This is a genomic window from Clostridium sp. LS3, from assembly GCF_055330225.1.
Genome location: NZ_CM143921.1, coordinates 2078671 through 2136341, shown reverse-complemented (window position 1 = coordinate 2136341; position 57671 = coordinate 2078671). Strand labels below are relative to the sequence as shown.

Here is a 57671-nt window from a genome sequence, read left to right as displayed (position 1 = left end):
ATAGGAATTTCGTCGAGATAAAGTGAATAATTTAATATAATAGTGGTAAGAACTTATTGTTGGAAACCTATAGGGTTTCCATTTTTCTTTGTGAAATATAGTCAACATTTATTACATAAATAGAGTATCACTTAAAGCATTTAAATATCACCTTACTAATCTTACACTAACTGTAAGTGTTTTATTTTCACCAATCCATTTATAATAATTATAGAAGATGAAAAATCAAAGTAGATGAAAATACGAGTTTTCTGTTTACTATAAGATATGAAGTGAAAGGTGGTTATAATGAGTGAAAGAATATTTGTTATCTTTTAATTTTTTTATTAATATCACTGACAAATAAATTCTTATGGTGTTTTGAAAATTAGAATATTGATGATATGGAAAGGAGACAATTTGATATGAAGATAATGAAGAAAGTATCTTTTATTGGTACTGCTCGCTATCTTGGAGCTATATTAATAGTAATGCAGGGCATTTTACTTGCCTTACTTGCTATTTTTATGCTAAATAGCAAGTATCAAAATCAGTGGAATAAATATTTGAAAACAGATTATGCACTCGATGTGTATCTTCAAAATATCTCTGAGGATCATAAAGGCAATATTGAAGAATTTCTACATAATGAGGCACTTGAAAAAAATCTCTTTATAGCTAGAAAAGATTCAGCGTTAAATAATGAAGGCTATTTTTCAGGCTATACTTTTGGCATATATGGTGATGTTGAAAACAACGAGGTTTCATTTGAATTTTATGGTAAAAAAGTTATTGAGAAAGATATGCTTAATAAACTCCTTTTATCAGAAGTGGATGAAAGTACCCTTGGTATAGATAAAGGTAGTGTTTACAGTGTTGGTGAAATTCCTTCATTTAGATTTGGGCAAAAAACGGTTTTTAAAAAGTTGAACTATTTAATAGAAGAAAGTGGTACTATCAACGGAGACTACGTTGTCCTTGGATTAAATGATAGTGATAAAAATGCTTTTATACAGGGATTGGCTTTAGCGTGTAATGTGCCAGCTGATGATCTACTCAATGAGAAGAAAGGTTTTTTTTCAGATGATAGTTTTGCAAAAACAATAATACTTGTATTTATTTTTGCTCAGGTAATTTTAAATACTGTGTATTTTATGATTATAACTATACGAAACATAAGTAAAAGTGGTAAATTGGCACTTTTAGGATGGTCAAGAACCGCATATTGTACTGAAACCTTAGGAATATTTATTGGTTATGCACTGCTAAATATTCCAATTCAAATCATTATAGGAATTTTGCTTTCTGGTTGGAGCAAAATGACAGGTTTATTTATTAGTTATTTCATAGTATGTGCAGTTATAAACCTTATATTGGTAATATTAGAAGTCGCAATTTCAGCTATAATTCAGCTATCAATTAGCCCACTGAATGCAATTAAGGGCAGAATACCCAAAAATACATTGTATATTTTTGGGATACTGGCGTATATTGGAGTAAGTGCGGGAATTGTGTTTTGTGGTCTTTATGTAGACGGTCCTATGAAGACCATATCAGAAAATGCAAGACTTTCACAAATGTGGAGTAGTGTATCGGAGTTTCAGATTTTAAAAAATATTTCGATTGGGAATGATCAAAGTTCCATTAGTGGAAATTCAAAAGAGCTTGATCAAAGTTTTTATGACTGGTACAAAGGTATGTATGATGATAATGGAGTATATCTAATAAATACAAAGTATCACGATAATGAACAGTTAGATGGATGGAAACAAAATAATGTATATGAAGATAGTCCTGAAAACCCATTTTGGTATTTTTTATATTCGCCAAATTATATAAAATCTCTGAATTTGAATGTTGATAGTAGTATTCTAAATGAGGCAAAATCAGGAACAAGAGTTTACCTGATACCAGAATCTTATTCAGAAAATGAGAAAGTTAAGATGAAAAACTGGCTCACAGAATCATCAACAAAAATGCCACATGAAGGAGATATCAGTACTGTATTTAATAAAGAAAAGAATGTAAAATTTATAGAATATACTCCTGAAGATAACATGTTTACATGGAATACGAAGTCAACATATGAAAATACATGTATTAATCCGGTTATTTATATATGTACACCGGAAAATATGACCTATTTTGAATCAGAGAGTCTTAGAGCAAACGGCTTTAATGGTTATATAAAATTTGTGAATAAAGCAGTAGCAGAAAAATATCTTGATAATGATATACTTGAAAAATATAAATTGGATGACAATAATCCTGAATTTGTAAATACAGGAAAATACATCGATGGACTACAGAAAGATTTAATGACTACAATTGCATGGTTTGGAGTGGTATTTTTAATATTAACGCTTATCCTTCTAGGGATATTAATTGCTCTTGCAACAGTTTTTAGAATTGCAAATCAGGAAAAAATTAATGTTAAGAAATTTTTAGGCTATGGATTTATTAATTTATATCGCATGCCAATTATTATGCTTATTTCTGTTATATGTATTGAGTTGATTATTATGCTTATTATGCATTCTAAGTTTGGGTTTCTGTTAATGCTTATCGTGGCAGTTATTCAGATACTTATTTTTTTAAGGTATATGACTAAATGTGAAATTGAAAACATACGTATGGCGTTTAAAGGAGAGTAGAATTATGGCAAAAGCAATAGAAGTATTAAATGTTACAAAGAAATTTGGGAAAAGATATATATTTAAAAATCTAAATTTGTCCGTTGAAGACGGGGAGTTTATTTCAATTGTTGGACCAAGTGGTTGTGGAAAATCAACTCTCCTAAATATGATAGGCCTTTTAGAATCAAGGGATGCAGGTCAGATTAAGCTAAAAGGAAAAGAAATTCCTAAAATAGAAAGCAACGGAGCTACAATGTTAAGGCGAAATACAATTAATTACTTATTTCAATCATTTGCGTTAATTAATGATATGACAATATATCAGAACCTTTTTCTGGCAATGAATTTCTCTAATATTACTACCAAGGAAAAGGATAAAAGAATAGAGGAAATATTAGAAAAGGTTCATTTAGAAAAATTTAAAGATGAAAAGGTTAATACTCTCTCAGGAGGTGAACAACAAAGAGTGGCACTGGCAAGAACAATACTGAAGCCAGGTGATATAATTCTTGCAGATGAGCCAACTGGATCTTTAGATTCTGCTGCAGCTGAAATAGCATTTAACCTAATTAAGGATTTAAGCAAACAGTATAGAAAGACTGTAATTATGGTTACTCATAGTGAAAATTTAGCAAATCAAGCAGATAGAATAATTAACATTTCAAAATGTTAATTAACTCTAAGAAAATCAACCTTCCATAAATTGAATATATGTATTTATGGAAGGTTTTTTATTATCTAATAAACAAGTGGTTTTTCATTCTTTTGTAGTATATCAATAGAAACTACATACTCTTTTCAGATCGCTATGCAGATATTGATGATGTAATTTTAATGGGTTCATATATTGGTTATGTAATTGCAATATCTATTTTAAAGTTGTTTGTTAGCAAAAAAGTAACGTTGTTTAAAAGGTATTGTGAATAGTATTCTGTGCGGTAAATTCCAATTTAGGGAACAGCTTGTAAGAAGATTATTTTTATTTTGGAGGTTGATATGAAATATATTAAATTTACTGTTCAGTTGTTCAAATTTCATATTTATGCAGATATTTAAGATAAATGATTTTGTAATAGAGCCATTTTTGAAATATCTCTCCTCATTTAGTTACTATAATGCGGAAAGTCTGGTTGTGAAATCTACATTTGAAATGAACTATTTAATTATCAGTATGGTAGTGATTATGATAACTGGAGGATTAGAATATTTGTTTCTTGCGAAAAAATAGCAAAAAATTGCGAATAAATTGTGGAAGAAAATGGAATATGATAAGATGATTTTAGGGCTATAACATAATGTGATTACATTTTAATGTTAGAGTATCCAATAATATAAGAGGAGGAAAAAGAAAAAATGAGAACACGCATTACAAAATGGTTGTCAGCGCTTTTAGCAGTAATCATATTATTTCCAGCAATGCCGTTTAAAGCATGGATGTCGGATAACGGTGACGGAACATTCAGCAATCCCGTTATGTGGGGTGACTATCCTGATAATGACATCATCAGAGTAGGCGATACCTATTACATGTCTTCTACCAGTATGCATTTATTCCCGGGATGCCCGATCATGAGTTCCAAAGACCTGGTAAACTGGAAATACGAAAGTTATACATTATCTGAGGAAGCTGCTTTAAAGCTAGCTAAGAACGATGACGGACTGACATTGAAAAATGGAAGAAATGTTTATGACAAAGGGCCATGGGCAACCAGTCTTCGTTACAGCGAAAAACTTAAGAAATTCTATCTTCTGGTTAATATGCAAGATGGCGTAGATTCAGAATATGCAATCCTGTGTGTTGCCGACAAAGCATCCGGACCATGGAACACTTACCGTCTGGATAACCCGGAAGGAGCAATCAAGGGATTATATGATCCGGGGCTGCTCTTTGACAAAGATCCGGTGACAGGCAAAGAAAACGGTGATATTTGGGTTATACATGGACAGGGACGTCTTTTTATGACTAAACTATATGTGGTAAATGGGCAAACAGGTGAACTGGCTATCGACCAAGAACAGAAAAACATTCCGATTTACAATTACCAAGGTGGTTACTTTAATGAAGGATCTCACGCATACAAAATTGGAGATACTTACCATATCATCAGTACACCTACATGGAGCGGAACTTCAACCAAGAAGTCCATTGATATCCAGACAAAAGATCTGTTAAATGGACCTTATGATGTAAAGGATATCATGCGCAGTTATATGAATTTTGGTGAAAATGGCATTCATCAGGGCGGAATTGTAGATGTACCACAGGAAGATGGCTCTTCTGAGTGGTGGTCCGTTATCTTCCAAGACCGTGGTAAACTTGGCCGCGTTCCGACACTTCAGCCTGTTTACTGGGAAGAGGATGAAAATGGCCTGAAGTGGCCGATGATGGGTGTGAAGGGACAAAATGGTGATCAAGCAGTGGTTACCATGAAGAAACCGAATACCGGTGCACACACTGAGCCTGAAAAACCTGCTGATTCCGATGAATTTGTCAGTGAGATGCTTGGCAATCACTGGCAGTGGAATCATGTCTCGGATCCGGAAAAATGGAGCCTGACAGAGCGGTCTGGATATATGCGTCTTCATACGGCTACCGTAACGGACGACCTCTCTACAGCTCAGAATACATTGCGTCAGAGAGTTGTAGGGCCGGAAAGCTCTGCTACCATTAAGATAGATATTTCCAACATGAAGGATGGAGATATTGCCGGATTATCGGTTATCCAGAGAGACTACAACTACATTGGTGTTACAACAGAGGTCGGGGACAAGAGAGTCATGATTAATGACAAGGGTACGGAACAGATTTCCGAGGCTATTCCTGTCGATACCAAAAATATCTGGTTCCGTGCATCTATGCCGCGTTTTGAGTATCGCACCGAATTTTCTTACAGTTTGGACGGAGAGAACTTCATTAGACTGGGTGGGCGATATGATATGCATGAAGGCAATTATGTAGGAATGGGGTTTGGTGCATTCAATTATGCCACAAAAGAGTTGGGCGGTTATGTGGATTTGGATTACTTCCATATGGACATGCCGGATGACCATGGAAACTACAATACGTTAAATGAAAAAATCGAGGCTGAGAGATACGACAATCAAAGCTATGATACTTCACTTGGAGAGCCAAGCCGGTATTACAATCCGCTGACTGAATGGACAGCAGACTATGCAAATGCAGATAATCTGACCAAAAATGGAGAAGCTTATGATCTAGCACTTGGCAATCTAAGAGAAGGCAACTGGGTTTCGTATAACCGTGTAGACTTCAAAGACGGAGCTGACTGGTTTAACTTCCGTATATCAGGAACAGCAGATGGCGGTCAGATTGAAGTTCGATTAAATGATGCTCAGGGAGACGTTCTGGCAACGATAGATGTTCCAAATACCGAAGACCGGGAAGCATTCCAGAATGTAGTTGTGTCACTGGAGACCTCACCGACAGGTGTAAAGAAAATCTGTCTGGTATATCGCGAAGGTGCACCTGCATCCTGCCGTATCAACTGGTTTATGGCTGGAACAGGAGAACAGCCGCAAGTTCCAGAAGCTCCTGAGAACCTTCAGGCAGAAGCTATAGGAAATACGCAAATTGAATTTTCATGGGACGAAGTTCCGGGAGCAGCAAGTTACGATTTGAAAATCGGCGAGGAAATCGTCACTAACGTAACGGGCCCGTATGTGAAAACAGGAATACCGGAAGGTGCATTATACAAGGTGTATGTCCGCGCTAAAAATGAGGGCGGTTATAGTGCATGGAGTCAAGGAGTCGAGGTTTCTACCCCGGTTAATCCGAAGCGTATCCCCCAAAGCAGCATTTCTATTCCAAAATTCTCCAGTGAAGAAGCCGGGGGAGAAGGGCCTAAGAGTGGTTACATCTCTGCTATTTTAGATGGCGATGCCAATACCTTCTGGCATAGTAGATGGAGTTACGAAGTCGCTAAGCCGCCTCACTGGTTCATACTTGATTTAGGAGGTTCTTATGATATAAATCAGATTACCATACTTCCGCGTCAGGGAAGTGGTGATAGACCGAATGGACTGATTCAGAAGTTTACACTTTCCTATAGTACTACAGGCATGAAAGATGAAGATTTTACTACTATAGGACAAAAAGAACTTCCACTAAATGAGAAATTGCAGACCATCGACTTTGACACTGTTCATGCACGCTATCTGAAAGTATATATTGATGAAAGCTGGAATGATTTTGCATCTCTGGCAGAGATAGAAGTTTTCCGAAGCGAAGTGGACATTGTAAGTAAAGATGGTTTAATAGAGGTGGTAGAAGAAGTTAAAAATTTAAACAAAGCTGATTATACAGATTTATCATGGGAAGTACTAGAAAAAGCTTTAGAAGCTGCAAATGTTGTATTAGCTAATGAAGAGGCAACTCAAGGAGAGGTAGATGTTGCAAAAGAAGTCTTAGAAGCCGCAATTGAAGCCTTAGAAAAAGTGCCAGTAAATATATTTAAGAAACATTTAGAAATTGCTGTAGAAGAGGCTAATAAATTAACTGAAGAAGAGCTTTCTAAAGTTGTTCCAGTTGTAGTTAAGGAGTTTAAAGATGCATTAGCAGAAGCAGAAGCTCTATTAGCAAATAATGATGCAACTCAAGATGAGGTAAATATATCCTTTGATAGATTAAGTAAAGTAATGCAAATGTTATCCTTTGAAAAAGGTGATAAGGATTCGCTTATTTCATTAATTGATAAAATTAATGGGTTAGATGCAGATGAGTATCTTTCAGCAACGTGGGAAAAGCTACAAAAGCAATTGGAAATTGCAAACAAGATAGTTTCTGATGAAAATGCTTTAGAGGCAGAAGTAATGAAGACTTATGAAGATTTAATAAGGTCATTCTTAGAGTTAAGATTAAAACCAGATAAGGATAGATTACAAGAGTTAATAGATAAGGCAAATAGTATTGATAGAAATAAATATACTGAAAAGAGCTTAAAGAATTTAGACAATGTATTAGCAAATGCAAGAAACATATTTGCTAATGAAGAAGCTACAGAAAAGGAAGTAGCTAAAGCAGAAAAAGACCTTGAGGTAGCATTAGCTAGTTTAACAGAAAAAGATAATAATAACGGCAACAATTACAATGAAGGACAAAATAACGGTGGCAACAAAAATAATGGTGAAAAACCAAATAAAGGTGATAAATTACCAAATACAGGAGGAACACCAGCGGTGGCTGTAGGGCTATTTGGAACACTTATTTCAGCTATAGGTATTTCAATTTTTAAAAAGAAAAAAGAAAATATGTAATAATGTAAGAAAAGAAGGCTATTGTTTAAATGCAATAGCCTTAGCTTTTTGTTTTGATTGTATAGAGTTAGAAAAATATAAAGATAAGTTCATCATAAGCATAGTTGTAGCGACTATCAAACCTATGAAACTAATAAAATTAGATAGAGTTAAAATAAAAGGTAAAAATTATATAATAAAAGATAAACAGGGATTTATAAAATAATCTTATGGTGGACAAGATGGTAATTGCTGAAAGAATTCAAATAAGTAGAGTAACTGAAAATCATTTATTCCGCAAAGGGTGTGCATATTATTCATCCACTTTTTTTATTATCAACAAAAGGTTTATTGGAATAAAATTGGGAATGGTGTTAATATAAGATTAACTAATTAATTAAGAGTTGTATTAAATTGTGAGTTGGTTTTTTATTTAACTAATAGATAAAATAGGAATTTAGAGAGAGTTATATCATTATTGATAAGGAGTAGAGTTCATGAAAGCAATTATTTTAGTAGACAATATAGCAGGTGAACAGCTAAAACAGGAATGGGGACTTGCTATTTTTATAGAATATGAGGGCAAAAATATTCTGTTGGATACTGGTGGTTCTAAGCTTTATTTGGATAATGCGAAGAAACTTGATGTAGATATAAGAAAAATAGACTACGGAGTGTTATCCCACGCTCATTATGACCACGCAAACGGCATGGAAAGCTTTTTTCATGAAAACAAAGAAGCAAAATTTTATTTGCGTGCAGGCAGTGGGGAAAATTGCTACTTAAAGTTTGGGATATTCAGTCACTATATAGGAATACGCAAAGGCACCTTGGAAACTTATAAGGACAGAATCGTATTTGTAGATGGAGATTACGAACTGATTCCAGGAGTTACCTTAATACCTCACAAAACATCCAATCTGGCTATGATTGGCAAGAAGAATAAGATGTATATAAAAAAAGAAAGAAAATGGTATCCTGATGATTTTTCTCACGAACAGAGTATTGTTTTGGAGACAGAAAAGGGACTGGTCATCTTAAATAGTTGTTCTCATGCAGGTGCAGATCTGATTATCCGTGAGGTGGCAAACACTTTTCCTAATAAGCATATTTATGCTATGATTGGAGGTTTTCATTTATACAATGCATCTCATGAGGAAGTAAAAGCTTTTGCTAATAGGGTAAAAGACACTGGTATTGAAAAAGTATATACCGGCCATTGTACTGGAGAAAAGTCATACCGGATTTTGAAGGAGCAGTTAGGGGAGAAACTGGAACAGTTTAAGGTTGGATTGACTATCGATATATAGTGAACGTACTGCTATATGAGATAGTATGCTTGGTAAAAAGTATGATACACTTAGCAATTCGTCAAATATCCCAATTTATCTAACAGCTTGTAAGAAGATTATTTATACTTTGGAGGTTGATATGAAATATATTAAGATAGAGACAGAAAGCATTAATGGAGAACTATTTGCTCATTTTGAGCGTCATCAAAGGGTAACGAAGTGTTGGAGAAAAATCGATGGAAAGTGGTGTATCAAAGAAATTGCTTTTATCGATAACTGGACGGAAGAAGAATACGCTGAACTGATTATCGCTTTAAAAAACACGGTGGCAACTGGTGGATTGGTACTTGGAGCATTCTTGAATAAAGACTTAAAAGGTTTTATATCGATAGAAGCTAATCTCTTTGGTAAAAACAAAGAGTATTTAGATCTATCTAACATTCACGTTTCAGAAGACATGCGAGGAAAAGGTATCGGGAAAGAATTGTTTCAACGTGCAAAAATATGGGCAAAAGATTATGGAGCACAGAAACTATATATTTCAGGGCATTCGGCAGTAGAGAGCCAGGCATTCTACCGTGCAATGGGATGTGTAGAAGCACAGGAATACAGTAAGAAACATGTAGCAAAAGAACCATGTGACTGTCAGTTAGAATGCAGAGTATGAGTATAAAATGTAATAACTAAATTCCAATATGTAGATTAGATTGGAGAATAGGAATTTATCAGTAATATTATTCTTGTTAAGATAATTATTAAATTTTAACTTTAACTTTTGCTAAATGATTTAACAAATTAACTAGGAGATGATATATATGCTAAATAAAAAGAAAATAGAGAGGTCAGGTTATGGTTTAGCAGTAGTTTTTTTTATACTAGAAATGATTATTCTTTACACATATAGAGAGATAACTCTTCTTTCTAATTTATTGTTAACTATTGCATTTATTCTATTAGTTGCTACAACTGTTTACAAATATTGTTTTAATAAATAATTTAAACTATTACAAAACAAATTCAAATTTGAAATAGAGATTAGTTTAAAAGAATCAAAGGTTAATTTTAATTCATTAATGCAAAAAGCATTTAAAGGTTAATTATTTAATAAAAATTATATAAAATTATTTGAATAATATGAAAAATATGGTATGATAAAGAAAAACATGTTGAAAGGGGATAGTAAGTTATGACACCAGCTAATTGCTAATATTAATTGAAATATAATTTAAAATTATTTTAATTTAATATGTATTTTATAATGAGTTTTAATTTGCCTAATTATTTAGGTTTAATTGTTATACTCTTTATGGAATAAGGCGTTAGAAGGTAACTTACTTTACTGAAATTCAAGATTATAAATTATAGTATATATGTTTAATAAGATTTCTATATTAATAGTGTGCAATGTTTATGTATTGCCATTAATTTAAGTATAGTTTTATTGTTGAAACTTATAGGATAATAAAGGATTTTCAGACTGTAGGAAGATAAGAGCTTCTTACAGTTTTTTATTTTTCAAAACTAAGGACATATGAAAAGAATAAGTATTCCATTGTAGAATTATGTGGACGTAAATTATATATGGAAAAGTAATTGGGATAGATTAATTATTTTTTAGTCCTTAATTGAGCACTTAGGTGTTAAGTTAATAAAATATAAAGGTTAGTAATGTTCTTTGTCTATCCATTTAGAGGATTAAGGCATCTGAAAATAAATAACAAGTCAAAGATGGGAAGTATATTTTGGATTAGACAAGAAAATAGGTTCTGCAGATAGTATCGCTATCTAAGGGTTCTGTTGACGCAGTATAACACAAAATAGACGAGCATTCTGACTTATTTATTTTCTGAAGATGCCTAAAAGAAGTAATGGATGAAAGAAGGAATTTTTATGTTTGAATTATCGTTAATTAATGTAAAAAAATATATGGAAGCAACTCTTGTACTTAAAGATATAAGTTTTCAAGTATATTCAGGAGAAAAAGTTGGTATAGTTGGAGTTAATGGAAGTGGAAAGAGTACTATTTTAAAGTTGATAGCTGGAATATTACCAATGGATTATTGTGTAGGATATCCAGGAGCTACAAGTCCAGGTTATGATGAAGGTTTTATTAATAAACCAAAAGAAGCTACCTGTGCTTATCTTGAGCAAATCCCTCAGTATGAAGATGGTATAAAGGTTATTGATGTTTTAAAGCTAGCATTTGAAGAAGTTTATAGTATAGAAAAGAAAATGCGTAAATTAGAAAAGGAAATGAAATTTTTAGAAGGAGCAACTTTAGAAAAAGCTTTAAAACAGTATAGCCAATTAGTTGAAGTTTATGAAGTTAAAGGTGGATATAATACTGAAGAGAAGTTATCAAAGATTTGTACTGGATTAAAATTTAGTGAAAGCTTTTTAAATAAAGAATTTAATTTATTAAGTGGTGGTGAAAAAACTACAGTAATCCTTGGTAAACTGTTAATTGATAACCCAGATATATTACTACTAGATGAACCTACAAATCATCTTGATATGGACTCAATTGAATGGCTTGAAACTTATCTTAAAAGCTACAATGGCATTGTAATTATAGTATCTCACGATAGATATTTTTTAGATAATGTAGTAACGAATATTATAGAAATTGAGGATATGAAAAGTAAGACTTATAAAGGTAATTACTCTGATTTTGCAAAGCAAAAAGAAGAAAATATGATTGAACAGTTTCATCAATATAGAGAACAGCAAAAGGAAATTAAGAATATAGAAAACACTATAAAAGATCTTAGGGACTGGGCAATAAGGGCAGATAATAATAAATTCTTTAAAAGAGCTGCAAGTCTAGAAAAAAGACTTGATAAGATGTTAAATAGTGATACAGAAAGTAATAATAGTTATAGAACTAGAGGTGGATATGTAAGAACTGAAAAACCAAAGTTTGAAAGAAAGACTATGAAGCTTAATTTTAAAGACAGCGGAAGAGCTGGTAATGAGACAATAAAAGCTTTAGGACTTTCTAAATCTTTTGAGGATAAGGTTATTTTAAATGATGCTGATTTACTGATTAATTATGGAGAAAGAGCAGCATTAATTGGTCCTAATGGTAGTGGTAAAACTACTTTTCTTAAAATTCTTTTAGGTGAAGAACAGCAAGATTTAGGGGTAGTGGAATTAGGTTCTAATGTAAAGGTGGGGTATTTGCCACAGAAAATTACATTTAATAATGAGAAACTTACTGTGCTAGAGTGCTTTAGAGAAGATATTTCAATACTAGAAGGAAAAGCCCGTGAATATTTATCTAAATTTATGTTTTTTGGAAATAGTGTATTTAAAAAAGTAAAGTACTTATCTGGAGGAGAAAGAATAAGACTAAAGCTTGGTATGCTATTATATGAGGATGTAAATTTATTGATACTAGATGAGCCTACTAATCATCTAGACATTGATTCAATAGAAACCTTTGAAGAGGCTTTAGAAGACTTTAAAGGAACAATATTTTTCATATCTCATGATAGATATTTTATTAATAAAATAAGTGAAAGAGTAATCTCTATTGAAAACAATGGTTTCATTAGCTATCCAGGAAATTATGATTACTATAAAGAAATAAAAGATGAGTTTAAGCTAAAGGTTGAAAATGATGAAAAAGAGAAATTTGAAAAAGATAAGAAGCTAAATAATAATGATGAAAGTAAAAAGGGTAAAAAGGCTAAGAAGCAGACTGATTTTGATGAAGCCAAAAAGAAAGAGGCTGAAAAAGCTAAAGTTGAAAAAAAGGTAGAAGCTCTTGAAGGAGAGATTGAAGAAGTTGACTTAGCTATGGTTGACTCAAATATACATTATGATGAGCTTAATAAATTGTACGCAAAGAAAGAAGGTTTAATAGAAGAGTTAGATGCTGTTATGGAAATATGGTTAAGCCTTAATAACTAACATTGTATTTTAGGTCTATTATTTATTGAATTTTGTATAAAAGCCATTACGGTGAAAATTAACTGTAATGGCTTTTTTATATATAATTAGAGGAAAGTAATTGTATAGTCAAAATATAATATTTAAAACTGGAATTAAGGGGGATCAAAGGATCCCTTTTATTTTTTGTAAATACTAGAAAAAGTAATTTGGAAAATTTTTAAAAAAGTACTTTACCTGTCGTAGTAATTGTGTTATTATATTACTACGATAGATGAAGTAATAACTTTATCTGTCGTAGTAGTAATTTAAGAGGGTGATAATTTGATTAGTAGTGACATAATCAGAGGATACAACGATACAATAATATTAAGCATTCTTTTAGAGGGAGATTCCTATGGTTATGAAATTTCAAAAAATATAAGAAATATAACTAACGAAGAATATGTTATTAAGGAAACAACTCTTTACTCAGCTTTTAGTAGACTAGAGAAAAATGGATTTGTTGAATCTTACTTTAAGGATGAAACCTTTGGAAAAAGAAGAACTTACTTTAAGATAACAGAAAAGGGAAGAGAGTTTTATAAGGAAAAATGTGTAGAATGGAAGCTTACACAAAATGTAATAAATAAATTTGTTAAGGAGTTGTAATAGGTGGAAACAATAAAGATTTACGTAGAGAATATGTTTAAAACTTTACCAAGGACAGAAGAGTTAAAAAAGTTAAAGCAAGATATATTAATGAATATGGAAGAAAAGTATTCAGAACTTAAAAGTGAGGGCAAAACTGAAAATGAAGCCGTTGGTATTGTAATTTCTGAATTTGGCAATATAGATGAAATAATAAAAGAGTTTGGAATTGAAACAAATGAGATAAATAAAGATAGTGAGCTTCAGCAGGTTAGTTTAGAAGGAGCAAGAAGTTTTTTAATGGATGCAAAAAGATGTAATTTCCTTGTGAGTATAGGGGTTATGCTTTGTATGCTTGGGGGATCATTTTTAGTTTTATTTTTTCAATTATTTGAGGATGGAATAATCTTTAAGGGGTTAAATGAAGACAAGGTAAGCTTTATTCCAGTAAGTATACTTTTAGTTTTTGTAGTAATTGCTGTAGCACTATTTATTTTCTCAGGAAATTCAATGGAAAAGTATAAGTATATTGAAAAGGGATTATTTAACCTAGAGGGTAATGCTAAAATGACAGTTGAAGCTGAATACGAAAGTTTAAAATCAAAGGTAACCTTTGGAACTATTATAGGGGTGGCACTGTGCATTTTATCACCAATAGCAATTTTCCTAGGTGGAATGATAAGTGAAGAGGGCTATGTATACGGAACTTCAGTACTTATTTTAATTGTTGCAGTGGCAGTATTTCTTTTTATTAATGTAAGTGCATGTAATGATAGTCACAAAAAGCTTTTAAAAGAAGGAGAGTATAGTGAGAAATCAAGAAAGGGAGATAAGGTTATAGGTGCAGTAGCTAGCGTAGTTTGGCCATTAACTACAATTATATTTTTTATATGGGGCTTTGCCTTTAATGGATGGGAGATTTCATGGATAGTCTTTCCTGCAGTAGGAGTTTTATTTGGGATTTTCTGTAGTATATATAAATCACTAAAAGGAATAGAAGAATAATATAAAAATCTCTAGTTAAAATTTTTAACTAGAGATTACTTTTTTCTAATTATATATTACCACAAAATTGCCAAAAATTCAAGTCTTGAAGTAGAGTTAAATAAGGGGTACAGTGAGTTTAGAGGTGATTTGTATGAATAAAAATATTAGTTTAGCACTTCAAGATATACAAAAAAAACAAGCGATAATAGAGCTGAAAAGCTGTAATGAAATGACAAGTAAATATGGATTAACCTTATCTAATGAAGATATTAATGAGCTAGTTGAAAATCGTTTTAAATCTTTAAAAGATACAGGAAGAATTGAGTTTTCTGAAGGTGTTTTGAAAAAGCTAGTTGAAGCCTTTTGTGATTCACCTTATATAATGCAACAGAATTATAAAGATACATTAATGGAGATTCAAGAGTCCTTTTATTTCTTTAAAAGCGAAGCTATGGATCAGATATCTGATGATGAACTTATTGAGTTTATGAAAAGACATTTTGATGGGAAATGCCAAGGCTCTGTAGAATATTTAAGTGGAACTAATTTAGAAGAGCTTTGCAGAAATACAAGATACGGATATGAAGTTGATGCTAAAGATATATATGGTCATGAGTTTTAGGAGGCATTATGGAAGAAAATAATATAAGTTTATTGTCCTTTTCAGATAATATGCAAATAGATAAAAATATCAGTGAAGAACATAGAATGCTTATTGAATTAAAAATGTGGAATTTACTATCTAAGCATACTGAAAGATATACAATGGGTGATAGTACATCAGTTCCAATAGAAGTAGCTGAAGAGTTACTTAATTCAATTTGTTTTTCAATAGGATTAGAATTACAGGGATTAAATAATCCAAAGGAAGTATTGATAGGAGAAGATGTAAGCCACTTATTAAAAGACTCTTGGAGCAAAATAGATTCTATGATTGAGATGGGAAAGAAGTTATTAGGAGAGGTTAAAGAAAATTCACCTAATATCGAAAACATATCCTATAATGATACATTAAATGAAATAGGAGAATTCTTTAAAAGGTATGATTATAGATTCTTTGCTCATAAGATAGATTGTTCTATAGATTATCAACTTTCTAATCCAGTATCAGAAAAACTACAGGGAATTGAGTATATAAATGAATACTTAAAATTCTTGATTATCGAAAATGAGTTTTGTAAACATTTTAATAAAGATAAAATTATATATATTTTAAATAGTTATTGCCTTGATTATAAAGGACTATTAATTAATATTTTTGAGCCAATACTAACAAATGCAGTAGGACTGGATATTTTAGGAGAGGATATATTATCTTTAGAGATTTCAGCAATACAAAGAGAAATGCTATTAAGGACTTTTAGAAATTTATCAAAAGCTGAGATTTTAGATAAGCTAAGAAGTTCAGCAAAGAGAGTATGTGATATTTTAGGGATAACTCAAAATGAAAAGATAGAATATATCAAAAAAACAGCTATAGATATTTACCCTAGAATTGAAGTTGGATTATCAACTGGAAATATTGATAATGTATTTTTAAGCTTTAAGTATAAAGAGGGTTTAAAGGAAATTGATTTTATAGATAATGATGCTATGGACAATGAAAAGTTACGCAATTTAATAAATGAAATAAAAGATTGTAGATTTATTTCTGATAAGATTGCAATGGTGAAAGAGGAGGTTCATAGCTTAAGTGATTTAGTGGAAGTATTAGCTCTATGTTTTTGGGATGACGAAGCATTAGAATTATTTAAAACACTTTCGAAGGAAGAGATATATTTATTAAAGGATTATTTAGATAGTAAAGGTGAAGGATATATTTCTAATTCAGAATGGGAAGTGAAATTTAGAGATTATATAAGCAAATAAGTTTATAAAAACAGAAGCTTGAGACTTAACAGAAAAGTTTCAGTTCAAGTAGTTACTAAGAAAACAAATAAGGTAACTACTTAAGTGAGAATCTAAATCTATTATTTAGCTATTCGAACTTACTCCTTGGAACGCATGTGAGAAGGAGTTCCTTTTAATATATAAAGCTATTGTGAACTATAAAATTTATGGTTTGCTATAGCTTTTATTATTTCTGTGAATACCTATGTGAATTAATATTCCATTTGTACTATTAAATTCTTTTAAAGGAATATTTAGATATAAATGGAAAATGTGTTATTATAATATTATGAAAGTTACATTGATATAGATTAAACTTACGTATAAATGGTAATTTGTAAGATTGATAAATTATTAAAGAAGGTGTATTATTGTGGATACGTTAATAACTGATAGGTTAATAATTCGCCCAATTACGGAGCAGGATTACGCTGATATACGTGAATACTGATGCGATGAGGAGACAGGAAAATATATGATTTATTGGCCTAAAACCAAAGAGAATATCAGAAAGTTTATTGATGAATGTATTACTTCTATGAATTCTAATATGGTTACTCGGTATGAATTTGCAATTAAATTGAAGGAAAGCAACAAAGTTATTGGTAATATTTCGTTAATGATAAAGGAACAATTTGCAGAAATTGGTTGGATTTCTAATAAGGCATATTGGAACAATGGCTATATGACAGAAGCGGTTAGAGAAATTATTAAATATGCATTTCATAAATTAAACATTACTAAGATTATGGCAACTTGCACTAATAAAAATCGAGCATCTTACAGAGTTATGGAAAAGTGCGGTATGACTAAAATCAAAGAGGAAAAGAACTATAAATCCATCAAGCAAGAAATTGAAGTGGAATATGATAAACTAACTTATTGTATTGAAAGATAGAGATAAATTAGAATTTAACGCTTAGATTATTAAAAGTAGTAAATTATTGTATTAAAATTTACAAAAGGGGTGGAAAGTATAAATGAAGGTAAAAAAAGTGAATTTAATGATTATAGTTACTTTAATCTTTTGTAGTACATTTCTATTAGATTATATATGTATAGAAAATAAATTATTTTATAGACATTGGCTTAGTCTTTCAATAATTTACTACAGATATGCTTTTATGATTACACTATTTATAATACTTCCATGTTATTTAATTATAAAGAAAAGAAATATATGGTTAAAGTTATTAGGCTATCCCGTTATAGCATTTATAGCATTTATATTACTACTTAGTACGAGTTGTATTAGAAGTTTTGATACCGATTCGTATTATATAGAATTAAAAGGGCAAAAAGTAATTGCAATGGAAGACCATTTTGGAGGTAATGTAATTACTATCTATTATGTCCCTGTTAATATATTCTTTATGGAGAGGTCTCCTGATTTCCCTTATCCATATGAACCTTAATTAACCTATTAACAATTGAAGGCATTATGAACGGTAAATTCCAATATGTAGATTAGATTGAAAAATAAGAATTTAAAGATGGCTTTGAAATAATAATAGTTATAGATGATGGAGGAATAATATGCATTTAGGTTCGATTTATTTAATAGTTAGAGATTTTAATAAGTCGGTAGTTTTCTATGAAAAATTGCTGGAGATGAAAGTAACTGCAAAAAATATGGAGCGTTTTGCTCAATTTCAATTTGAGGGAAACAACATATCTATAATGAATGGTTATTTTGACAAGCAAAATCCAGAATTAACAATACATAAGGGGCAATATATTGAGAAATTTGATAATCTTGCTACTATAGCAGATGCGGAAAATACAAATAAATTTGTATTAAATTTTTGGGTTAAAGACTTAGAAAAAGAGAGAGAAAGGATAATAACTCTAAATATAAGTGAATTGGTGACAGAAGTTAAATATGTAAATAATGTAATGCCGTATTACTATTTTCAGGTTGAGGATCCAGATGGTAATGTGATAGAGATTACAGGTCAATATATACCTAAAGAGGGTGAATATAATGAATGAAGATATTATTGAATCGGCAAATCAGGAACTTATTATTTTACATAACAGTGTTCCAAAAGGTAAACATATAAAAACAGGAGATATTAGAAAACTATCGGCTAAACTGTATAAAATAATTCCAGATAAAAGTATTAATGAGGTGTTAAAAATGTGTGAAACTTTGTTAGAGCAGCATAGTTGGGCATTAGGAGTTATAGCATTTGATTGGGCGAATAGGGTTCATAAACAGTATACAATAGAAACATATGATGTATTTTATTCTTGGCTTAAAAAATATGTTCGTGGATGGGGAGATTGCGACGATTTTTGTACACATGCATTTGGACAACTTCTTATTCAATATAAGGATATATTTGGTGAAGTTTTAAAGTGGACTGAAGATGAAGATTTTTGGGTACGACGTGCTTCTGCTGTAATATTAATACCTGCAATATCAAAGAATGATTATAGTTGTATACAGCCATTTGAAATTGCTAATAAATTATTAAATGATGAAAATGATTTAGTTTGTAAAGGGTATGGGTGGATGTTAAAGACACTCTCAAAGGTTGATGAAAAATCGGTAATAGAATATTTAGAGGAAAAACATTCTTTTATGCCAAGAGTTTCTTTTAGATATGCACTTGAAAAGATTAATGCTGAGAAATGCAGTTACTTAATGGGATTATGATACTAAAATATTATTTACAAATTCCAATTTTATCTAAAAATCACATGGAATTAAATATGAACAATTGTAAATTTATGTGTAGTAAGGATTATTTGTATAATATACAATTGGGGGAATGGTCTATGTGGTGTTACTTTTTAAATAATAAAAAAAATGTTGATAATTAATTTCAATTAGTTAGTTTATGTACTCAAAAAGGAGAAAATGAATATAGAAAACAATATAATTAAACATAATTTAAAAAATGTATATTTTATTTGTGGAACTGCTTGTGGCGGAAAAACAACAATGTCAAAAATGCTTTCAGAAAAGTATGGTTTCTATTTGTATGATATGGATAAGCATTACTCTGAGCATAGACCTATTGCACAGGAAGAACATCAGCCTGACATGTGTTATCATGGGAAAAATTTTCATGAACAATGGATGAGACCTATTGAAGAACAAGCGAGATGGAGTATCAATTCTCTAAAAGAACAAAGCAAAATGGTGCTAATTGACCTAATAAAACTGTCAGAAAATCAGAAGGTAGTTGCAGATGTTTTGTTTACACCTGATTATCTCGAAGGTATTGTTGATTACAATCAAATAGTGTTTCTCACAGCTGACAAGCAGTTAATTAGAGAAATATATTTTAACAGACCAGAAAAAAGGGAGTTTTATGAATTTGTAAAAACGCAAAAACTGGCAGATACCTATTTTGAACGAATATTTCAATCGCTTGAATTGACAAATATTAAAGAAAAGGAATTGATGGAAGGTAGTAATTTCTTAATAGTTGAGAGGACAAAGGATAGTACTGTTGCAAAAACATTTGAAATCATTGAAAAGCATTTTGGATTACTATAAAGCATGAGGTTATGAGCCTAATCTTTAGTTAATTTAATAATGTACATTTTTTTAATGGTGCGGCATAACAGTAAAAAACTGTGAAGTAAAGATTGCTTTAATATTATTTAGATAAATATGAATTTATTGGGGAGTAACTCCTTTCAAATACCTTAAGACTATTTTTTATTCTCAATATTATATTACTGTAGTATTATTTTAATTTACCATATTTTGTAGTATAATTAATTGTAAATATAAGGAGTAACTTCTCCAGTCAAGACAGAAAATAGTGATTCTAAGCCAAATTATGAAGGGGATTATTGAAGGGTGATATGATGAAAAATAAAAATAGTAAACAAATTAAAAATAAATCTAAACAAATTTTTATCATTGTTTTTTCGTTATTTATGGTTTGTTTAATATTAATTGGGTCAGGATACTTATATGTTAGAGGCAAGATATATAGAAAAAATAAACCTACAGTGGTAACAGATGTAGAAACTCCTGTTAAACCAAAGGAAGAAACTATTGACTATAAGGAAGTTGATGGAATTACCAATGTATTATTAATCGGTGCTGATGGAATAAATTTTGATTCAGGAGATCAAAGATCAGATTCCATGATTATTGCAACTTTAGATAGTAATAATAAAAAAGTGAAATTAACATCTCTATATAGAGATGCATTAGTATATATTCCAGGCTATGGGGAAGATAAGATGAATGCATCATTTAGTTTAGGCGGGCCAGAACTTGTAATGGATACCATAAGATATAATTATGATTTAAATATAGAAAAATATGCAATGATAAATTTTGTAGGTTTTGAAGCTATAATTGATCAAATAGGTGGAATAGATATTGACGTTCAACAATATCAATTACACGAATTAAACAAGTACATAGGCATTGATACTGGCGGAAATAATTGTTCAGTAGAAAAACCAGGGCTTCAAACCTTAAATGGTAAACAAGCTTTATCTTATGCAAGAATAAGAAAAGGTGTTGGAGATGATTTTGAAAGGGCTGAAAGACAAAGAGAAGTACTTTTAAAAGTTGCTGAAAAGCTACAGAATACTAATTCTATCAAGTATTTTGGGATAGCAAATAAGATGTTAGATTATCTTAGAACTAATATGGAGCTTGTTGAATGTTTAAATATGGCATATACTATTTTTAAATTCCCAAGTTTAGATACGGAACAACTTAGCATACCAGCACCAGAACTTTGTGTAGATGAGGAAGTAGATGGAAATTTAGTTTTAAGAATGGATAGATATAAAAATGCATTAATACTTAACGACTTCATTTTTAATGATACTCTACCATATTTTATATTAAATAGAAGTACTGAAAGAGATGCAAGTATTTATTATGAATATGATGGGTTCGGTGAATAGAATTAAATTTAAAAAGAAAATTTAGATAATTAAAGTAATGTAATATATTATAAGCAAAACAACAACTGTTATTATTTTAATATAATAACAGTTGTTACTCTTTAGAAGATGATATAAATAAGAAAAATAGAAATTTGAAGAGGAGGATGACAATGAATATACATAATCATAATTTGAATATACATTATACTGCGCCAGTTGAAATATGGGATAAATTGAATGAGTTATATTTTGAAATGCCATTTTGGAATGGGTTTGTGAATGGCTGTCCACAATGGTATGGCAATGATGGGAAGCTGATAGAAGCATCTGTTGAGCCTAGCGGACTACAACTCTATGCTAAATTACCTCAAGAAGAATGGAACTCATGGTTTGAATTGTTTAAAAGTAGAGCTTCTGAATTATTAGGTTTTCAAGTTGGGGAACCAGAAGATGGTTTTGAATTTTATATCTATGATTGAAGTATAAATTCCAATTTAAGGTTGAGTATTATAAATAGTAAATTTGCAGTTAACAGACTTTATATAGAATTAACTGAGAAAGGAGGATTTTATTATGATAAACAAGAAAAATAAAGAGCTTTTATGGAGGGTTGTACCTCTATAAATTATGGAGGAAATATGTTTAAAAATAAATTTAATATTAGTAATATTCCTGCAGTTTTGTGGGGAGAAAAGAGTGAAAAACTTTTTATTGCAGTACATGGAAATATGTCAAACAAGGAAGATGTTGTGATTCAAATTTTAGCTGAAGAAGCACGTCAAAAAGGTTATCAAGTGCTAAGTTTTGATTTACCAGAACATGGTGAAAGAAAAAGTGATAGTACTCCTTGCAAAGTACAGTTTTGCGTTAGTGATTTATCTATAATTATGAACTATGCAAAAGAACATTGGAAAGAAGTGAGTTTGTTTGCATGTAGTATGGGAGCTTATTTTAGTCTTTTAGCGTATAAAAATGATATCTTGAGAAAGGCATTATTTTTATCACCAGTAGTTAATATGGAAAGAATTATTGAAAATATGATGATATGGTTTAATGTAACACCAGAACGTTTGCAAAAGGAAATGACTATAGAAACACCCATTGGTCAAAAGCTGTATTGGGATTACTTCTGTTATGTAAAACAACATCCTATTAATACATGGAATACAGATACAGATATTATGTATGGAGCAAAGGATGAATTGTGTGAATTTGAAACTATTAATTATTTTGTTAAAAAATACTGTTGTAGATTAGAAGTCATAGACTCAGGAGAACATTACTTTCATACAGAAGAACAGTTGAATGTATTCAGGCATTGGTTACGAAAGCATGTTGATTAACAAATTCCAATATGTAGATTAGATTAGAAGATAGGAATTTATCATAGAAACTAAATGGAGGTTTGATTATGTACTATGAACAGGCTAGAAACTTTATTTATAAGAATGCTAGACCACTTGATATAGCAAGATGGAGATACCTGTTTGAAAACGGGAGCAAGGAAGATGTTCTGACAGCATTAATTGCATACCAAAATGAGGATGGAGGCTTTGGGAATGCACTTGAGCCAGATTGTTGGAATCCTAATTCATCTCCAGTGCAAACATGGGTTGCTACGGAAATCATTAGAGAGATAAATCTGAATGATAAAAATCACCCAATTATACAAGGAGTATTAAATTACTTGTCATTAGGAAAGGATTTTGATGGACATACATGGTCAAATACAGTGGCTACCAACAATGATTATCCTCATGCACCATGGTGGAGTTTCGTGCCTCATCAGGAAACATCATATAATCCTACAGCATGCCTTATTGGTTTTATATTGAAATTTGAAGATAAAAATAGCAAACTTTTTGAATTGGCCTGTGTTCTTGCTAAAGAAGCATATAGTTATTTTAAGTTACATTTTCCTATGGAATCTATGCACACTGTTTCTTGCTTTGTTGAATTGTATGAGTATATAAAAGAAAGCTCAATGAATGATCTTTTGAATATAGAGGAATTCAGTACTTTACTACACGAACAGATTCAACATGTTATAACATACGACACATCAAAGTGGGCAGTTGACTACGTATGTAAACCATCTTTATTCATAGGCACTAAAACAAGTGATTTCTATATGGATAATAAAGAAATATGTGATTATGAATGTGAGTTTATTTTAAATACTCAAGAATCAGATGGTACATGGGGTATTACATGGTCATGGACAGATTATCCTGAACAGTGGAACATTAGCAAGAATTGGTGGAAATCAGATTTGATTATAAAAAATACACGATATATTAAAGCAATCCATAGCTAAATTCCAATTTATCGAAGTGATTAAATAGAATTTAATGTGAATAATTTGAAAATTTTGCGTAGTAAATGATAAAGATGTTCTTTGAAAATTAAATAATGCGGTATTTACACTATATGTTATAATTTTAGGTAAAATAAATGTTAATTATATTTTTTATATAAGGAGGAATTAAAATGGAATATTTTCATGTTGATGTTTTTAGCAATGAAATTTTATCTGGCAATGGATTAACTGTTGTTTTTTGTAATGAGGAATTAGAAGATAATCTTATGTTGAAATTAACACAAGAGTTTAAGCAATTTGAAACAATTTTTGTGAGAAGAATAGATGATAGTATATTTAATGCAAGAATTTTTACAGTAGATGAAGAATTGGATTTTGCGGGGCATCCTATTTTGGGAGCAGCTGCTACTATTCATCGTCATATTTTTAGAAATGAAGAAGATATAGCAATTACATTTCAATTAAATCAAAAAACAATTATAGTTAATTCAAAAAAGATAGATGAGTATTATGAAGTACAAATGAATCAAGGAAAAGCGGAATTCCTCTGTGAAGTTTCAAAAGAGAAGAGAAATAAATATGTACATGCATTGAACTTGTCAGAAGAGAATTTAAGCGAAGAATTTCCTATGGAAGTTGTATCAACAGGATTACCATACTTATTAGTACCATTAACTTCAGGAATAGAGAATGCAAAAATAATTAGTTCTAAATTTGAAGAAATGTTAAAAGAAGTAGGTGCTAAATTTGCTTATATATTTGATGTGAATTATATAGAAGGACGGACCTGGGATAATCAAGGAAACGTTGAGGATGTTGCAACAGGAAGTGCAGCTGGACCATTAGGTGCATATTTATATAAGCATAATATTTTTAATGTAGGTCATGAGATTATAATAAATCAAGGAAGATTTGTCGGCAGACCTAGTAAAATTAAGGTTTCTATGAGCATTTCTGAAAAAGAAATATTAGTGTCTGGAGAGGTAGCTATTTTGGCAAAGGGAACTATTTTACTATAATAATAAACGTAAAAAATCGCATTATTCAAGAGATTGAATTTGCGATTTTTTATTGCACAATCCAAATATATTATGAACAATTTGAATTTATTGCGAACTAACTAGGAGAATTTGTTCTTTGAAAGTCCTTTAAGGATAGTAGTAAATGGACAGCTAATAGGAGTTGGCGAAAACTTTTATGACAATTTGATTTATAAACATCTTGGATATCAGCCTATAAAAGAAGCTAGATTAATTGGAGATATTCTCGATTGTTATCAATTAGGAATTAAAGACTGGTGGTATGCATCAAGAATTGAATATAGGATAGAAAATAATAAGATTAAAATAGTAGAAGATTCTGATAATAAATATAAAAGAATAATTTCAAGATTTTAGATAAATTCCAATTTATCAATAAGATTGTTTAAATTTATGATGTAGAAAATGATTATATGGATAAATGGTACTTTTGGTAGTGGAAAAAGTGCGATAGCAGAACTATTACATTTAAAGATAGAAATTTCACATATATATGACCCAGAACAAGTTGGTTATTTTTTATGGGATAGCTTTCCAGATGGAATAAAGAGAACTGGATATTTTCAAGATAATAGTATCTACAAAACTTAGAAAAGTAATAGAAAATGAACAATAACAAAAAGCTTTAGGTAAAATATTATCTAAAGCTTTCTTAACGTTTAGGAAATTATAAAGGTTTAAAGCTTTTAAAATGTGATTATATAAGGCTTTTAGTAATTAAATGTGGAAAAGTAGATTTAGTTTATACTTTCCTTACCTTCAGTTTACATATGTCCACTATTTTATTATAAACTACTAAAATTAGCTAATGCTGCTAGCTGACCATGATGATAGTCTTTTATATTAATATAATTATTAAGCCTATCATTAAGTTCTATTCTTAATGAATTTCCCTTTTCTGTATATAGCCATTGATATAATAGCTCGCAACACTCATGTATATTTTCACTATAAGTTGAAAAGCGAGGACTTAATTCAGTCATTAACTGATTAACTTTAGAATCAAAAATACAAATACTAGGTAAAAAGTAAGAATAATAAGCATTTTTCCATTGAAGTTGATGCTGAGGTTCTTTTAATATCTCATATAATTGCAATTTCATTTTATTTACGTATTTTTCATAATCAGATTTATTTATACTACATACCTCATTTATATGAATATTACGTTTTGTAAATTCCTTATCTATTTCAGAGGCCGAAAGGGAATATAGATACTTTTTTAATAAAAGAATATTTGAATCATTAATATTAGCCATTGTTTTAAGAGTTTTATCCCATAAAAACTGACGATACTCAGTCATTGGAAGATCATATAAAAAATTACCCCACAAATATAATGAAATTAATTTAGAATCATTTAAATTATTTGAAATATTTAAAGTAGGTTTTTGTGTTGGAAAAATAATATTTTCAATGTGATTACTTAAGTCATCATAAGAAACAAATAAGGGTAATTTATTATTTAAAGTCTTTAAGCATTCAATCTTTTTACCAAGCAAAACATACTCTTCTTCTAACTTTTCAGTTTGTCTTTGGAGATAAAAATGAATTGTATTAGGATATTTCAATATGCAACGAATATCAGAGATAGAAAATTTAGCTAACCGTAATTGTTTTATAGTTTTTAATTTATTAATATCATCTATTGAAAAAATATAATAACCATTAGTTAAATTAACTTCCGGAGTAATTAAATTTTCTTCTATGTAGTAATGAATAGTTCTTTTGTTAAGACCAGTTTTTTTTACCACTTCATTTATTTTCATACAAAATCTCCCCAAGTAAACTGTTACCTTAATGTACAGTTTTTATTCTAATTATTAATAAATAGGTTACAAAAATATTATACCATGGTGGGAAACTTATACATACCAGTATTTGGTGGGAATATTACTTTAGTAAATTAACTTATTGACTATCCATAAACGTTATACTGTAGAATTTTTATATAAGACATCTTCAAAAAATAAATAAGTCAGTATGCTCGTCTATTTTGTGTTATACTGCGTCAACAGAACCCTTAGATAGCTCTGCTATATGTGGAAGCTGTTTCCTTGTCTAACTCAAAATTTCCTTCACATCTTTGACTTATTATTTATTTTTGGATGGCTAAGGTAAGGAGGTATTAGTATGTTTAATAAGTTATTTTCACCAATTAAAATTAGAGGAATGGAACTGAAAAATCGTATTATTTTTCCTGCTATGGGAACAAAGTTTGCTGGAAACTCTAGAATGGTAAATGATCAGTTAATTCAATATCATGTAGAAAGAGTTAAAGGTGGAACAGGTCTTAGTATGGTTGAAGTCACAAGTGTCCATGCAAAGAGTGCACCAAGAAGATATTTAGCAATATGTGATGATAAATATATTCCTGGATTTAGGAAACTGACAGATGCTATTCATGAAGCTAGCGGTAAAGCTGGAATTCAATTATGGCAAGGTAGCCTAGCTGTTGGTAGTGACAAAACTGCGCAAATACTAGTAGCTAGTGATATGCCAGTAAGTGCAGAGGTTATATTACCAGGGATAACTATAGAGGAAATTAAAGAGGTAGTAGCAAGTTATGGGGCAGCAGCAAAGAGAGCTTACGAGGCAGGATTTGATTGCATTGAAATACATGCAGGACATAATTATCTTCCTCATTCATTTCTTTCAGGTGGAATAAATAGGAGAACTGATGATTATGGTGGTTCTTTTGAAAATCGAGCAAAATTTCCATTAGAAGTAATTAAAGCAGTAAGAGACAATGTTCCAGATACTATGCCAATATTTATGCGTATAGATGCTCATGATGATTATTTAGAAAATGGACTTACAATAGAAGAGGTCATTAAATTCTGTAATCTTGCAAAGGATGCTGGTGTAGATGTACTTGATATTTCAAGAGGAAATATCTTAACAGCTGGATTAAAATATGAAGTTCCTCCAATAGATTTACCTAGAGGATTCAACATTGAAAATGCAGCAAGAATTCGAAAAGAAACAGGTATGCTTACAGTTGGTGTAGGTAGAATAAATACTGCAGAATTAGCAGAACAAATTTTAGAAGATGATAAAGTTGATATGGTAGTAATGGGACGTGCTCAATTAGCAGATCCTTATTTTTGTGAAAAATCACGTTTAGGAAATATTGAAGATATTGATTATTGTGTAGGCTGTAATCAAGGTTGTTACGATTGCTGTGAAAATGTGGATGCAGAACATATTACATGTCTTAGAAATCCAGCCCTTGGTAGGGAAGGAATATGTAGAATAACTAAAGCTGAAAAAGCAGAAACAGTATTGATTGCTGGTGGAGGAATAGCTGGTTTAGAAGCTGCTATAATATTAAAAATGCGTGGACATGATCCAATAATATGTGAATCAACAGGAAAATTAGGAGGACAATTTTTAACTGCAGGGGAAGCGCCAAGAAAAGAAGAAATGAAGATAGCAGCTGAAAGTATGGCTAAGAAAGCAGAAAGATTAGGTGTAGAAATAAGATTAAATACTAAATTTACAAAGGGTATTATTGAAGAAATAAAACCTCACACACTTATTAATGCCATTGGGGCAGAACCTATTATTCCTAATATTACAGGAGCTAAGTTACCATTTGTATTAAACTCTCATGATGTTCTTAATGGAAAAGAAAAAGCTTCAGGGAACATTGTTGTAATTGGTGGTGGATTAGTTGGAATGGAAGTTGCAGAATACCTTGCATCACAAGGTGGAAAAGTAACTGTTTTAGAGATGCTTAAAGACTTCTGCCAAGATATGGGAACTACAAGAAAAATATGTGTAACAGAAAATATATATGCTTCAGGTATTACTCCTATAACAGAAGTAAAAGTAACAGAAATAAAAGAAGGAAAAGTTATTGGAATTAAGAATGAAGAAAAAGTATCTTATCCTTGTGACTATGTTGTTATGGCAGTTGGATCAAAATCAAGAGATGGAAAAGAGTTAGAAGATGCATGTAGAGAAAATGGAGTAGCATATTTTGCAGTTGGAGATGCAGCAATGGCAAGAAAAGCTTTGAATGCTACTAGAGAGGCATTTGATGTAGCTATGACTTTTGATGATCCTAAGGTTCATGAAGAAGCATTAGAACCTAAAAAAGTAGTTTTTGTTACTGGTGGAACAGGAATTATGGGAAAAGAAACTTTAAAACAATTGCTTTCAAGGAGTAGCAGATTTAAAGTAAGAGCTATTGCAAGACCATCAGAAAAAAATAAAGAAATAATGAAAAAATTTGAATGTCCTTCTTTAGAGGTTATTTGGGGTGATATGGCTGATTACGATACTATTTTAAAAGGTGTAACTGGTGCAGATTATGTATTGCATATAGGGGCTATGGTATCTCCAGCAGCTGATAAATATCCTAAAGAGACACTTTACACTAATATAGGTTCAACCTTAAATATAATAAAGGCTATTAAAGCACAGCCTGATCCAGATAAAGTACATTTTGCATATGTTGCAACAGTAGCAATGACTGGTGGAAGAACATCACCAATCCATTGGGGAAGAGTTGGTGATCCAATTAATCCTTCTATTTTTGACTATTATGGAATGTCAAAGGTATTTTCAGAAATGGCACTTTTTGATTCAGGGTTGAAACATTGGGTATCAATACGACAAACAGGACAACATCCAAGTAATGAAAATGCTAAGGATGAACCTATAGTATTCCATCAGCCTCCAAATAATGTATTAGAGTGGAGTACTTCTATTGAATCAGGAATATGTATGGCTAATCTTTGTGAAGATTGGGTTCCTGAAGAATTTTGGAGAAAGGCATATAATTTAAGTAGTGGAAAAGGATATCGCTTAGCTACTTGGGAATTGATGGATTTGCAACTTGGAGCATTTGGAATTAAGTTTACTGATTTGTATGATATAAGAATGATGGCACAATATAATTTCCATGGTCATTATTATTCAGATGCAGATAAATTAGACCAAATGTTACATTTCCGTTGTATTCCTGCTGAACAATATTGGGCATCAGTAAAAGAAGAAATGCAGCTTATGGCAGCAAATCCAATGGTTAGAGCAATGTTTCCAACAGTAGAGCAAATGAAAGCTAATAATATTGCAATAGGTCATAAAGAAATGGGAACTTATTGGATGTTTGAAAATAACGAGGAAGATTGGATTAATGCTTTCTTTGGATCAAGAGAAAAACAAAAGGCTATTAAAAGTATAGAGGAAGGCTATGAATTATTCAATCCAAGTGAAGAGGTAACTTATTTAAATCATGGCTATGATGAAGAAAAAGGTATAGAGAATTTAACTATAGAGGATTTAAATAAAGCAGCAAAATTCCGTGGGGGAGAGTGCTTAGCAAAGGAAGTTTTAGATATATATACACCAATTAAATGGAGATGTGCAGATGGACATGAATTTATGCTTTCAATAAATGCTGTATTACATGGTGGACATTGGTGCCCAGAGTGTTTAAGAAATGAATGGCATTATGGTGATATAGCTAAAAAGAATCCTTTCTATGCTCAAGTATGGACACCTATACATGGAGAAAATGATGATTATGTAATACCAATGAAGCATAGTGCATACGATGTTACAGATGAACTAAAGAAAAGTTTAGGCTTAGATTAAAATAATTAAAAAGAGTTTAGATTTTATCAAAATTAAATGAGAGTAATTTAAGACTGCCGTTAGGGCAGTCTTTTTATATAGATAGTATTATAGTTGTGTGGAGCTCTAAAATTATTTAACGTTACAATAAAGGTTAATATTAAATAATTACTAAATTGGAATTTATCTAAAATCTTGAAATTATTCTTTTATATTTAATTTTATGTTCGTAATATAAGAAAATTACGAATTTAATATATTCTCAATTTTTATTCTTACTTCTGATGGTAAATGTCCTTCCAATGCTCTCTCCAAAAATGATTAATATCAATGTAATTCTCTAAGCAAATAACCTCACTAATTGAATTTCATCAAAACGTTAATCATTTTCTGGTTTCGTATCTAGAAGATTTTTTAATGATTTTTCAAGCACGTCCACAATAGCGGTGATGATACTTGTTGCTAAAATACTCATTATACTTAATGATATAGGACCTGCTGGGTCATCTCCTGAGATTTTAGAAATTACCTTTAAGGTTATTATCCCTAACACGAAGAAGAAGATGATTGTTAACCCACATTTCTTTATGACCTTCAAAGATTTAAGTGATAACTCGGAGAAAGCATTGTTCCCTTCAATATAGATTAATAGTTTAAAAGCTTGATACAATGCAACAGAAAACGCAATACAGCATCCATACGCATATCCTAATAAGGGGTATAGCGAGTAGTCCCCTGGATGTGCTTTTGGTTCTCTAATGGCTAGGCTAGGTAACCAAAAGATACACAAAGCAAGCACCGCAATACCAAGTAGAAAAATAATTACCTTTAAGAAAGTGGTTGAACCTTGTTTAACATTCATTTAAAGCACCTCACTGATTTAATGATAAAATGATTTTAACACATAATTTATCGTTTATCAATTAATTTATATCTCTTTTCATTATTTTATTATTGTTATTATTATATCTTTTAATTTATAGAAAACGTGAATTCTCATTAAAAATATACTATGAGATTGATTTTTGCACCCCAGAAGTAAACCCGTTAACATTTTATCCTGCCCAATTTTTTATTCGCAATAAATTCAAATTGTTCATAATATATTTGAATTACGCACTAAAAAATACCGCATATTCATTTTAATAATACGGTATTTTCATTAATTAATATTTAATTTTATGTTCGTAATATATTAAGATGGTTGAAGTCTATCAGTAAAAAATACATTTTCAATAGTTAATTGTGCAAATCCTTCTTTTTTCTAGTATTCTCCTAATTTATATATATTCTTTCTAAGAAATCACACCTTCTAACAGAAACTTATTACTATAATTCTTCCCATTGATAGTTAATGTAACCTCTATTTGACCAGTAACTTCTGTTTTAGGGACCTCAGCTACGTAATGAATTTCCCTCGTTTCTAATGGATTTATTGAAGCATTACCTTCTAAATCAGTATTATCAGAATTTTCTGCTACAGAAAAACAAGTATACTCAGTACTTTTAATTTTTATCTTTGCAGCAATTAAGTCGCCTGTCAATTTAGCTTCATTATTTAAATTCTTAACATCTATAATTACATCTATATAAACATTATCTTTATTTTGTACATCAATATGAGAATATATTCCTGAATTATTTAAAGGTTCGATTTTGGGTGTAACATAAATTCCAGCTAAATCAAATTCACAAACGTCTTGTACTGTATTACGACTGGTAACAATGAACACTCCATTTTCAGTTGAATATTCTTGAGTATCTGGTTGAGCATCTGGCTGAATGTCTTGCTGACTGTTTTGAGGTATATTTTTTTCTCCCGAACTTTGAGTGCTGCTAACAGATTGGCTTGTACTTGATTTAGGAGAATTATCTTCTCCTGATGAATTATTTTTCTATCCACATGAGACAAGTGACAGAGATAGTAACAATAATCCTAATTTCAAATATAGCTTTTTATTCATTTCAAATCTCCTTACAAAATAGTACTATTATGAATTTATTATAACATATATTTCCAGTACCATACTGTTCAATTTTTAAAGAACATTTTTATTAATTAGTTCGCAATAATTTCAAATTATTCTTTAGAATTTTTATTTCATTAACACATTTTCTTTTCTATCTTATTTGCATTTCTGCGCTTATTTTACAACTCTTTAACACTAGTTATTGAGTTTATTTTTATTAATTCTATGCATACTAATAACAAAGGAGTTGATTAAAATTAAAAAGTTTATATTTACATTATTATTAGCAATTTCTCTTATTACTACAAAAGCCCATGCAGAAACTAAAACTAAAGTATTAAAAGAAGGTATTCATAGATCTGAAATTTCACAAAAAGTTAATGCTAGATTTAGAAATATAAGTTCAGATAACATGACAGTAATAGTATTATCACCTCTTAAATACTTAAAGTTATATACTGACTTGAATCTTAATGATATAACAGCTACTAAACTTCTAACTAATGAAGATGTTGTACTTGTTATAGGTCCAGGAGAAATTGTTATGGAATATGATCTTGCAGAATAGGGTTGTTAAAACCCTATTTCTTCTTATAGACAAAAATATTTTAAAAGACTTACTTTAACGAATAATAGTATCAAATTGTTCACATTAAATTCTATTTAATCACTTCGATAAATTGGAAGTTGTCGGGCTTTGTAGTATGCTCATTTTGTTGATTGCCACTTTCGCTCTGCAATAGAAAAACAATCCCGTAGTATTGGATAAGTTAATTTATCTGGCAAACAATCGAACAATCCTATTTTTCTCATCTCACTGTAATTTGGCAAATCACCTATATTCTGTACAATTGCAAAATACACTTGTCCATTTCCTTTGAAATGCCAACCATTCTGTATACCGTTTATATAATAATCACATAATGGTTCAATAATAAATTCAACAGCTCCGGTTTCTTCATAGAGTTCTCTTTTTGCAGCCTCTAACGGTGTTTCACCAAGTTCAATATGACCACTGGGATGTTCCCATGTATCTCTTTCTTTATGCATACAAAATATCCATTTTCCATTATATATTGCCATTATATCAGCTGAAAAGTAATCCCCAAGTGTATTAAAAGGATAAATTTTAATTTCTATTATACTCACCTCCAAACCTAATACAACTAATCTTCTCAACAAATTCCTATTTATATAATTAGTTACTAAAAACTAATGCACATTAATACAAAGTTATGTCACTAAATATTAAAACTGTTCAGTAAAACTAATTTATATAGGGGTATTACTATCTTATTATTTTTCTCATATATAACATACCTTCATTTTTAGGTCCGTATATATCTGGTATAATACCAGCTGGAACAAACCCATTCTTACCATAGAATGCTATTACATCGTAATCACCAGCATATGTATGCATATACATGCAATAAACATTTTGATTTTTTGCATAGTTTTCGGCATATTTTAATAACTGTGACCCATATCCTTTATTTCTAATACCTTTGTTTATTCCCATTTCTATAACTTCACAACTATTATAACCATCATTAATTCCTTCTGGTGGTACATCTACTAATATAGTAATAATACCTAGTATCTCATTATTTTCACTAAATGCTCCGAAAAACTCGGCTCCATTATAATAAAGTCTATCAATTTTCTTTTTTAGCCAATTAATATGCTCTTCATTTTTTATATTAAAAAGATCATATTCAACTTCACCAATAAGTTCAAAGAAAATATCTATTTCATCTTGTAAAACTTTTCTTATTTCCATAAAATTCTCTCTCCATTTCTTTTATAATATTCTTTGCTCATAATACTAATAATGAACAATAAAATTTTACATTAATTGTTTAGTCTTATATTAGCATGATTTAGAAATTTGTTCCATAAAACTCTTATACTATAATAGTGCATTTTTACTTGAAAAATTTATTGAGTTAAAATATCTAACGGTATTAAGGATTGAAATGTTATTTAAAAACATTAATAAAATCATAATAATTAGAAAACTAGTAAAAAAGTGACAAAGAATATATAATGGTAATAAAAGAGGTGATACTTTGAGAGAAAATATATTGATTATTGAAGATGATGAAGATATAAGCCAAATATTAATGTTTTCATTAACTAAAGAAGGGTACACAGTTAAGATAAATGATAATGGCTTAAGAGTAGAAGATGATATACAAACTTTTAAGCCTGATTTAATATTGCTAGATATTATGTTAGGTGATATCGATGGATTTTCTATTTGTAAAGAAATTTCAAATTATAAGATACCTATAATTATGCTTACAGCAAGAATTGATATTACAGATAAGATTCTTGGTCTTGAATTAGGCGCAGATGATTATATTACAAAACCTTTTGATATTAGGGAAGTAATAACAAGGATTAGAGTAGCTTTAAGAAGAAAAAAAGAAATTGCAAATCAATATAATACTAAAGAAAATATTTCTAGCGGCAACATTAGTATTTCTGAACAGAGTAGAATTGTAGAATGTAATGGCGAAGAAATAAAACTTAAGCCAAAGGAATTTGATCTTTTATTATTTTTAGCCAAAAACAAAAATAGAGTTTATTCAAGAGATGATTTATTAAATTTAGTTTGGGGATATGATTTTATTGGAGATACAAGGACTATAGATGTACATATAACAAGATTACGTCAAAAGTTAAAAAAGGAAGTTAACATAGAAACCGTTTTTGGAGTGGGTTATATGTTAAAGGAAAGTAATGCTAACAATAAGGCGTAAATATGGAGTAGTATTATCCGTAATTTTCATTGTATTCATAATTATATCCAATATAATATTAAATAAATTTTTTTATAAAAATTTTAAAGAGTATATTACAAATGATATGGAGAAAAACTATCAGGTTTCACTTAGCAGTTTAAATGATTATTTAGCCATTAATAATATTAATAAAAATGAAATCACAGTAAGTGATTTAAATAATAAAGTAATTAACTTTATTTTAAACAGAGCTTATTGTCAAGGAGCTTTATATGACTTAAATGGTAACTTATTATTAAAAGGAGAAATTAATGAAAAAGAATTAGATCTAAATATATATGGGGTATCAGAAGAAACTTTGAATATAGTTAAAGATAATAAGGCTATTATAGATATTGAAAGAAGGTCTAATAGTATTATTGGAAAAGTAAGTTACTTAATATACGGTAAGAATAAAGAAGCCATAGGGGTTATAATGTTGGCCAATGATTATGAAAAGGAGTATATAAGAAATCAAAATATCAATAAGTTAGTTAATTATATTTTTACTGGACTTTTCTTAATTATATTAGTTTCTATATATTTTTTATCATCAAAGATAGTTAATCCTTTAATACTTCTTAAGAATAAAGTTTCAGAAGTAGGAAAAGGTAGTTATCCTTCAAAAATTAATATTACTTCAAATGATGAAGTAGGAGTTTTAGTAGACTCTTTTAATTTAATGAGTGAAAAGTTAAAAAGGAAGGATGAACAAGAAAAAAATATCTTTAGAAATATAACTCATGAATTAAAATCACCAATTACTAGTATTTCAGGATATGCACAAATATTAAGTGAGGATAACTTTCAAGATGAGGAATTTAAAGCTATAGCTATAAAAAGAATTATTTTTGAGAGTAAAAGAATGAATGAGTTAGTAGGTACACTTTTAGATATTTCAAAGCAAATAAGTGATTTAGAAGATTACTCCTTTGAAAATGTTAATTTGAAATTTATTTTAAATGATATAGTCCAAGCTAACTTAATAAGTATAAAGGAAAAATCATTAGAAATAATTAATGAAACTAATGATATTAGTATAAAGGGAAATAAACAATATTTATATATATTAGTGAATAACTTAGTAGAAAATGCAGTAAAGTATTCAAACAATAATAGTAAAATAGTGATTGAATTAAAAGATATTAATGAACATACAATGTTTTCAATTTCATCAGAAGGGAAGGTTATTCCAATTGAGAAGAAGGAAAGTATATTTGAACCCTTTGTTAAGGTTGAGGATACTAGTAAAAATAAGAAAAATTCTCATGGATTAGGTTTGTATATTTGTAAAAGCATCGTAGAAGCACATAATGGAACAATAGAAGTAGAGGTAGATGGAAATAAATCTAAATTCATTATCAAATTTACAAACTTTAATACTTTGGAAACATCTTAATATTATTCCAATAACAACTAGTTATTATACTAAGGATATAAAGTGATTGGAGGAGCTAATATGAAAAGAAAATATTTAGTATTATTAATTGTTATAATGACAACAATGATACCAGTAGGATGTTCAAAGGGAAGTAGTGAGAATGTAGTATTGGGAACAGAAAAAGTTATTATTGATGATAACACAAAAGATAAAAAAAATGAGGATTTTCAAATTAAAATGGTTGCAGAAACAGAGCCGATAGATCCTGGAACTGTTTATAGGATGCTTTATGTAAAGGAAAACATTATTCAACTTATTTATTCATATCCAAGTGATATTATTAGAGAAGTAAGCGTTGGTAAATTAGATAGCAATAATAAAGTAAATTGGACTGATAAAAATGTTGACTGGGGAATATATACAAACCTCTCTTATAATGCCCTTTACCCAACTAAGATAAAAAAGGATAACAAAGTATACACTGTTAATAAGGATGGGGAATTAGAAGAATTAGCTGGATATACTAAATTAATTGAAGAACAAGGTAACGTACTTGATGGTCATAGTTCCTATAGAAGTGGCACTATAGATATAGCAGCATTTGGAAGTGAGGAAGATTACAAATTAGCTGTAATAGATATCCCAAATGAAAAATATTATGTTATCCCTAATGAATTAAGACATAATGATAAAGATGGAGTGTTAAGACAAATATTAGGAATAGAGGGAGATAGGATTTATGTTAACTATCAGTATTTAGAAGGGTATTATTCAGATGATTTTGATCCGTCTAAAGAGCATAATACAAAAAATACTATCGGATATATTGAAAACAATAAATTCACTAAGATATTATCAGAAGATGATGGTATTAAAATTGATACTAGGGGAGAAATGCTTTATGAAAATGGTAGAATATTATTTTCAGGCTTAGCAGAAGGTAAAAATGGAATCTGGAATTATGATATAGATAACAAGAAGCTTACAAAAACTGTAGATGTAGATAGTGGTACATTCTTTGAATTTCATATCAATGAAAATAGAGACAAAGTTATTATAAGTAGTTTAAAACCTGCTTTAGAAAAGGATGAAAAACAAAATAATACCTTAAGTATTGCAAATATTAATGATAAGTTAGAAATTACCAATATAACTAACATAGTTACTAATACAGAGGAAAGACATCATAAAATATTTGCAGGTTGGGCAAATGATGGAAAAACATTTTATGTAAAATCAATTGTAGAGGATGAAAATTATAATGCAACAACTAAGTTAGAAGTTTATGATATTGTAGAATAAAAGTAATTAGGTAAAAATATTTACAAAACCATAATATTGCATTTTTATTTGAAGAATTTCACAGTTGAATAACTAAAGGGATTTCTAATATATTTTAATTTTTAAATATCAAAAGTCAGGTTTTATAAGCCTGACTTTTATAATTTCTCCATTAAAGGAACAATATCTAATTTTTCTTTTAAAAGTTTATAGATAAAAGCTCGTCCTCTTTCAGTCCAGTATGTTACTATTATAGATCTTCCACTAGGAGTATTAAGTGTTTTAGAGTGTGTATATCCTTCAGGTGCATAATCTTGATATAAAACCCATTTATCAGAAATTTTATATTGTATTTTTAATGAGTTAAGAATTTTATTCATTTGCATGCCAGACATTCCATAATCTTTTGCAATTGCTGTTATAGGAATTATCGAATCATTATTTAAAACTGTATCATGATAATTAACTTTTTCTTTAGATTCTTCAAGTTCAAATATTAGTTGTTCTCTTTCTTCCTTTAATTCTGTAAGTAAATTTTCAATAGTAGATGAATCTTTTAGTCCTTCTTCTACTACTTTAGGGGTAGCATATATTCCTTTAGCCCTTATAGATGGAAGTATTTCTTCGAAAACCCACTTTTCAAATTTTTCAGCATAAGGAAGTTTAGAGTGCACAATAAGTCTAAATAAATCACTTTCAGGTATAAAGGTAACTTCTTGCTTTCCACCTGAAGTTAAAACCTTGTGCTTGAAAGTATATTTAGTATGTCTTTTTATAGCTGAACGTGGATTCGAATAGCCAAGAATTGAAGCACATTGGTTAGATTGAAAGTATTCTCTACCATCAATTTCTAATATGCTTATTTCTCCAAAGATGTCATTTTTAAAAATTTCTAGTTTTTCCATAATACAAACCTCTCTTTATAAATTATTTTTCATATATTCAAAGGGTGTCGCGTTTCGCGACCCCCTTTGTAAACCCTTGATTTTACTAGGTTTCTTAGGGGTTTTACTAAATAGAAAATTTCTATCTACTATTTAAATATGCAGAAAACTATATTTTTAAAAATTTTTAAGAAAAATTTGTTATTATTAATGAAATGACTTTTTATATAAACATTTTTCTCATGACTTGAAGATAAGAATTAAGTTCTAAAAAGTCATGTTAGATGTATTCATAAAATAAGAAGTAGAAAAGTTGTAAAAGAAATATATACAGATAAGAATTTAGAGATAATGAGAGATTGCTGTAGGGAGTTAAGGGATGTTGCAATTATAGATTTATTAAATTCCATATGATAAAATATAACTAAATGTAATTAGGGCTAAATCAACCAAGAATGAAGAAAATATAAGAAGTATATAAGTGAGAAATAGTGATGAAGTTTAGTGTTAAAGATAAAAAGGTACAGTATATTATATTTGCATTAGTATTGATTTTTTTAATAGTGGTAGCAGTTTTATTTTTTCAAAAGGATGATGCAAAAAATGTTAAGAAAGATAATGAGCAAGAAGAAGTAGTAAAAAGTGAAAGCAATGTTATTGAGTTTATAAGTTCTATAGCAGGATTACAGGCAAATAATATCGAAGTTATAAACAATCCTGTTGTGGGTGTTAAAGGAGAGGTATTTGCACCTAAAGAAGCTATCATTAATAGTTTAGATTATTACTTAAAGCATACTAAAAATGATAAGATGAGCGATGTTAAGGTTGATATAGGGGATGGCTATATATTAGTTAACGTAAATTATAATGTAATTAATATGATGAAAACACCTATTGAAGTTAAAGTTATACCTAGTTTAGATGAAAATGAAAATCTAGTTTTAAATATTAAGGAAGTAAGATTGTTAGATTTAAAAATTACAGATTGGATTGTAAATTTAGCATTAGATAATTTTATTAAAGATTGGTTTCCAGAAGATAGTAATTTAAAGGTAGATTTTAATGATGGAAATATTTTAGTTTATAAAGAAAATTTTAAAGGTGTAACTTTGAAGGAAATAGATATAAAGGAAACTGGATTAAAGGTAAACGCTATAATCGATTTAAATTTACTTTTAAATTAGAACGGTACTTCCAGTTTTATTAATATATTTAGCAACTTTAATTAATTATATTTCATATAAAAAAAGCGAGAGAGCTTTAAGAAAGCGTTGTGAAGCTCCTCGTAAGGATTACTGGGCTGTATGAACAATTATTTAATAAGTCCATTAAAGGGTAAAAAGCATTATGCTACGGAAAGTAGCATACATGTAAAGTCATTTTTCTTGTGTTTTACAGGTACAAAAAGGTAAGATTTGATTATTAGATAAACGAATGGAGGAATATAAATGACTTTTGGTGAAAAATTAAAGATGTTAAGAAAAAACGCTAATTTATCACAGGAACAACTTGCAGAAAAGCTATGTGTATCTAGACAAGCAATAACTAAATGGGAATCTGATAATGGAATACCAGATGTTACAAACTTGCAAAGTATTGCTAAATTATTTGATACTTCAATAGATTCTTTATTAGAAGATGGTGATGATAAACCAGTCTTTGTAATCAAAGAATCCATAGATATTTCGCTTTATCATAAGACAGGAAATTGCAGGTCTATATATGATGCTGTGGTTAAAGATAAATATTCTAAAGCTAAGAATATTTATACATTAATCAGGCAAAAAAAACTAAGTAAAGTAGAGAATATAATTGATTTTTTGGTACAACCAGGAGTGTTACAACTTGCGGATAGTTTTAATGATAGAAGCGCATATTATCTTGTTGAAACAGATATTAAGCAGTTATTGGTTAAAGTTAGCAAGACTCATATTGAGGGAAAAGAGATAAGTCGTCCTTCTAATGGTAAAAAATATATTATAGATGGAAATCGTTTTGTGAAAACAAATTATACTTTGTAGACTACTTTACTTATGTTGATTTATCAACATTGGTTTAAAACAGAGTTTAATTTTTAAATATTAAAAGTCAGGTTTATGTAAAATGAAACCTGACTTTTATAATTTCCCAATCAAAGGAACAATATCTAATATGTTCTTTTGCTTATTTTTTATATTTTTTTAACTATGTTTTGAAAATATATCTTTTTAGCTATTTTAAAATTTGGCTATGGTTAATAAGTGTATTTAGAATGTTACAATTTTTAAGGAATCAAAAAATGCAATAACTTAAATAAATTTAGAAAAAAAGATAATAACTGACAGAAAGCATAAATTCAAAACGAATAATAGATAGAAAGACAAATAGAAATGAGGTGTAAATTTGAGAGATATAAATGAAAAAGAACTTATTTATAGGATTAAAAATAAGGATATTCAATCTTTCGCTAAGCTCGTCAATGACTTTGGGAAGTTAGTTTATTATGTAGCAGGAAATATATTAAAGGAGGACTATGAAAAAGACTTTATAGATGAATGTTATAATGATGTTTTTACAACTATTTGGTTTAATATTGATTGTTTTGATGAAGAAAAGGGGAACTTTAAAAATTGGTTGATATCTATAACTAAGTATAAAGCCATAGATATTAAGAGAAAGAATTTTAAGAATAATAATTATGTTGAATATACAGATGAAATAACAGCAGTAGAAGATAAAACTTTAGAAAAAATAGAAGATGAAGAAATTATAGATAATATTTTAAATAACCTAGAAGAAAAAGATAAGGTAATATTTATTAAAAGGTATATAGAAGGTTATACAATAAGGGAAATAGCAAAGGAGCTTAGGTATTCAGAAAACTATATTCATACTAGAATATCTAGAACTAGAAAAAAATTAAAAAATATAGAGAAGGATGTGATTTAAATGGATGATAGAGAAGTATTAAAACTATTAAATAAAATTGACTACTCAGAAGAAGAGCTAAGTGAATTAGAAAAGAAATCTATTGAAAGTAAAAATCAATATGCAGAAGATCTTTATAAAATTAAAAATGAAGAGATTGTAAGAAAACTTGCTTTTTCACATTTAAATAAATTAGCAAAAGTTAATCTTAATAAGGATGAAACTATAGAATATAGAGGTATATTTTTTCAAAGCTTTTTAAATAAAAGGATAACAATGTATCCAACAGTGTATGGATATTTAAGCCCAGTTTATTTTGGAATATTTATAACAAATAAAAGAGTTTTCGTATATAAGTTATCTGGAAGCTATACTATTATAGAATATGAATATATTAATGATATAGAAAATATAAAGTATATAATAGATGGAAGAGAAGACTTTGATACATTTCGTCTGATTTTTAAAGATAAAGTGAAAATTGATTTAAGATCATTTAATAAAGAAAACAATGAACTTCTATTAGAAATAGTAAAATATTTAAATATAGAAAAGAGTATAGAGATTAGGAAGGAAAAAATCAAAAGCAATTTAATATATTTATCAATTAATTGGATGGGGATAATTCCTGGACCTAAGTATGCTGTCATACTAGTAATTTTTATTTTAGTATTCGCTATTCTTCGTGCAATTACCTAATTCATCTTTTAATAAAGTATTTTAATGACAAAGGAAGGCATAAGCCTTCCTTTATATTATTTCAATATCTTCTTCAGGAGCCTTCTTTAAGGTAAATTTAAATAGTACCTTAAATGATTTTGATGGAATTACATATAATTTACCTAATTCAAATTCTGTAGATACAAGAATATTTGGTAGGCTATTGGAAGATAGTAGAGTTGTTATACCAATTAATGCTTAAGATGATCTTATTTTATAAATATTTTCATTGTGATATTATATTATTAGTATTTATAGTGATGGGAGTGGTAAAAAATGCCAATGTTAAAATTTAAAGGTATAGAAACAGAAAATGTTTGTTCAATAAGTAAAAAATTAATAGACGAATTACAAGAATTAATTCAATGTCCAAGAGATTATTTCAGCTTATCAGTTGATAAGTCTGTATATATAAAAGATGGAGAAATTGTTAAAGGTGAGCCAGTAGTTGAAGTTTCATGGTTTGATAGGGGACAAGAAGTACAAGATAAAGCTGCAAAAATAATTACTAAGTATGTTCATTCATTGGAATATCCCAATGTAGATGTAATATTTTTTACATTAGATGAAAGTAAATATTATGAAAATGGGGAGCACTTTTAATTAATTAAGTAAATTAATTAATTAGGTATATGAATTAAGATATAACAGAGTTATTAAAATGACTCTGTTATTTTATTTATTAGAATTTAATTAGATTACCATTAATAGTATTATGATAGAATAAATAATGAGACAAATGAGATTAAGGATAATTGCTTAGATCAAGATTTACGTAATAAGCTAAAAATTATAGATTAAAAAAGGCTAAAGAGGAAAACGTAAAGGCTTATTTTATATTCAATAATAATACAATGGAAGAAATAATAAGGTTGAAACCTAAAGCTAAAGATGACCTTGTTAAGGTAACAGGATTTGGATCAGTAAAGATAGGAAAGTATGGAGAGGACATCATTAATATACTAAACTTTAAGTAGGAACAAGGAGAACAAAGTTGAATTTAGATAAAAATATTATATTAATTAACGGGGAAGATAAAACAAGAAGTATATCTTATTGTAAATATAACAAGGGTAAATATAATGTTACCTTTAATAATTCAGATAAGATTTATCCATATAACTATAACAGTTTAAAGTGGATTTCTAATCCAAAGGAAGTTGATATAGAAAATAAGGTATTATATTGTGGAGAAGTACCTCTTTTAAAGGTAAGTAAAGTACTTCTTTTTGACATGTACTATAGAGTCTTTTTTGATAAAGGATTTAATAAGGTATATCCTACGAGAGATATTTCTATAGAGGAGGCTACAATAAATAATCCCATATCAAATAATTGCTTTGAATACTTAAAAGAGTTATCAGATTACTTAGGCTTAAAGATAGATGGAGAAAATATCTTAGCAAAACAGTATAAAAAACTTAAGATTATTAATAAAAATAGTATTCTAGCATATTATCTATATCCAAAATCTTTAAAATCTAAGACAATTAATGAAACTGTTATTTTCCCTTTTGGTTTTAATTTGAGTCAAAAGGAAGCTACAGAAAAAGCATTATTAGAACAAATAAGTATAATTGAAGGTCCACCAGGAACAGGGAAGACACAAACTATATTAAATATAATAGCAAATGTAATTTTAGGTGGTGGAACTATTGCTGTTGTTTCAAATAATAACTCAGCAATAGAAAATGTTAGTGAAAAACTTAATAAGAATGGATTTGGTTTTATTCAAGCTACTCTTGGTAAAAGAGAAAATAAAGAAAATTTTATTAATAACCAAGAAGATAATTATCCAAGTATGAATAACTGGGAACTAAAGCAAGAAAACTTAATCTCTCTTAAAGAAGAACTAACTAAATCTCAAGATACATTAAATAGAATGCTAAAAAAGCAAAATGAATTAGCTATTTTGAAGCAAGAATTATCTTGTATAACATTAGAAGAAAAACATTTTAACCTAGAATATTACCAAAATAGAAATGATAATGTTGTACTTAAAAGTATATATAAACTTAATGAAAACAATATAATGAATCTATTAATAGAACTAAGCGTAGAAAATAAAATATATGATAAAATTTCATTTTCTAAAAAAATTATTAATTTCTTTAAGTATGGAATATATTCCTCATCTTTTTATAAAAATACATTAGATTCGAAAATCGATTATTTATATAGTTTATATTATGAATTGAAAATTAAAAGTTTAAATGAACGTATAAGTGAATTAGAAAAAGAATTATCTAGATATAATTTTAATGAGGAAATGAAAAAGTATTCTTTTAACTCATTAAAACTTTTTAAATCAAAGTTGGCTAAAGAATATTCAACTAGAACAAAAAGGCCATTATTCAAAGAAGAAGATTTATGGAAGAATTTTAATAGTGTAGTTAAGGAATATCCAGTAATTCTTAGTACCACTCATTCATTAAGAAATTGTACTCCAGAGAATTTTTTATATGATTATATAATTATTGATGAAGCATCCCAAGTAGATATTTTAACAGGTGCTTTAGCTTTGTCATGTGGGAAAAATGTAATTGTAGTTGGAGATTTAAAGCAACTACCACATATTGTTACAAAAGATGATAAAGAAATAATTAATAGCATTAGAAATAGATATAATTTAGGTGAAGCATATAATTATTCTGAAAATAGCTTGTTAAAATCAATTAGCAGATTAAATGATGGGATAGCAAGAACTTTACTTAAAGAGCACTATAGATGTCATCCTAAAATAATTGGATTTTGTAATAGTAAGTTTTATAATGATGAACTTATTATTATGACAAATGAAGAGGAAGGAGATAAGCCTTTAACCTTATATAAGACAAAAGAAGGAAATCATGCAAGAGGAACACTTAATCAAAGACAAATAGATGTAATTACTCAAGAAGTAATACCTAGTTTAGATGAAAATAAATCCATAGGAGTCATTACTCCTTATAGACTGCAAGCGAATGAAATAGCAAAAATAACTAATGAGAATATAGAAGCAGATACAGTACATAAATATCAAGGAAGAGAAAAAGAAGTAATTATACTAAGTACTGTTACAAATGAAGTAAATGATTTTGTTGATGATCCAAACTTAGTAAATGTTGCAATTTCAAGAGCAATAGAGAAATTAATAGTAGTTACTTCAGATTTTAATAATTCCAAAGGTGAAAGTAATTTAGGAGATTTAATAAAATATATTCAATACAATAATTTTGAAGTTATTAATAGCAGTGTTTCATCAGTATTTGATTTGTTATATAAACAGTACTCTGAAAAATTAGTAGCTTACTTAGAGAAAACTAAAAAGATATCAGAATTTGCTTCAGAAAATTTAATGTATAAATTAATTACTGATGTAATTAAATTAGAAGAATTCAATTATCTTGGGGTTGTAATACATACACCAATTAAAATGATAATAAAAGATATTAGTAAATTAACTAATGAAGAAAAAAAGTTTGCTTTAAACCCATTAACTCATACAGATTTTCTTATATATAACAAGGTTGACAAAACTCCAATACTTGTTGTAGAAGTTGATGGTTATAAATATCATGTACAAAATGAAAAACAACTAGCTAGAGACAAAATGAAAGATGAGATATTTAATAAATATAACATTCCAATAGTTAGATTTAAAACAAATGGAAGTGGTGAAGAGGAAAAACTTAAGACAATATTGAATAAAATTATTTAGATTCTTCAAGTTCAACTAATAAATTTTCTCTTTCTTCTTTTAATTCTGTAAGTAAATTTTCAATAGTAGTTGGATCTTTTAATTTCTGTTAGTATTCCACCAAAGATCAGTGTATCTCAATTTATGGGTATCTTAAGAGGAAAAGTTCTCTTATGACATTTATATACACCTATGAAGAGTATTTAAATACAAAGCATTGAATTTCAATTATGAGAAAAAAATATTATGATGCATATAAAAATAAAATAATAGAGAAAAGCTATTTCTTTATTTTATTTAGATGATAAAATAAATATTATAGAAAAAAGTAATACGAGAGGTTAATAAATGTTTAAGTACAAGTATGATGAATTGATAGAACCTTGTTTTAATGCAATTAAACAATTAGGTGGATCAGCTACTAATGTAGAGATTAGGGAAAAATTAATTGAAATATTAAATTTAAGTGAAGAAGAAATTGATGATATACATAGAAATAGTACAACAAAATTAGATTATAGAACTGCATGGGCTAGGAATTATTTAAAAAATGCTGGTTACATAGTAAGTAGTTCTAGAGCTGTATGGTCATTGACTGATAAAGGAAATAAGATAGAATCAGTTAATAAAGAATACGTAAAAAAGAAAGCAAAATTTAAATCAGATGAAGAGGAACAAGAACAGAATGATATAAAAAGTAAGAATAACAACACTTTTTATGATAGTAATTCGGATATAGATGATCTAAATTGGCAAGCTAGATTACTAGAAGTAATAAAGGGTATTACTCCTGAAAGGTTCGAAAAGTTATGCCAGAGGCTACTAAGAGAACTTGGATTTAATAATGTAGTAGTTACAGGTAAAAGTCATGATGGTGGAATTGATGGTATGGGAATATTAAGATTAGGTGGAGTGTTATCCTTCCGAGTAGCATTTCAAGCTAAAAGATATGATGGAACTGTAGGTTCTTCTGTCATAAGAGATTTTAGAGGAGCAATGATGGGAAGAGCTGATAAAGGACTTATAATTACTACTGGTGTATTTTCAAGAGAAGCAGTAAAAGAAGCTACTAGAGATGGTGCTACTCCTATTGATTTAATTGATGGTAATGAGCTAGCAAAACATTTAAAGAAAGTAGGCTTAGGTGTAGAAGTTGAAATTGTTGAAAAGGTAATTATTAATGAAGAATGGTTTAAAAATATTTAAAAAATAAATATTGGGGGAGACAAATATGAGCAAGTTTACTTTTTTAAAAGAAAGATGGCCAATACTTGAGAATTTAGGGCTATTAGTAGAAAGAAACCTTTATATAGATTCCAATACTACATTTTTTAAAAAGATATAAAAACACTTAATATAAATGAACAAGAGCAACTACTTTCTTTTTTAGAATAAGTTCTTGTTCTTAATTCATATACAAGTAAAATTACAGAAGAAGTAAAAGAACATAGATTTTCAATGGGAAAGGTTTGTACTCATTGTCATTCAGATAAAGTATCGAGAAATGGAAAATACAATGATAAGCAAAGATATATTTGTAAATCTTGCAGAAAGACTTTTACTGATTTCACTAATTCAGCAACTTATAAGAGTAAGAAAACATTAGATAAATGGCTTAAATATGCTGAATGTATGATGAATGGGTACTCCATTAGAAAAAGTGCTAAACTTGTTGGTATCAATATAGCGACATGTTTCTTTTGGAGGCATAAAATACTTGACTGCATTAGAACATTTTTTGGTATAGGCTCTGTTGAAGGAGTAATTGAGGCTGATGAAGTATTCTTTGCAGAAAGTTTTAAAGGCACAAAGCCCTTCTAAAATGCCAAGAAAATCCCGTAAGAGAGGTAAAGAAGTTAAAAAGAGAGGTATTTCTAACGAGCAAGTATGTATTGCCACTGCTATTGATAGGCAAGGAAATTTAATTATGGAATTACTTTGCAAAGGTAGAATCTCACATAAAGAGTTAAAAAGACTCTATGATGGCTATATAGTGGATAACTCTATCCTTTGTACTGATAGCCATAAGAGTTATGTTCAATTTGCTCATGATTTCTCATTAGGCCATAAGCGTATAAAAGTTAAGGTAAAAAAATTTATGGTTCAATGTAACTATACATTTGAAAATTAACTATAAAATAATAATTTATTTAAATTGTATTAAAAAGAATTATATACAATAAATTGGTATTATAAAAATTTGAAATATTAAGGGGATTTAAAAATGGCAATAATGAATGGAAATAATTTAGGATTAAGACCATAACAAAAAATATTAGTACATATAATTTTAGGTTTATTTACAATGGGATTTGGAAATTTAATTTATTATGTGAGTATTAAAAGAAAGCAGAAGCAATGGGATTCAACAGTTCAAGCTATGAATACAAATCATAATAACAATCATAACTATAATTACTAAGAGCTTTTAAATAGGTTCTTTTTATTTTATAACAATAAGAAGAGTTATTGATTAAACAACTCTTCTGTCAAATAAAGAATAATATTAATTACAGTATTTTTTGAAAAAATAGAAATATGCTTCAAAAGTATTTTTTAGAGAGATTTTTAGTTCTTCATCATCATCAAAAAAAACATATTCTTCTGGGTGAATAATGTCATTTCTATCTATTCTGATTGTTTCAGCTTTATCTCTATCAAATCCATCCTGAATTAGAATAAGTTTTGTTTGCATCGGTGTTAAACGACTTTGGTTTTTTATTTGTCTTATAAGTAATTCAAGAGCGGTATAAATACAGTTAAATGACATTTCAAGTTCATCTTTATAAAAATACTCAATAAGAGTTTAAATATAACTGCAATTATATTGTATAAGCTATTATCTTGTATCTTGTTCCATTCATTCAGATATGGTGTATCTAAAGCAATAACTCTTATACCGTTAGCCTTCAAGTTCTTGAACTCTAGTATAACATCATCTGCATTACGACCTAGTCCATCTATATCAGTAATTATTAAAATGTCTCCTTCTCTAAGCTTAGACTTTAAACCTTTGTATTCATTTCTATAATCTGCTTTAACAGTACCAATGATTCTTTCCTCTATTATAGCATCAATAACAAAACTATTGTCTTTAGCATATTGTTCTAGTGTTAACCTTTGTCTATCAGTAGTTTGTTTTTCTGTTTGTGTACTTATTCTCATATATCCAAATATCATTTTTTATCATATCCTTTCTTATTAGTAATAGAATTTAGAGAGAGGGAGATAATAATTCAATAGTTTTCCAATTTATGGAATGAGGAATATCAAATATGTCAAGACTTATAATAAGAAAGTTATAAGGAGATTACCAGATTGTATTTTAAAGGAATTGATTTAACCTATTTAGATAATAAAGATATTTATAATTTAGTACTAGAAAGAAAACTACCTACATTTCCTCCAGGATATTGGTGTTCACTATCAGTAGATGACGGGAGAGAAATTGCACTTGAATTATTAAAATACTTGATTGAGGAAAAGTTGAATTTAACACGAGATGAAATATTAAATAATACAACTAAAGAGTTTATATTAAATAATAAACTATGGACACCTTGTAAATTATATTTTGGAAGATCTGCAATTAAATATGTGATGGCTTTATATCAAAATCAATATAGAGCTTTTGAATTCAATAATTCAAGAATACCACAGGGGTATTGGAGCAAATCTGAAAATAGAGTAGAAGCTATAAAGTGGTTATTAGAGGAAAAGTTAAAGTGGAGCTTAGATGATATAAAGAAAAAGTTTAATAGGAATATGTTATTTGAGTATGGATTAGGAACACTAACAACTTATTATACTAGTAGCATAGATATAATTAATGAAATATATCCTAATAAAATACATTGTTGGGAGCTAAAAAGAAGTTCAGTATCACCAAATTATTGGGAAACAAAGGACAATAGAGTTTTAGCAGTAAGATGGTTAGTAAAAGAAAAACTTAAGTTTAATAAACAACAGATAATAAATAAGATTTCAATGGAGCATTTTAGTGAGAATAAACTATCTACTTTAATATGCGATTACTACAATAAATCTATATCAGCTGCAATTATAGAATCATTTAATAATGAGATTATGCCTTGGGAACTTAAATATCATAGATTAAATAGAGATCAAACAAGAAAAGCAACAAAATGGTTAGTTGATAAGTTACATAATGAAAAAGGAAAAAGTGTAGATGAAATTAATTATTATGATTTTAAGGAGAATAAATTAAAATGCGTAATAGATAAATACTATTCAAGCTCACCTCGAAAAGCTATAGATGATGCAATAAATAGATAAATGTTATATTTTTAATAACTAATATAACTTTATAAATGGGGTAAACTTGAAATAGAATGATTATTTGCATTTGGATGTATTAGAAAAAATTATAATGACTCAAACGTTTATTTATATCAGAAAATCTAAAAAGGTATAAGTAGTATATAATAGACTTGGCTATAAAAACAATAAATAAAATGTAGAATTTTTGTAGGGAATTTTGGAAGAAATAATACCTAAACTAATAAAGAAATCCATTAAATCAGAGGTGGATCTGTAGATGTATTTGAAAAAATATTGCTATGTTAAGTTTTTATAAGCAATAAGGTAATACAAGATGTCAAAAGGTAGTACATTGTACTTGTGCTCCAAGTACTCTTCCAGTAAATTTAAATATATTACAATAACAAGTGGATAAGATAGAAGTAGTTTAATCAGTTGATATGTTTATTAATACATTTCACGTTGAGGCTGTCGTTAAGATAGTAAGGAAATAGCCTGATATCAAAGGCTTAGCAGGTTTTTAAGTAAATATTTAAGTGTGTTTTAATATTCATTAAGAATAGTATTGGGGATTTTTATGTTTAGCAGGTATAATAAATACGCAAAATGAATTATAAAATTCAAAAATTCAGATATATACAAATGAGGTGGAAGGGAATAAATTTAGATAAAATTTAAATATTATTAAGATGTAGTTAGGAAGGAGAATAATTACTACTTATTATTAGGCTTTTTAAGTGGATATATAATAAAGTCTATGCTATAATCATTAATAGTACATAGGATGATAGAGGTGATAGTTATGCGTAATCTATTTAGTAGTATGGACTTTGAATTTATTGATTCAGAACATGCGCTGATAATTAAAAATGAATGTATTAGCACACTTAGACAAATGAGAGATAAATCGGTAGATTTGATATTTGCTGATCCACCATATAATTTAGGAAAAGATTTTGGAAATGATAGTGATTCATGGCAAGATAGAAAAGCGTATTTAGAATGGTGTTATAATTGGATTGATGAATGCTTTCGAGTTCTAAAGGACAATGGAACAGTTTACTTGATGAATTCAACACAAAATATACCATTTATATCGGTATATTTACAGGAAAATTATTATATTGTTAATGATATTATATGGGCTTACGATAGTTCAGGAGTTCAATCAAAGAAAAAATACGGATCCCTTTATGAACCAATTTTAATGGCAACAAAAATTAATAAGGCGAAATATACATTTAATTATAAAGATATATTAGTTGAGGCAAAGACAGGTGCTAAACGTGGATTGATTGACTATAGGAAAAACCCACCTCAGCCCTATAATACCCGAAAAGTACCAGGTAACGTATGGGAGTTTCCGAGGGTGAGGTTTAAGATGGATGAGTACGAAAATCATCCATCACAAAAACCAGAAGCGTTATTAGAGAGAATTATTAAAGCATCAAGTAATGAAGGTGATATAGTGTTGGATCCTTTTGGTGGTTCTTTCTCGACTTGTGCTGTTGCAAGAAAACTTGGAAGAAAAACTATAGGTATGGATATTAATCCAGATTATTTTAGAATTGGTATTAGAAGAACTGGTATTACAGAAATTTATAACGGAGAAGTTTTACAAAAGGATAAAAGTAGAAAAACAAAAAACAAGTCAAAACAAGATCATATTGATAAGAATCAAATAGGCTTAGAACTATAAGGAATAGTGGGATATAAGTTTGAATATCCCACTATGTAAATTTTATTTTTCAAAATTATATTCAACTTTACATTGTACTATTAATTCGTCAATTAATGATTCAAGGAAATTATTTTTTATTAATTCTTGTAAATATTTTAATAATGTGGGTATAGTTATAATTTCTTGAAAGCAAGATATATATTGTGTTAATACATTAGGAGCATCATTAAACTCTAATTTAGCTGCTTCATGGATGGTATGTAAAGCAGATTCAGGAGTTATGTTTTGCTTAACTACAAACGTAATAGGATAATGCAATAGCTTGTCTATATCTAAAAAATACTTTTTGAAATCAAGTACTTCTGTTACCTGAAAAATACGACCTAAAGGAAGCATGATGTAATCAATTCCCCCATCATTTGCATTTGTACGTCCTGTTTTATATAGTGTTAATGGCACTGTATAATTTGTACCACCGTCAATATTATAGGTCATTTTATTTTGAATATAGTGATATTTTAATATTACAAATGACACAATTTCAAACAATCTAGCATCAGTAGAAGGAGCTAAAGTTGATTCGATAAATTTTACCGCATTAGATTGATTTGTCTGATAAGTTTCTTTTAGATCTATCAGTTGTTCAAAAAAAGATTGAAAGTTTTTTAATTTAAGCTCAATATATTTATCTACTAATTTTAAATATGTACAAGCAATATTTATAGAACCTTGAGAAGTATTAATAATTAATAGTTTTTCATTAATCCAATAACGTTTTGTGTTTAAATCGCGAATTATCGGAATTTCTGATGTTGAGGAGTTAAAGAATTTTCTAAATTCATCATTGCATCTATTATTTATAGCATGATTTTGAAGCTTTTCTCCAAATGGCATACTTTTAATTTTAGCCATAGCATCAGTGTACATCATTCCTTCGTATGTAGTATATGAATTTGATTTGACATATCCTTTATTTGTATAATCTTCAATTAAAGCATATAGCGCATATAAATTAGCAAAAGAGTTACGTGACTTAGATGAGGCGTTAACTGATTTTGTTTTTTTCTCAAGATATTTCAATAGATAAGAGTCATTAAGTAAATTACGTGCTGTTTCTTGATCATAAATTTCAATAAGTGTTTCAATGATAAAATTTGTATTTGACAAAAAAATCGCTCCTTTATAATAAATTTTCTAAAAATTACGCATATATATTATATCACAGGTTATTCCAATTTACACCAATTTGTTTAAAGTATAGAGTTGTGAAAGCAGGTAGACATACGAGATAAAACTTTTCTAGTCATTATCATACTGAAATAGTAATTATGTTTATAAAGGTAATTTTTATATAAATAAGTTTATTAGATAAAGGACCTGTCAATACTTTAATGTGTAGATGTTAACATGTCTTTTAAAGTTATATGGAAATTACATATATTATTTTCCTTTAATGGCATAACTTAATTTTTATCTACTTTAATCTCTTTTACATCTTTAATACAGCAATTGATTGGTGATTTTGAAATGCCATATTCGCTGCTTAGTTTGTTAAGCTTATTTCAGATTTAAATAAGTCTACTATCATATCTTTATATTCTTGATCGCATCTTTTTCTATTTCCCATAATAGGTACATCCTTTCTTAGCTAAATATTATTTTACTTAGTTCGTCTTAACATGTCCACTACTTTATACTAACACCGGAGATCCTAAAGTACATAAACAAATGTTTTTAGAAAATAAATCATTATCAAATGTAGCTTAGCTATACTTCATTTTTTGTAACCATTCATGTTTTAAAATGGTTTGTTTGCTATACACTTTTTTACAGGAAATACTTTTTTACATTTTACTTGATTATAATTAGCTGATGTATCAATAAAATTTCGTAGAAATCATGGATTTTTTATAGGTAATGCCACCGAGTATAAATAAGATTTTCCCTTATAATAAATTTCTAATAGTGAGTATATATGCTAAAATATTGTTGAGGTGATTGAGATGGATTTTAATTTATTAGATGGATATCAATTTGAAGAACTTATTGAAAAATTATTATCAAAAATGGGATTTAATGTAGAAAAGACAGCAATGTCAGGAGATGGGGGAATTGATATTATAGCATATGATTCTAGACCTATATTTAAGGGGAAATATATAGTTCAATGTAAAAATTGGAATAACTCAGTAGGACAACCAGAAGTAAGAGATTTATATGGAGTAGTAATGAGTGAACAAGCTAATAAAGGGATATTAATTACCACATCAACATTTACACAACAAGCAAGAGAATTTGCTGATAATAAAAATTTAGAATTGATAGATGTAAAAATTTTAGTGAATTTGTTAAATGATTATAATGTAGAAAATATAGTAATAGATAAATTAGATATTGAAAAAATAAAATTTTATGATTTAATTAACTTTAATAAAGAAAAATATACTTATTTAAAAGAAAAAATTAATAGTAATAAAAGTGAAAAGAAATATTATGAAAAAATGAAAGAATTTTTTCATTACTATGTTATTAATAATGAATATGAAATATATAAGAATGGTCTACTCGATGAATATTTAGAATTAAATAATGAAATGATAAGGCGATTTTGTAAGAAAAGTAAAGTTGGAAGATTGACTGAAAAATCACTTAAGTATTTAAATGGATATCTGTATATTTTAAATGGAGAAATTTTTAAGGCTATAGAAATATTTAATGATTTGGATATATTCATTCCAAGTGATAATATTGAATTTTTAGAAACAAGTAATAAAATTCAGGTTAGTATAAACACACATTTATATAATTTGGAAAAAGTAGTATGGAGTGAAGGTTTTTATGTAATTTATAGAGATAATAGTACTTCTTTAAATGTTATAATTAAGAATTTATATTTAATTTTTTCATATTTAAATTATGAAAATGGTATGAATTACTTAGTAAATTTAATTGAGAAAAATTATGAAGTTTTGGAGAAATCTTTTGCATATAAAAATAATTCTTTTATTACTTATAATGAACAATATTATAAAAGAATTGAACTACAAATGAATGATACTATTAGAGTGTTTGAAGATATAAAAAATAAAAAATATAATAAATTTCATATTCCAATAAAAATTGAAGTTAACAAAGAGGATTTAAAATCAAATTATGATAGTGAAGTTTTTATTGATATAAATGATATTATGACTAAATGTTTTCAAAAATTTAATGTAAAAGAAGAATTAAGTAAAATTAATATTATAATAAGTAGTAATATTTTAGAATAGCAAATAAAACTTATGAAGAGGTGTTTACTATACCAAAAGCTAGTAAACCAGTTTCTTTAATGCTAAAGAGCTTAACAAAAAAAGAAAAAAAGCATGTTTAGAAGCAGAGGAAAAAGTAAAAACTGCGTCAGGTAAAGTTTATGAAATTCCAACTGATATCATCAAAAGTGAACAAGAGGTTTATATGTTCATAGTTGAAGAAATGAAAGAACTTGACTTTAACTAATCTTGATAGCAAGTGGGATGCAATGCACCCCAGAAGAGCCCTTGGGGGTTATGTTAAATATTTAGCAATAATTAATTATAATTCCGAATTATTTCTCATCTGTCTAATAGGTGGCAGTTTATTTTAGGAATTATAGTCTTTTTCGTTTAAATAAGAATTATGATAGGGTATAATAATACAACCTTATGACTAACAGATGTTGTTCCACCTTTATCCTTGTGCAAGGTTAAAATAGCCTTAGTTACTGTCACTATATTTGTACCTAAATCATTGATTTTAATTTTTAACCCTATGTGTTTTGGTAATTAGTCTATTTTTATGATTACAAAGGGAAGCTGCGCCCCTAACCCTGCTTAATGCTCCTTAAACTTAAGATTGCAATAAATAGAAAAGAAGGACTAGCTATAGCTGTTACATCTTTTCTATTTATGCTAGAGATAAAATTAAACTGAAAAAGGTAGCAATCTCAATTAAATATCATCTTTGAAACGAGTACTTATTTAGTTTTTAATATGTTTAATCTTATTACTACTTAATCTTCTATAAAGTAATCACCAACTATTATTACTGCAATTTTAGCAGTTATATTTCTGAATATGTTTGATATTTAAAGTTGGTATATAATTATCTATAAACTTTGTAATCTAATATAATTTCATCTAATGCTATATCTGTAGGGCTTGCAACTTATAATTATTTGGGCCACTTAACCTGTCACCCAAAAAAGTACAGGCCATTAGCTATAGCTACTAGCAGCATAAAGGTTTCTCAAAATCGAACCCTTTATGCAACAAGTATCTCTACGCATAAGTCTAGTCCTTTATTTGGGTACCCGACAGGGGGCAATGTTACTTTTAAATATTTATGATTATTACTTTAACAAAGAAAGTCCTATACTAGTACACAAGGTACTGGCATAGGGCTTTCATTGTTATATACATTTATACTCTAGATGAGTAAGCTTTAAAGTATAAGAAGCTAAGTACTATTTAAATTACAGTAATACTAGTACTCAAAAGCTATATAAAACAATTATTAATAATTACTAGCTTCATATATTTTAAAGCAACAATTTTTAATGCACCACATGCCATAAACCAAGGATAATTTCATAAAATCAATTTATGTACTGTGGTAGCCTACTCGATAATTATCGATACATTTTGAGCACAACATCCAACGATAATTACCGACTAGGCTACCAGCAAACTATATGCTATAGAAACTATAGATGTACTATATATGCACTTGGACAACCCCAGGGGAATCCACCTTTGACAGGCTCTGTGCAAGGACGTTTTAAGCTCGTAAATTTATGGATCACTTTATAACTGTCCACTAATACGGAGCTTAGTTGACATATCAGTATTAATAAAAAAGAGTTGAAATAGATTTTTTATAAATCTATTTTTTGCATATATGAAGATTATACGAGGAGGTGATAAAATGGCAGCAAATTCAGTATTAACAGAAAACGCTATTAAGGTTAGATACCAAATAGGAGTTGATTCTAAAGGTAAGGATGTTTTTAAAGAGCAAATCTTTAAAAATATTTCTGCTGATGCAACTGATGATAATTTAGTTCAATTATCTGATGCAGTAGAAAAGCTTTTAGACTATAGCGTATCAACTATTAAAAAGCAACAAACCTTTATAGTTACAAGATAGTAATTAATGGGATCAATAATTTAGAAAGGAGGGTTTTAAATGATTCAAAGAACTGTAGCAATGTCTTTTAAAGACGTTTCAGGTAAAAAGATTAATCTTTCAGTAAAAGATGCAAAGGAAAGTGTAGCAGATGCAGATATCTTAGCCTTAATGGATAATGTAATAACAAATAAGCTAATAAAAACAGAAGCTGGAGACTTAACAGAAAAAGTTTCAGCTCAAGTAGTTACTAAGGAAACAAGTAAGGTAACTATTTAGTAATAAAATAATTTTGAAATAAAGATATAGCTAACCATAAAACTATGGTTAGCTATATCTTTTATTATATTCATGTAGATTTGTGGAATCTGCCATAAAAGTTTATGTAATAAGTGAGATTAGAGGTGTTGAAGTGAAACTTTTACTTAGAGTTTCGAAAAAAATATATATGATAGGTACTATCGTAGTGTTGAGTTATATCTCACTCTTTGAAATAGAGAAGAACTATAAAAATATATGTATAAGAGAAAACAACAATACCATTTATAAAAATCATGTTTTATTTAAACTC

Annotated in this window: 47 protein-coding genes and 5 pseudogenes; 43 read left to right on the top strand and 9 right to left on the bottom strand. The window is 28.7% G+C overall.

Going from position 1 to position 57671, the window contains the following annotated elements; translation table 11 throughout:
- Positions 1-404: 404 nt before the first annotated feature.
- From ACZJV1_RS09880 to ACZJV1_RS09770, 23 genes and pseudogenes are all read left to right on the top strand, one after another.
- Positions 405-2633 (top strand): hypothetical protein, encoded by a 2229-nt coding sequence (locus tag ACZJV1_RS09880; RefSeq protein ID WP_463650021.1) that lies wholly within the window; start codon positions 405-407, stop codon positions 2631-2633.
- Positions 2634-2637: 4 nt separating this feature from the next.
- Entirely contained in the window at positions 2638-3288 is a 651-nt protein-coding gene (locus ACZJV1_RS09875; protein WP_411167802.1) for an ABC transporter ATP-binding protein, read from the top strand.
- Positions 3289-3968: 680 nt separating this feature from the next.
- Positions 3969-7889 (top strand): beta-xylosidase family glycoside hydrolase, encoded by a 3921-nt coding sequence (locus ACZJV1_RS09870; protein ID WP_463650020.1) that lies wholly within the window; start codon positions 3969-3971, stop codon positions 7887-7889.
- A 476-nt stretch (positions 7890-8365) separates the two neighbouring features.
- Complete coding sequence (locus ACZJV1_RS09865; RefSeq protein WP_463650019.1) at positions 8366-9178, top strand: MBL fold metallo-hydrolase; 813 nt, start codon at positions 8366-8368, stop codon at positions 9176-9178.
- A gap of 121 nt (positions 9179-9299) precedes the next feature.
- A complete protein-coding gene (locus tag ACZJV1_RS09860) occupies positions 9300-9827 on the top strand; it encodes a GNAT family N-acetyltransferase (protein ID WP_463650018.1) in 528 nt (175 codons plus the stop codon).
- Between the two features lie 148 nt (positions 9828-9975).
- Complete coding sequence (locus tag ACZJV1_RS09855) at positions 9976-10155, top strand: hypothetical protein (RefSeq protein WP_411167798.1); 180 nt, start codon at positions 9976-9978, stop codon at positions 10153-10155.
- An 895-nt stretch (positions 10156-11050) separates the two neighbouring features.
- Positions 11051-13075 carry a ribosomal protection-like ABC-F family protein gene (abc-f, locus tag ACZJV1_RS09850; protein ID WP_463650017.1) on the top strand — a complete coding sequence of 675 codons (2025 nt, stop codon included), beginning with the start codon at positions 11051-11053 and terminating at the stop codon, positions 13073-13075.
- 303 nt (positions 13076-13378) lie between these two features.
- Complete coding sequence (locus ACZJV1_RS09845; protein WP_460287192.1) at positions 13379-13705, top strand: PadR family transcriptional regulator; 327 nt, start codon at positions 13379-13381, stop codon at positions 13703-13705.
- A 3-nt stretch (positions 13706-13708) separates the two neighbouring features.
- The gene (locus ACZJV1_RS09840) at positions 13709-14689 is read left to right on the top strand and encodes a permease prefix domain 1-containing protein (protein WP_463650016.1); all 981 of its coding nucleotides are present in this window, start codon (positions 13709-13711) and stop codon (positions 14687-14689) included.
- 133 nt (positions 14690-14822) lie between these two features.
- Entirely contained in the window at positions 14823-15293 is a 471-nt protein-coding gene (locus ACZJV1_RS09835) for a DUF6323 family protein (RefSeq protein ID WP_463650015.1), read from the top strand.
- Positions 15294-15301: 8 nt separating this feature from the next.
- On the top strand, positions 15302-16540 hold the full coding sequence (locus ACZJV1_RS09830; protein ID WP_463650014.1) for a DUF6179 domain-containing protein: 1239 nt from the start codon (positions 15302-15304) through the stop codon (positions 16538-16540).
- Positions 16541-17027: 487 nt separating this feature from the next.
- Positions 17028-17459 (top strand): annotated as a pseudogene (locus ACZJV1_RS09825) (GNAT family N-acetyltransferase); the annotation flags it as partial.
- Positions 17460-17541: 82 nt separating this feature from the next.
- On the top strand, positions 17542-17976 hold the full coding sequence (locus ACZJV1_RS09820) for a hypothetical protein (RefSeq protein WP_463650013.1): 435 nt from the start codon (positions 17542-17544) through the stop codon (positions 17974-17976).
- A 121-nt stretch (positions 17977-18097) separates the two neighbouring features.
- Entirely contained in the window at positions 18098-18553 is a 456-nt protein-coding gene (locus ACZJV1_RS09815) for a VOC family protein (RefSeq protein WP_322389758.1), read from the top strand.
- Positions 18546-19223 carry a DNA alkylation repair protein gene (locus tag ACZJV1_RS09810; RefSeq protein WP_463650012.1) on the top strand — a complete coding sequence of 226 codons (678 nt, stop codon included), beginning with the start codon at positions 18546-18548 and terminating at the stop codon, positions 19221-19223. The genes ACZJV1_RS09815 and ACZJV1_RS09810 overlap by 8 nt, the downstream gene beginning before the upstream one ends.
- 204 nt (positions 19224-19427) lie before the next feature.
- Positions 19428-20072: a DEAD/DEAH box helicase family protein gene (locus tag ACZJV1_RS09805; RefSeq protein WP_463650011.1), complete on the top strand. Its 645-nt coding sequence runs from the start codon at positions 19428-19430 to the stop codon at positions 20070-20072.
- 314 nt (positions 20073-20386) lie between these two features.
- Positions 20387-21454 (top strand): LCP family protein, encoded by a 1068-nt coding sequence (locus ACZJV1_RS09800; RefSeq protein WP_463650010.1) that lies wholly within the window; start codon positions 20387-20389, stop codon positions 21452-21454.
- 152 nt (positions 21455-21606) lie between these two features.
- Entirely contained in the window at positions 21607-21915 is a 309-nt protein-coding gene (locus ACZJV1_RS09795) for a hypothetical protein (RefSeq protein ID WP_463652157.1), read from the top strand.
- A gap of 159 nt (positions 21916-22074) precedes the next feature.
- Entirely contained in the window at positions 22075-22779 is a 705-nt protein-coding gene (locus ACZJV1_RS09790; protein ID WP_463652156.1) for an alpha/beta hydrolase, read from the top strand.
- 68 nt (positions 22780-22847) lie between these two features.
- Positions 22848-23753: a hypothetical protein gene (locus ACZJV1_RS09785; RefSeq protein ID WP_463650009.1), complete on the top strand. Its 906-nt coding sequence runs from the start codon at positions 22848-22850 to the stop codon at positions 23751-23753.
- A gap of 173 nt (positions 23754-23926) precedes the next feature.
- Positions 23927-24775 (top strand): PhzF family phenazine biosynthesis protein, encoded by an 849-nt coding sequence (locus ACZJV1_RS09780; RefSeq protein WP_463650008.1) that lies wholly within the window; start codon positions 23927-23929, stop codon positions 24773-24775.
- Positions 24776-24886: 111 nt separating this feature from the next.
- Positions 24887-25153 (top strand): DUF3658 domain-containing protein, encoded by a 267-nt coding sequence (locus ACZJV1_RS09775; RefSeq protein ID WP_463650007.1) that lies wholly within the window; start codon positions 24887-24889, stop codon positions 25151-25153.
- A gap of 48 nt (positions 25154-25201) precedes the next feature.
- Positions 25202-25387: a hypothetical protein gene (locus tag ACZJV1_RS09770; protein WP_463650006.1), complete on the top strand. Its 186-nt coding sequence runs from the start codon at positions 25202-25204 to the stop codon at positions 25385-25387.
- Positions 25388-25581: 194 nt separating this feature from the next.
- On the opposite strand, the gene ACZJV1_RS09765 is transcribed toward ACZJV1_RS09770, so the two are convergent.
- Positions 25582-26565, bottom strand: coding sequence for a MerR family transcriptional regulator (locus ACZJV1_RS09765; RefSeq protein ID WP_463650005.1), 984 nt, complete (start codon positions 26563-26565; stop codon positions 25582-25584).
- Between the two features lie 364 nt (positions 26566-26929).
- Between ACZJV1_RS09765 and baiCD the strand changes: the two genes are divergently transcribed.
- On the top strand, positions 26930-30403 hold the full coding sequence (baiCD, locus tag ACZJV1_RS09760) for a bile acid Fe-S flavoenzyme BaiCD (RefSeq protein ID WP_463650004.1): 3474 nt from the start codon (positions 26930-26932) through the stop codon (positions 30401-30403).
- Positions 30404-30761: 358 nt separating this feature from the next.
- Here the strand turns inward: baiCD and ACZJV1_RS09755 are convergent, their stop codons facing one another.
- The gene (locus ACZJV1_RS09755) at positions 30762-31244 is read right to left on the bottom strand and encodes a DUF2975 domain-containing protein (RefSeq protein ID WP_463650003.1); all 483 of its coding nucleotides are present in this window, start codon (positions 31242-31244) and stop codon (positions 30762-30764) included.
- Between the two features lie 433 nt (positions 31245-31677).
- Positions 31678-32115, bottom strand: coding sequence for a hypothetical protein (locus tag ACZJV1_RS09750; RefSeq protein ID WP_463650002.1), 438 nt, complete (start codon positions 32113-32115; stop codon positions 31678-31680).
- A 484-nt stretch (positions 32116-32599) separates the two neighbouring features.
- On the opposite strand from ACZJV1_RS09750, the gene ACZJV1_RS09745 reads away from it, so the two are divergent.
- Positions 32600-32920: a hypothetical protein gene (locus ACZJV1_RS09745; protein WP_463650001.1), complete on the top strand. Its 321-nt coding sequence runs from the start codon at positions 32600-32602 to the stop codon at positions 32918-32920.
- A gap of 140 nt (positions 32921-33060) precedes the next feature.
- Here ACZJV1_RS09745 and ACZJV1_RS09740 read toward each other — a convergent pair whose 3' ends face one another.
- Together ACZJV1_RS09740 and ACZJV1_RS09735 are read right to left on the bottom strand one after the other, a co-directional pair.
- Positions 33061-33531: an NUDIX hydrolase gene (locus ACZJV1_RS09740; protein WP_463650000.1), complete on the bottom strand. Its 471-nt coding sequence runs from the start codon at positions 33529-33531 to the stop codon at positions 33061-33063.
- Between the two features lie 109 nt (positions 33532-33640).
- On the bottom strand, positions 33641-34135 hold the full coding sequence (locus ACZJV1_RS09735) for a GNAT family N-acetyltransferase (RefSeq protein WP_463649999.1): 495 nt from the start codon (positions 34133-34135) through the stop codon (positions 33641-33643).
- Between the two features lie 289 nt (positions 34136-34424).
- Between ACZJV1_RS09735 and ACZJV1_RS09730 the strand changes: the two genes are divergently transcribed.
- From ACZJV1_RS09730 to ACZJV1_RS09720, 3 genes are all read left to right on the top strand, one after another.
- On the top strand, positions 34425-35120 hold the full coding sequence (locus tag ACZJV1_RS09730; protein WP_463649998.1) for a response regulator transcription factor: 696 nt from the start codon (positions 34425-34427) through the stop codon (positions 35118-35120).
- A 106-nt stretch (positions 35121-35226) separates the two neighbouring features.
- Positions 35227-36540, top strand: a complete 1314-nt coding sequence (locus ACZJV1_RS09725; RefSeq protein WP_463649997.1) for a sensor histidine kinase — start codon at positions 35227-35229, stop codon at positions 36538-36540.
- A gap of 60 nt (positions 36541-36600) precedes the next feature.
- On the top strand, positions 36601-37824 hold the full coding sequence (locus ACZJV1_RS09720) for a hypothetical protein (RefSeq protein WP_463649996.1): 1224 nt from the start codon (positions 36601-36603) through the stop codon (positions 37822-37824).
- A gap of 137 nt (positions 37825-37961) precedes the next feature.
- On the opposite strand, the gene ACZJV1_RS09715 is transcribed toward ACZJV1_RS09720, so the two are convergent.
- Positions 37962-38708 carry a phage antirepressor gene (locus ACZJV1_RS09715; protein WP_463649995.1) on the bottom strand — a complete coding sequence of 249 codons (747 nt, stop codon included), beginning with the start codon at positions 38706-38708 and terminating at the stop codon, positions 37962-37964.
- A 473-nt stretch (positions 38709-39181) separates the two neighbouring features.
- On the opposite strand from ACZJV1_RS09715, the gene ACZJV1_RS09710 reads away from it, so the two are divergent.
- The 10 genes and pseudogenes from ACZJV1_RS09710 to ACZJV1_RS09665 form a co-directional block, all read left to right on the top strand.
- Complete coding sequence (locus ACZJV1_RS09710) at positions 39182-39871, top strand: hypothetical protein (protein WP_463649994.1); 690 nt, start codon at positions 39182-39184, stop codon at positions 39869-39871.
- 264 nt (positions 39872-40135) lie between these two features.
- Positions 40136-40708, top strand: coding sequence for a helix-turn-helix domain-containing protein (locus tag ACZJV1_RS09705; protein ID WP_463649993.1), 573 nt, complete (start codon positions 40136-40138; stop codon positions 40706-40708).
- Positions 40709-41069: 361 nt separating this feature from the next.
- Complete coding sequence (locus tag ACZJV1_RS09700; RefSeq protein WP_411167766.1) at positions 41070-41615, top strand: sigma-70 family RNA polymerase sigma factor; 546 nt, start codon at positions 41070-41072, stop codon at positions 41613-41615.
- A complete protein-coding gene (locus ACZJV1_RS09695; protein ID WP_463649992.1) occupies positions 41616-42293 on the top strand; it encodes a hypothetical protein in 678 nt (225 codons plus the stop codon).
- Between the two features lie 297 nt (positions 42294-42590).
- Complete coding sequence (locus ACZJV1_RS09690; RefSeq protein WP_463649991.1) at positions 42591-42917, top strand: DUF1904 domain-containing protein; 327 nt, start codon at positions 42591-42593, stop codon at positions 42915-42917.
- A gap of 197 nt (positions 42918-43114) precedes the next feature.
- Positions 43115-43291 (top strand): annotated as a pseudogene (locus ACZJV1_RS09685) (HRDC domain-containing protein); the annotation flags it as partial.
- Between the two features lie 17 nt (positions 43292-43308).
- Positions 43309-46014, top strand: coding sequence for an AAA domain-containing protein (locus tag ACZJV1_RS09680; RefSeq protein ID WP_463649990.1), 2706 nt, complete (start codon positions 43309-43311; stop codon positions 46012-46014).
- A gap of 87 nt (positions 46015-46101) precedes the next feature.
- Positions 46102-46175 (top strand): annotated as a pseudogene (locus ACZJV1_RS09675) (IS200/IS605 family transposase); the annotation flags it as partial.
- A gap of 166 nt (positions 46176-46341) precedes the next feature.
- Positions 46342-47199 (top strand): restriction endonuclease, encoded by an 858-nt coding sequence (locus ACZJV1_RS09670; RefSeq protein WP_463649989.1) that lies wholly within the window; start codon positions 46342-46344, stop codon positions 47197-47199.
- A gap of 135 nt (positions 47200-47334) precedes the next feature.
- A pseudogene (locus ACZJV1_RS09665) lies at positions 47335-48073 on the top strand (IS1595 family transposase); the annotation flags it as partial.
- Positions 48074-48499: 426 nt separating this feature from the next.
- On the opposite strand, the gene ACZJV1_RS09660 reads toward ACZJV1_RS09665, so the two are convergent.
- Positions 48500-48688: a hypothetical protein gene (locus ACZJV1_RS09660; RefSeq protein ID WP_463649988.1), complete on the bottom strand. Its 189-nt coding sequence runs from the start codon at positions 48686-48688 to the stop codon at positions 48500-48502.
- A 113-nt stretch (positions 48689-48801) separates the two neighbouring features.
- Positions 48802-49173, bottom strand: a pseudogene (locus tag ACZJV1_RS09655) (recombinase family protein); the annotation flags it as partial.
- 138 nt (positions 49174-49311) lie between these two features.
- Here ACZJV1_RS09655 and ACZJV1_RS09650 point away from each other — a divergent pair.
- A complete protein-coding gene (locus ACZJV1_RS09650; RefSeq protein ID WP_463649987.1) occupies positions 49312-50289 on the top strand; it encodes a DUF4046 domain-containing protein in 978 nt (325 codons plus the stop codon).
- 787 nt (positions 50290-51076) lie between these two features.
- A complete protein-coding gene (gene yhdJ / locus ACZJV1_RS09645) occupies positions 51077-51973 on the top strand; it encodes an adenine-specific DNA-methyltransferase (protein WP_463649986.1) in 897 nt (298 codons plus the stop codon).
- Between the two features lie 42 nt (positions 51974-52015).
- Here the strand turns inward: yhdJ and ACZJV1_RS09640 are convergent, their stop codons facing one another.
- A complete protein-coding gene (locus tag ACZJV1_RS09640; RefSeq protein ID WP_463649985.1) occupies positions 52016-53122 on the bottom strand; it encodes a hypothetical protein in 1107 nt (368 codons plus the stop codon).
- An 836-nt stretch (positions 53123-53958) separates the two neighbouring features.
- Here ACZJV1_RS09640 and ACZJV1_RS09635 point away from each other — a divergent pair.
- The 3 genes from ACZJV1_RS09635 to ACZJV1_RS09625 all read left to right on the top strand — a co-directional run bounded on the left by ACZJV1_RS09635 (position 53959) and on the right by ACZJV1_RS09625 (position 57379).
- A complete protein-coding gene (locus ACZJV1_RS09635; protein WP_463649984.1) occupies positions 53959-55227 on the top strand; it encodes a restriction endonuclease in 1269 nt (422 codons plus the stop codon).
- Positions 55228-56899: 1672 nt separating this feature from the next.
- Entirely contained in the window at positions 56900-57121 is a 222-nt protein-coding gene (locus ACZJV1_RS09630; RefSeq protein WP_463649983.1) for a DUF1659 domain-containing protein, read from the top strand.
- Positions 57122-57160: 39 nt separating this feature from the next.
- Positions 57161-57379, top strand: a complete 219-nt coding sequence (locus tag ACZJV1_RS09625; protein ID WP_463649982.1) for a DUF2922 domain-containing protein — start codon at positions 57161-57163, stop codon at positions 57377-57379.
- Positions 57380-57671: the final 292 nt, after the last annotated feature.

Excerpts from the sequence above, each read along its gene's own strand:
- ACZJV1_RS09875 (WP_411167802.1), top strand. The coding sequence starts at position 2,638 with ATGGCAAAAGCAATAGAAGTATTAAATGTTACAAAGAAATTTGGGAAA.
- ACZJV1_RS09670 (WP_463649989.1), top strand. The coding sequence starts at position 46,342 with ATGTTTAAGTACAAGTATGATGAATTGATAGAACCTTGTTTTAATGCA.
- ACZJV1_RS09870 (WP_463650020.1), top strand. The coding sequence starts at position 3,969 with ATGAGAACACGCATTACAAAATGGTTGTCAGCGCTTTTAGCAGTAATC.
- ACZJV1_RS09630 (WP_463649983.1), top strand. The coding sequence starts at position 56,900 with ATGGCAGCAAATTCAGTATTAACAGAAAACGCTATTAAGGTTAGATAC.
- ACZJV1_RS09635 (WP_463649984.1), top strand. The coding sequence starts at position 53,959 with ATGGATTTTAATTTATTAGATGGATATCAATTTGAAGAACTTATTGAA.
- ACZJV1_RS09835 (WP_463650015.1), top strand. The coding sequence starts at position 14,823 with ATGAATAAAAATATTAGTTTAGCACTTCAAGATATACAAAAAAAACAA.
- ACZJV1_RS09660 (WP_463649988.1), bottom strand. The coding sequence starts at position 48,688 with ATGCAAACAAAACTTATTCTAATTCAGGATGGATTTGATAGAGATAAA.
- ACZJV1_RS09880 (WP_463650021.1), top strand. The coding sequence starts at position 405 with ATGAAGATAATGAAGAAAGTATCTTTTATTGGTACTGCTCGCTATCTT.
- ACZJV1_RS09795 (WP_463652157.1), top strand. The coding sequence starts at position 21,607 with ATGAATATACATAATCATAATTTGAATATACATTATACTGCGCCAGTT.
- ACZJV1_RS09810 (WP_463650012.1), top strand. The coding sequence starts at position 18,546 with ATGAATGAAGATATTATTGAATCGGCAAATCAGGAACTTATTATTTTA.
- ACZJV1_RS09715 (WP_463649995.1), bottom strand. The coding sequence starts at position 38,708 with ATGGAAAAACTAGAAATTTTTAAAAATGACATCTTTGGAGAAATAAGC.
- ACZJV1_RS09625 (WP_463649982.1), top strand. The coding sequence starts at position 57,161 with ATGATTCAAAGAACTGTAGCAATGTCTTTTAAAGACGTTTCAGGTAAA.
- ACZJV1_RS09780 (WP_463650008.1), top strand. The coding sequence starts at position 23,927 with ATGGAATATTTTCATGTTGATGTTTTTAGCAATGAAATTTTATCTGGC.
- ACZJV1_RS09805 (WP_463650011.1), top strand. The coding sequence starts at position 19,428 with ATGAATATAGAAAACAATATAATTAAACATAATTTAAAAAATGTATAT.
- abc-f (WP_463650017.1), top strand. The coding sequence starts at position 11,051 with ATGTTTGAATTATCGTTAATTAATGTAAAAAAATATATGGAAGCAACT.
- ACZJV1_RS09735 (WP_463649999.1), bottom strand. The coding sequence starts at position 34,135 with ATGGAAATAAGAAAAGTTTTACAAGATGAAATAGATATTTTCTTTGAA.
- ACZJV1_RS09855 (WP_411167798.1), top strand. The coding sequence starts at position 9,976 with ATGCTAAATAAAAAGAAAATAGAGAGGTCAGGTTATGGTTTAGCAGTA.
- yhdJ (WP_463649986.1), top strand. The coding sequence starts at position 51,077 with ATGCGTAATCTATTTAGTAGTATGGACTTTGAATTTATTGATTCAGAA.
- ACZJV1_RS09820 (WP_463650013.1), top strand. The coding sequence starts at position 17,542 with ATGAAGGTAAAAAAAGTGAATTTAATGATTATAGTTACTTTAATCTTT.
- ACZJV1_RS09690 (WP_463649991.1), top strand. The coding sequence starts at position 42,591 with ATGCCAATGTTAAAATTTAAAGGTATAGAAACAGAAAATGTTTGTTCA.
- ACZJV1_RS09770 (WP_463650006.1), top strand. The coding sequence starts at position 25,202 with ATGATTATATGGATAAATGGTACTTTTGGTAGTGGAAAAAGTGCGATA.
- ACZJV1_RS09765 (WP_463650005.1), bottom strand. The coding sequence starts at position 26,565 with ATGAAAATAAATGAAGTGGTAAAAAAAACTGGTCTTAACAAAAGAACT.
- ACZJV1_RS09830 (WP_463650014.1), top strand. The coding sequence starts at position 15,302 with ATGGAAGAAAATAATATAAGTTTATTGTCCTTTTCAGATAATATGCAA.
- ACZJV1_RS09725 (WP_463649997.1), top strand. The coding sequence starts at position 35,227 with ATGGAGAAAAACTATCAGGTTTCACTTAGCAGTTTAAATGATTATTTA.
- ACZJV1_RS09865 (WP_463650019.1), top strand. The coding sequence starts at position 8,366 with ATGAAAGCAATTATTTTAGTAGACAATATAGCAGGTGAACAGCTAAAA.
- ACZJV1_RS09800 (WP_463650010.1), top strand. The coding sequence starts at position 20,387 with ATGATGAAAAATAAAAATAGTAAACAAATTAAAAATAAATCTAAACAA.
- ACZJV1_RS09785 (WP_463650009.1), top strand. The coding sequence starts at position 22,848 with ATGTACTATGAACAGGCTAGAAACTTTATTTATAAGAATGCTAGACCA.
- ACZJV1_RS09695 (WP_463649992.1), top strand. The coding sequence starts at position 41,616 with ATGGATGATAGAGAAGTATTAAAACTATTAAATAAAATTGACTACTCA.
- ACZJV1_RS09710 (WP_463649994.1), top strand. The coding sequence starts at position 39,182 with ATGAAGTTTAGTGTTAAAGATAAAAAGGTACAGTATATTATATTTGCA.
- ACZJV1_RS09860 (WP_463650018.1), top strand. The coding sequence starts at position 9,300 with ATGAAATATATTAAGATAGAGACAGAAAGCATTAATGGAGAACTATTT.
- ACZJV1_RS09720 (WP_463649996.1), top strand. The coding sequence starts at position 36,601 with ATGAAAAGAAAATATTTAGTATTATTAATTGTTATAATGACAACAATG.
- baiCD (WP_463650004.1), top strand. The coding sequence starts at position 26,930 with ATGTTTAATAAGTTATTTTCACCAATTAAAATTAGAGGAATGGAACTG.
- ACZJV1_RS09755 (WP_463650003.1), bottom strand. The coding sequence starts at position 31,244 with ATGAATGTTAAACAAGGTTCAACCACTTTCTTAAAGGTAATTATTTTT.
- ACZJV1_RS09705 (WP_463649993.1), top strand. The coding sequence starts at position 40,136 with ATGACTTTTGGTGAAAAATTAAAGATGTTAAGAAAAAACGCTAATTTA.
- ACZJV1_RS09790 (WP_463652156.1), top strand. The coding sequence starts at position 22,075 with ATGTTTAAAAATAAATTTAATATTAGTAATATTCCTGCAGTTTTGTGG.
- ACZJV1_RS09815 (WP_322389758.1), top strand. The coding sequence starts at position 18,098 with ATGCATTTAGGTTCGATTTATTTAATAGTTAGAGATTTTAATAAGTCG.